Origin of the sequence: Streptomyces sp. NPDC001222 (genome assembly GCF_042896945.1) — a bacterium.
Taxonomy (GTDB): Bacteria; Actinomycetota; Actinomycetes; order Streptomycetales; family Streptomycetaceae; genus Streptomyces; species Streptomyces gibsoniae.
In genome coordinates, this window is sequence record NZ_JBIAXT010000005.1 from 255,241 (window position 1) to 310,945 (window position 55,705).

The 55,705-nt window shown below is 71.1% G+C and carries 53 protein-coding genes, 3 pseudogenes and 1 riboswitch (1 of these 57 cut by a window edge); of the genes and pseudogenes, 25 read left to right on the forward strand and 31 right to left on the reverse strand.

Going from position 1 to position 55,705, the window contains the following annotated elements; translation table 11 throughout:
• A protein-coding gene (locus tag ACFY2Z_RS10285; protein WP_390743733.1) for a DNA repair helicase XPB crosses the window boundary here: on the forward strand, positions 1–276 show its end. The gene continues 1,368 nt to the left of window position 1, outside the view; the window shows 276 of its 1,644 coding nt (coding positions 1,369–1,644); the start codon falls outside the window, past its left edge; it ends in the stop codon at positions 274–276.
• A 127-nt stretch (positions 277–403) separates the two neighbouring features.
• Here the strand turns inward: ACFY2Z_RS10285 and ACFY2Z_RS10290 are convergent, their stop codons facing one another.
• A complete protein-coding gene (locus ACFY2Z_RS10290) occupies positions 404–592 on the reverse strand; it encodes a hypothetical protein (RefSeq protein ID WP_355907196.1) in 189 nt (62 codons plus the stop codon).
• A 324-nt stretch (positions 593–916) separates the two neighbouring features.
• Here ACFY2Z_RS10290 and ACFY2Z_RS10295 point away from each other — a divergent pair, with 324 nt between their 5' ends.
• On the forward strand, positions 917–2,986 hold the full coding sequence (locus ACFY2Z_RS10295; protein ID WP_390743734.1) for a HelD family protein: 2,070 nt from the start codon (positions 917–919) through the stop codon (positions 2,984–2,986).
• A gap of 1 nt (position 2,987) precedes the next feature.
• Here the strand turns inward: ACFY2Z_RS10295 and ACFY2Z_RS10300 are convergent, their stop codons facing one another.
• Positions 2,988–3,677: a copper homeostasis protein CutC gene (locus tag ACFY2Z_RS10300; RefSeq protein ID WP_390743735.1), complete on the reverse strand. Its 690-nt coding sequence runs from the start codon at positions 3,675–3,677 to the stop codon at positions 2,988–2,990.
• A 151-nt stretch (positions 3,678–3,828) separates the two neighbouring features.
• Between ACFY2Z_RS10300 and ACFY2Z_RS10305 the strand changes: the two genes are divergently transcribed.
• The 4 genes from ACFY2Z_RS10305 to ACFY2Z_RS10320 all read left to right on the forward strand — a co-directional run bounded on the left by ACFY2Z_RS10305 (position 3,829) and on the right by ACFY2Z_RS10320 (position 8,350).
• A complete protein-coding gene (locus ACFY2Z_RS10305) occupies positions 3,829–5,337 on the forward strand; it encodes an N-6 DNA methylase (RefSeq protein WP_390743809.1) in 1,509 nt (502 codons plus the stop codon).
• On the forward strand, positions 5,334–6,521 hold the full coding sequence (locus tag ACFY2Z_RS10310; protein ID WP_390743736.1) for a restriction endonuclease subunit S: 1,188 nt from the start codon (positions 5,334–5,336) through the stop codon (positions 6,519–6,521). The genes ACFY2Z_RS10305 and ACFY2Z_RS10310 overlap by 4 nt, the downstream gene beginning before the upstream one ends.
• Positions 6,522–6,598: 77 nt before the next feature.
• Positions 6,599–7,243, forward strand: a complete 645-nt coding sequence (locus ACFY2Z_RS10315) for a hypothetical protein (protein ID WP_390743737.1) — start codon at positions 6,599–6,601, stop codon at positions 7,241–7,243.
• A 27-nt stretch (positions 7,244–7,270) separates the two neighbouring features.
• A complete protein-coding gene (locus ACFY2Z_RS10320) occupies positions 7,271–8,350 on the forward strand; it encodes a GNAT family N-acetyltransferase (RefSeq protein ID WP_390743738.1) in 1,080 nt (359 codons plus the stop codon).
• Here the strand turns inward: ACFY2Z_RS10320 and ACFY2Z_RS10325 are convergent.
• Entirely contained in the window at positions 8,336–8,626 is a 291-nt protein-coding gene (locus tag ACFY2Z_RS10325; RefSeq protein WP_390743739.1) for a DUF4031 domain-containing protein, read from the reverse strand. The genes ACFY2Z_RS10320 and ACFY2Z_RS10325 overlap by 15 nt on opposite strands.
• Entirely contained in the window at positions 8,623–9,006 is a 384-nt protein-coding gene (locus ACFY2Z_RS10330) for a hypothetical protein (RefSeq protein ID WP_390743740.1), read from the reverse strand. The genes ACFY2Z_RS10325 and ACFY2Z_RS10330 overlap by 4 nt, the downstream gene beginning before the upstream one ends.
• 57 nt (positions 9,007–9,063) lie before the next feature.
• On the opposite strand from ACFY2Z_RS10330, the gene ACFY2Z_RS10335 reads away from it, so the two are divergent.
• The gene (locus tag ACFY2Z_RS10335) at positions 9,064–10,002 is read left to right on the forward strand and encodes a MurR/RpiR family transcriptional regulator (RefSeq protein ID WP_311694535.1); all 939 of its coding nucleotides are present in this window, start codon (positions 9,064–9,066) and stop codon (positions 10,000–10,002) included.
• Between the two features lie 52 nt (positions 10,003–10,054).
• Complete coding sequence (murQ, locus tag ACFY2Z_RS10340) at positions 10,055–10,990, forward strand: N-acetylmuramic acid 6-phosphate etherase (RefSeq protein ID WP_390743741.1); 936 nt, start codon at positions 10,055–10,057, stop codon at positions 10,988–10,990.
• Between the two features lie 29 nt (positions 10,991–11,019).
• Here murQ and ACFY2Z_RS10345 read toward each other — a convergent pair whose 3' ends face one another.
• From ACFY2Z_RS10345 to thrC, 8 genes and pseudogenes are all read right to left on the reverse strand, one after another.
• Positions 11,020–11,640 carry a DedA family protein gene (locus tag ACFY2Z_RS10345; protein WP_390743742.1) on the reverse strand — a complete coding sequence of 207 codons (621 nt, stop codon included), beginning with the start codon at positions 11,638–11,640 and terminating at the stop codon, positions 11,020–11,022.
• A gap of 131 nt (positions 11,641–11,771) precedes the next feature.
• Positions 11,772–12,107, reverse strand: a pseudogene (locus tag ACFY2Z_RS10350) (carboxylesterase family protein); the annotation flags it as partial.
• A gap of 146 nt (positions 12,108–12,253) precedes the next feature.
• Complete coding sequence (locus ACFY2Z_RS10355) at positions 12,254–13,747, reverse strand: MFS transporter (RefSeq protein ID WP_390743743.1); 1,494 nt, start codon at positions 13,745–13,747, stop codon at positions 12,254–12,256.
• Between the two features lie 171 nt (positions 13,748–13,918).
• On the reverse strand, positions 13,919–15,046 hold the full coding sequence (locus ACFY2Z_RS10360; protein WP_390743744.1) for an NADH:flavin oxidoreductase: 1,128 nt from the start codon (positions 15,044–15,046) through the stop codon (positions 13,919–13,921).
• A 201-nt stretch (positions 15,047–15,247) separates the two neighbouring features.
• On the reverse strand, positions 15,248–16,870 hold the full coding sequence (gene groL / locus ACFY2Z_RS10365) for a chaperonin GroEL (protein ID WP_390743745.1): 1,623 nt from the start codon (positions 16,868–16,870) through the stop codon (positions 15,248–15,250).
• 464 nt (positions 16,871–17,334) lie between these two features.
• Positions 17,335–17,538, reverse strand: coding sequence for a cold-shock protein (locus ACFY2Z_RS10370; RefSeq protein ID WP_009339379.1), 204 nt, complete (start codon positions 17,536–17,538; stop codon positions 17,335–17,337).
• 451 nt (positions 17,539–17,989) lie between these two features.
• The gene (locus tag ACFY2Z_RS10375; protein WP_390743746.1) at positions 17,990–18,265 is read right to left on the reverse strand and encodes a MoaD/ThiS family protein; all 276 of its coding nucleotides are present in this window, start codon (positions 18,263–18,265) and stop codon (positions 17,990–17,992) included.
• The gene (gene thrC / locus ACFY2Z_RS10380) at positions 18,262–19,542 is read right to left on the reverse strand and encodes a threonine synthase (RefSeq protein WP_390743747.1); all 1,281 of its coding nucleotides are present in this window, start codon (positions 19,540–19,542) and stop codon (positions 18,262–18,264) included. The genes ACFY2Z_RS10375 and thrC overlap by 4 nt, the downstream gene beginning before the upstream one ends.
• 18 nt (positions 19,543–19,560) lie before the next feature.
• Positions 19,561–19,716, reverse strand: a riboswitch (SAM riboswitch).
• Between the two features lie 148 nt (positions 19,717–19,864).
• On the opposite strand from thrC, the gene ACFY2Z_RS10385 reads away from it, so the two are divergent.
• Positions 19,865–20,833: a glucosyl-3-phosphoglycerate synthase gene (locus ACFY2Z_RS10385; protein WP_390743748.1), complete on the forward strand. Its 969-nt coding sequence runs from the start codon at positions 19,865–19,867 to the stop codon at positions 20,831–20,833.
• 120 nt (positions 20,834–20,953) lie between these two features.
• A complete protein-coding gene (locus ACFY2Z_RS10390) occupies positions 20,954–22,381 on the forward strand; it encodes a trehalose-6-phosphate synthase (protein WP_390743749.1) in 1,428 nt (475 codons plus the stop codon).
• A 42-nt stretch (positions 22,382–22,423) separates the two neighbouring features.
• On the opposite strand, the gene otsB is transcribed toward ACFY2Z_RS10390, so the two are convergent.
• The 3 genes from otsB to ACFY2Z_RS10405 form a co-directional block, all read right to left on the reverse strand.
• Complete coding sequence (gene otsB, locus ACFY2Z_RS10395) at positions 22,424–23,278, reverse strand: trehalose-phosphatase (RefSeq protein ID WP_390743750.1); 855 nt, start codon at positions 23,276–23,278, stop codon at positions 22,424–22,426.
• 113 nt (positions 23,279–23,391) lie between these two features.
• Entirely contained in the window at positions 23,392–23,619 is a 228-nt protein-coding gene (locus ACFY2Z_RS10400) for a DUF3263 domain-containing protein (RefSeq protein ID WP_311694523.1), read from the reverse strand.
• Between the two features lie 39 nt (positions 23,620–23,658).
• Positions 23,659–24,879 carry an extracellular solute-binding protein gene (locus tag ACFY2Z_RS10405; RefSeq protein WP_390743751.1) on the reverse strand — a complete coding sequence of 407 codons (1,221 nt, stop codon included), beginning with the start codon at positions 24,877–24,879 and terminating at the stop codon, positions 23,659–23,661.
• A 177-nt stretch (positions 24,880–25,056) separates the two neighbouring features.
• Here ACFY2Z_RS10405 and ACFY2Z_RS10410 point away from each other — a divergent pair, with 177 nt between their 5' ends.
• From ACFY2Z_RS10410 to ACFY2Z_RS10420, 3 genes are all read left to right on the forward strand, one after another.
• Complete coding sequence (locus tag ACFY2Z_RS10410) at positions 25,057–26,001, forward strand: ROK family protein (protein WP_390743752.1); 945 nt, start codon at positions 25,057–25,059, stop codon at positions 25,999–26,001.
• On the forward strand, positions 26,001–27,143 hold the full coding sequence (gene nagA, locus ACFY2Z_RS10415; protein ID WP_390743753.1) for an N-acetylglucosamine-6-phosphate deacetylase: 1,143 nt from the start codon (positions 26,001–26,003) through the stop codon (positions 27,141–27,143). Before ACFY2Z_RS10410 ends, nagA begins: the two co-directional genes overlap by 1 nt.
• A 179-nt stretch (positions 27,144–27,322) precedes the next feature.
• Entirely contained in the window at positions 27,323–28,252 is a 930-nt protein-coding gene (locus ACFY2Z_RS10420; protein ID WP_390743754.1) for a 1-phosphofructokinase family hexose kinase, read from the forward strand.
• A 6-nt stretch (positions 28,253–28,258) separates the two neighbouring features.
• Here ACFY2Z_RS10420 and ACFY2Z_RS10425 read toward each other — a convergent pair whose 3' ends face one another.
• Together ACFY2Z_RS10425 and cdgB are read right to left on the reverse strand one after the other, a co-directional pair.
• Positions 28,259–29,194 carry a CBM35 domain-containing protein gene (locus tag ACFY2Z_RS10425; RefSeq protein WP_390743755.1) on the reverse strand — a complete coding sequence of 312 codons (936 nt, stop codon included), beginning with the start codon at positions 29,192–29,194 and terminating at the stop codon, positions 28,259–28,261.
• A gap of 116 nt (positions 29,195–29,310) precedes the next feature.
• The gene (gene cdgB, locus ACFY2Z_RS10430; protein WP_390743756.1) at positions 29,311–30,984 is read right to left on the reverse strand and encodes a diguanylate cyclase CdgB; all 1,674 of its coding nucleotides are present in this window, start codon (positions 30,982–30,984) and stop codon (positions 29,311–29,313) included.
• A 427-nt stretch (positions 30,985–31,411) separates the two neighbouring features.
• Between cdgB and ACFY2Z_RS10435 the strand changes: the two genes are divergently transcribed.
• Positions 31,412–31,987 carry a flavin reductase family protein gene (locus tag ACFY2Z_RS10435; protein ID WP_390743757.1) on the forward strand — a complete coding sequence of 192 codons (576 nt, stop codon included), beginning with the start codon at positions 31,412–31,414 and terminating at the stop codon, positions 31,985–31,987.
• 3 nt (positions 31,988–31,990) lie between these two features.
• Here ACFY2Z_RS10435 and arfB read toward each other — a convergent pair whose 3' ends face one another.
• Positions 31,991–32,428, reverse strand: a complete 438-nt coding sequence (gene arfB, locus ACFY2Z_RS10440; RefSeq protein ID WP_311694515.1) for an alternative ribosome rescue aminoacyl-tRNA hydrolase ArfB — start codon at positions 32,426–32,428, stop codon at positions 31,991–31,993.
• A 149-nt stretch (positions 32,429–32,577) separates the two neighbouring features.
• Here arfB and ACFY2Z_RS10445 point away from each other — a divergent pair, with 149 nt between their 5' ends.
• Both ACFY2Z_RS10445 and ACFY2Z_RS10450 read left to right on the forward strand, forming a co-directional pair.
• The gene (locus tag ACFY2Z_RS10445) at positions 32,578–33,153 is read left to right on the forward strand and encodes a TerD family protein (RefSeq protein WP_355923348.1); all 576 of its coding nucleotides are present in this window, start codon (positions 32,578–32,580) and stop codon (positions 33,151–33,153) included.
• A gap of 107 nt (positions 33,154–33,260) precedes the next feature.
• Positions 33,261–33,782, forward strand: a complete 522-nt coding sequence (locus tag ACFY2Z_RS10450) for a GNAT family N-acetyltransferase (protein ID WP_390743758.1) — start codon at positions 33,261–33,263, stop codon at positions 33,780–33,782.
• Positions 33,783–33,876: 94 nt separating this feature from the next.
• Here ACFY2Z_RS10450 and ACFY2Z_RS10455 read toward each other — a convergent pair.
• Positions 33,877–34,068 (reverse strand): annotated as a pseudogene (locus ACFY2Z_RS10455) (M1 family peptidase); the annotation flags it as partial.
• Positions 34,069–34,075: 7 nt separating this feature from the next.
• Between ACFY2Z_RS10455 and ACFY2Z_RS10460 the strand changes: the two are divergent.
• Entirely contained in the window at positions 34,076–34,576 is a 501-nt protein-coding gene (locus ACFY2Z_RS10460) for a hypothetical protein (protein WP_311694512.1), read from the forward strand.
• 11 nt (positions 34,577–34,587) lie between these two features.
• Here ACFY2Z_RS10460 and ACFY2Z_RS10465 read toward each other — a convergent pair whose 3' ends face one another.
• On the reverse strand, positions 34,588–36,096 hold the full coding sequence (locus ACFY2Z_RS10465) for an MFS transporter (protein ID WP_390743759.1): 1,509 nt from the start codon (positions 36,094–36,096) through the stop codon (positions 34,588–34,590).
• 134 nt (positions 36,097–36,230) lie between these two features.
• Here ACFY2Z_RS10465 and ACFY2Z_RS10470 point away from each other — a divergent pair, with 134 nt between their 5' ends.
• On the forward strand, positions 36,231–36,905 hold the full coding sequence (locus ACFY2Z_RS10470) for a pentapeptide repeat-containing protein (protein WP_390743760.1): 675 nt from the start codon (positions 36,231–36,233) through the stop codon (positions 36,903–36,905).
• 18 nt (positions 36,906–36,923) lie between these two features.
• Here the strand turns inward: ACFY2Z_RS10470 and ACFY2Z_RS10475 are convergent, their stop codons facing one another.
• From ACFY2Z_RS10475 to ACFY2Z_RS10485, 3 genes are all read right to left on the reverse strand, one after another.
• Entirely contained in the window at positions 36,924–37,397 is a 474-nt protein-coding gene (locus ACFY2Z_RS10475; protein WP_390743761.1) for a GNAT family N-acetyltransferase, read from the reverse strand.
• A 95-nt stretch (positions 37,398–37,492) separates the two neighbouring features.
• Entirely contained in the window at positions 37,493–38,899 is a 1,407-nt protein-coding gene (locus tag ACFY2Z_RS10480) for an NAD(P)/FAD-dependent oxidoreductase (protein WP_390743762.1), read from the reverse strand.
• A 10-nt stretch (positions 38,900–38,909) separates the two neighbouring features.
• On the reverse strand, positions 38,910–39,536 hold the full coding sequence (locus ACFY2Z_RS10485; RefSeq protein WP_390743763.1) for a rhomboid-like protein: 627 nt from the start codon (positions 39,534–39,536) through the stop codon (positions 38,910–38,912).
• Between the two features lie 300 nt (positions 39,537–39,836).
• Between ACFY2Z_RS10485 and ACFY2Z_RS10490 the strand changes: the two genes are divergently transcribed.
• Entirely contained in the window at positions 39,837–40,859 is a 1,023-nt protein-coding gene (locus ACFY2Z_RS10490) for a methyltransferase (protein ID WP_390743764.1), read from the forward strand.
• A 105-nt stretch (positions 40,860–40,964) separates the two neighbouring features.
• Here the strand turns inward: ACFY2Z_RS10490 and ACFY2Z_RS10495 are convergent, their stop codons facing one another.
• The 7 genes from ACFY2Z_RS10495 to ACFY2Z_RS10525 all read right to left on the reverse strand — a co-directional run bounded on the left by ACFY2Z_RS10495 (position 40,965) and on the right by ACFY2Z_RS10525 (position 46,325).
• The gene (locus ACFY2Z_RS10495) at positions 40,965–41,297 is read right to left on the reverse strand and encodes a TcmI family type II polyketide cyclase (protein ID WP_390743765.1); all 333 of its coding nucleotides are present in this window, start codon (positions 41,295–41,297) and stop codon (positions 40,965–40,967) included.
• Positions 41,298–41,316: 19 nt separating this feature from the next.
• Positions 41,317–41,796, reverse strand: a complete 480-nt coding sequence (locus ACFY2Z_RS10500) for an SRPBCC family protein (protein ID WP_390743766.1) — start codon at positions 41,794–41,796, stop codon at positions 41,317–41,319.
• A gap of 1 nt (position 41,797) precedes the next feature.
• Positions 41,798–42,055, reverse strand: a complete 258-nt coding sequence (locus ACFY2Z_RS10505; RefSeq protein WP_311694503.1) for an acyl carrier protein — start codon at positions 42,053–42,055, stop codon at positions 41,798–41,800.
• Between the two features lie 82 nt (positions 42,056–42,137).
• Entirely contained in the window at positions 42,138–43,388 is a 1,251-nt protein-coding gene (locus ACFY2Z_RS10510) for a ketosynthase chain-length factor (RefSeq protein ID WP_390743767.1), read from the reverse strand.
• Positions 43,385–44,653 (reverse strand): beta-ketoacyl-[acyl-carrier-protein] synthase family protein, encoded by a 1,269-nt coding sequence (locus tag ACFY2Z_RS10515; protein ID WP_390743768.1) that lies wholly within the window; start codon positions 44,651–44,653, stop codon positions 43,385–43,387. Before ACFY2Z_RS10515 ends, ACFY2Z_RS10510 begins: the two co-directional genes overlap by 4 nt.
• Positions 44,650–45,105, reverse strand: a complete 456-nt coding sequence (locus tag ACFY2Z_RS10520) for a cupin domain-containing protein (RefSeq protein WP_390743769.1) — start codon at positions 45,103–45,105, stop codon at positions 44,650–44,652. The genes ACFY2Z_RS10515 and ACFY2Z_RS10520 overlap by 4 nt, the downstream gene beginning before the upstream one ends.
• A gap of 65 nt (positions 45,106–45,170) precedes the next feature.
• Entirely contained in the window at positions 45,171–46,325 is a 1,155-nt protein-coding gene (locus ACFY2Z_RS10525) for a SchA/CurD-like domain-containing protein (RefSeq protein ID WP_390743770.1), read from the reverse strand.
• Between the two features lie 402 nt (positions 46,326–46,727).
• Between ACFY2Z_RS10525 and ACFY2Z_RS10530 the strand changes: the two genes are divergently transcribed.
• From ACFY2Z_RS10530 to ACFY2Z_RS10550, 5 genes and pseudogenes are all read left to right on the forward strand, one after another.
• Entirely contained in the window at positions 46,728–47,828 is a 1,101-nt protein-coding gene (locus ACFY2Z_RS10530; protein ID WP_390743771.1) for an acyltransferase family protein, read from the forward strand.
• Between the two features lie 195 nt (positions 47,829–48,023).
• Positions 48,024–48,179 carry a hypothetical protein gene (locus ACFY2Z_RS10535; RefSeq protein ID WP_390743772.1) on the forward strand — a complete coding sequence of 52 codons (156 nt, stop codon included), beginning with the start codon at positions 48,024–48,026 and terminating at the stop codon, positions 48,177–48,179.
• A 1,388-nt stretch (positions 48,180–49,567) separates the two neighbouring features.
• Positions 49,568–50,224 carry a YeeE/YedE family protein gene (locus tag ACFY2Z_RS10540; RefSeq protein ID WP_390743773.1) on the forward strand — a complete coding sequence of 219 codons (657 nt, stop codon included), beginning with the start codon at positions 49,568–49,570 and terminating at the stop codon, positions 50,222–50,224.
• Positions 50,224–50,640: a YeeE/YedE thiosulfate transporter family protein gene (locus ACFY2Z_RS10545; RefSeq protein ID WP_390743774.1), complete on the forward strand. Its 417-nt coding sequence runs from the start codon at positions 50,224–50,226 to the stop codon at positions 50,638–50,640. Before ACFY2Z_RS10540 ends, ACFY2Z_RS10545 begins: the two co-directional genes overlap by 1 nt.
• A 311-nt stretch (positions 50,641–50,951) precedes the next feature.
• Positions 50,952–51,228: pseudogene (locus ACFY2Z_RS10550) on the forward strand (transposase); the annotation flags it as partial.
• 82 nt (positions 51,229–51,310) lie between these two features.
• Here ACFY2Z_RS10550 and ACFY2Z_RS10555 read toward each other — a convergent pair.
• The gene (locus ACFY2Z_RS10555) at positions 51,311–52,318 is read right to left on the reverse strand and encodes a glycosyltransferase family 2 protein (RefSeq protein WP_390743775.1); all 1,008 of its coding nucleotides are present in this window, start codon (positions 52,316–52,318) and stop codon (positions 51,311–51,313) included.
• Between the two features lie 323 nt (positions 52,319–52,641).
• Here ACFY2Z_RS10555 and ACFY2Z_RS10560 point away from each other — a divergent pair, with 323 nt between their 5' ends.
• On the forward strand, positions 52,642–55,101 hold the full coding sequence (locus tag ACFY2Z_RS10560; RefSeq protein WP_390743776.1) for an N-acetylmuramoyl-L-alanine amidase: 2,460 nt from the start codon (positions 52,642–52,644) through the stop codon (positions 55,099–55,101).
• Positions 55,102–55,705 lie beyond the last annotated feature (604 nt).

The window sequence follows — 55,705 nt, forward strand, 5'->3', positions numbered from 1 at the left end:
CTCGTCGTCTCCAAGGTCGCGAACTTCTCCATCGACCTGCCGGAGGCGACCGTCGCCATCCAGGTGTCGGGGACGTTCGGGTCGCGCCAGGAGGAGGCCCAGCGGCTGGGCCGGGTGCTGCGCCCGAAGGCCGACGGCCACCAGGCGCACTTCTACTCGGTGGTCGCCCGCGACACCATCGACCAGGACTTCGCCGCCCACCGCCAGCGCTTTTTGGCGGAACAGGGCTATGCGTACCGGATCATGGACGCGGACGAGCTGCTGGCCGAGAGCTGAGGGTCGGGAACCCATAAGCCACAGAAGGTACACGAGTGGTAACGGTCCGTCAGGGTGCGGGCCGGACCCCTCGCTTCCGGGCGGCGGAGCCCGGCTGGGGGCCGGGGAAGCGCCCGGCGAGCCGCCGTCACCGGCGGCTGCGGACGCCCGACTCTTCCCCGTACTCGCCGAGGAGGACCACGTCGATCGCGGCGCCCAGGAACACCTTGGCGGCGCGCAGGGCGTCCCCGAGGCGATGACGTCGGTGCTTGCCCTCCAGGGCGGTGGCACCGGTCGGCGGGCCGTGCCGGGCGGGTGTGAAGGTCACTGCGCTCATGTCTCCATGGTGGAACCGCCGGCCCCGAATGGCGTCGGACCAAGGACGTAACCTGCGCGGCTCTCCGTACCTCTTCCGGCTGCCCGGTGTCGTACCCCGGAGGGACCCCTCCCCCTAGGGGGACACGGCCCGCCCGGCACCGGGGCGCCGGTCGCGGGCGGCCCCGGGCGCCGGGAAATCCGCTGGCCGCCGCCGCCGCCGTCACCTAAAATCTCCTCTCTTGCCCGCCTCCCTTCACGGAGAGCCGTCGTCCGGCCGGAAACCGGACGGCACCACCGCCACCCGTCCTCGCGACGCAGCCACCGCCCCGGAGGGCAGCTTTCCGTGTCCACGCCGTCAGCCCCCGACCCCCGCCCCGGCCTCTCCGACGCCGACCCCCTCTCCCGCGAACGCTCCCACCTCGCCGCCTCCCGGGCCGCGCTGCGCGCGATGCGCGAGGACGTGGAGAACCTCGACATCCGCGATGTCACCGCGAACTGGGTCAACGCCGCGGTGCTCGCCCGCCAGATCGACGAGCGCATCAAGGCCCTCGCCGACCTCAGCCACACCCCGCTGTTCTTCGGCCGCCTCGACTATCTGCACGCTCCCGGGGCCGACCAGGCGGAGGGCGCCGAGGGCGAGCGCTTCTACATCGGGCGCCGGCATGTGCACGACGCCGACGGCGACCCGATGGTGATCGACTGGCGAGCGCCCGTCTCCCAGCCGTTCTACCGGGCCTCGAAGAAGGACCCGATGGACATCGGGCTGCGCCGCCGCTTCGGCTACACCGGCGGCGACCTCACGGCGTACGAGGACGAGCATCTGTCCGACCCCGCCGAGACCGCCGCCGCCAGCAAGCTGCTCCAGCAGGAGATCGAGCGCCCGCGCGTCGGCCCGATGCGCGACATCGTGGCCACGATCCAGCCCGAGCAGGACGAGATCGTGCGGTCCGGGCTCTCGGGCACGGTCTGCGTGCAGGGCGGCCCCGGCACCGGGAAGACGGCCGTCGGCCTGCACCGGGTCGCCTATCTCCTCTACGCCCACCGCGAGCGGCTCGCCCGCACCGGCACCCTCGTCATCGGGCCGAACGCGTCATTCCTGCACTACATCGAGCAGGTACTGCCCGCGCTCGGCGAGCTGGAGGTGCGGCAGGCGACGGTGGACGACCTCGTGGCGCATGTCGAGGTCCGGGGGACGGACGCGGCGGCAGCCGCCGTCGTCAAGGGCGACGCACGCATGGCGGAGGTGCTCCGGCGGGCCGTCCGCGCGCATGTGACGCTGCCCACCGAGCCCGTCGTGGTGGTGCGCGGGTCCCGGCGCTGGCGCGTGTCCGCGTACGAACTCGAGCAGATCGTGCGGGAGTTGCTCGACCGGGACATCCGCTACGGCGCCGCCCGCGAGGCCCTGCCGCAGCGGATCGCGCACGCCGTGCTGGTCCAGATGGAGCGGGCCGGGGAGGCGCCGGACGACCGGGTGCAGGACGCCGTGGCCCGCAACACCGCCGTGAAGGCGGCGGTCAAGGCGATCTGGCCGCCGGTCGACCCGGCCAAGCTGGTCCTGCGGCTGCTCACGGACGCCGATTTCCTCGCCGGGCATGCGGCGGGGCTGCTCGACGAGGACGAGCAGAAGAAGATCCTCTGGACGAAGCCGGTGCGCTCGGTGAAGTCCGCCCGCTGGTCGCCCGCGGACGCCGTGCTGATCGACGAGGCCACCGATCTGGTCCAGCGCACGCACTCGCTCGGGCATGTCGTGCTCGACGAGGCGCAGGATCTCTCCCCGATGCAGTACCGGGCGGTCGGCCGGCGCTGCACCACCGGTTCGGCGACCGTGCTCGGCGATCTCGCCCAGGGCACCACGCCCTGGGCGACCCGCAGCTGGGAGGAGGCGCTCGCACACCTGGGCAAGCAGGACGCGATGATCGAGGAGCTGACGGCCGGTTTCCGGGTGCCGACCGACGTGATCACCTACGCCTCCCGGCTGCTGCCGCACATCGCACCCGGGCTCACGCCGGTGGCGTCGGTCCGGGAGAACCCGGGCTCCTTCGAGGTGCGCCCGGTCACGGACACCGCCGACGTGGTCACCGCCTGCGCGCAGTCACTGCGCCACGAGGGCTCCATCGGCCTGATCGCGGCCGACGCCCGGGTCCCCGTGCTCGCCGAGGCGCTCACCGCCGCGGGCATCGGCTACCTCGGCCCGGGCGAGGAGACGACCGAGGAGACCCGGCTGACCCTGGTCCCGGCGTCCCTCGCGAAGGGTCTGGAGTACGACTACGTGGTCCTCGACGAGCCGCAGGCGGTCGTCGACGGCGAGCCGGACGAACGGACGGGCCTGCGCCGCCTGTATGTGGCCCTCACCCGTGCCGTCTCGGGCCTGATCGTGACCCACGCGGCCCCGCTGCCGCCTGAGCTCGGCTGAATCAGTCGTCGAGGGCCGTACGCCACTCCCGTACGGCCTGCGCGGAGACCGGCTCGGTCCAGCCGGCCGGGCGGGCCGCGCCGCCGATGTGGAAGGCGTCCACGCCGGCGGCGCGCAGCCGCGGGACATGGTCGAGGCGGAGGCCGCCGCCGGCCATGAGCCGCTGGGTGTAGCCGGGCTCACCGTGCCGGGCCGCCTCGGCGACCAGCGTGGGCAGGCCGTCGTCCACACCGTCGGACGAGCCCGCGGTGAGATAGGTGTCCAGGCCCGGCAGCTCGGCGAGCTGCTTGCGCAGGGCGTCCCGGTCGGCGGCGTGGTCGATCGCGCGGTGGAAGGTCCAGCGGCAGCCGTCCAGCTCCGCGAGCAGCCGCTCCACGCTCTCCAGGTCGGGCCCGCCGTCGTCGTCGAGGAATCCGAGCACGAACTCGTCGGCACCGGCCGCGCGCAGCTCGCCCGCGGCACGGACGAGCGCCCCGGCGTCACCGGCCGCGAACCCGTCCCGCTTCCGGAGCATCACGCGCAGCGGGATGTCGACGGCGTCGCGGATCCCGGCGAAGGCCGCGACCGGCGGGGTGAGCCCGTCGGCGGCGATGTCGGTGACCAGTTCGAGGCGGTCCGCACCTCCGGCCTGGGCGGCGACCGCGTCCTCGGGACCGAGGGCGATCACCTCCAGGACTGCACGCGAGCTCATAGGACCCCTTCCGTTGGTGTTCCCTGGAGCGACTACAGGTCTAGTCCAATCCAAGCGTACGACGACGGGACACCCAGGGGGAGACGGCACCGGCCGGGCCGGCCCTCCCACGCCGCCCGGTCCTGCCGCATCGCCGTAGGATCCCCGCGTGATGACGGGCGCGCTGAAGAGCACGGTGGACCGCGTCTGGGACGCCTTCTGGTCCGGTGGCATCTCCAACCCGCTGGAGGCGCTGGAACAGATCACCTATCTGCTCTTCGTCCGCCGCCTCGACGAGCTCCAGACGGTCAGGGACCGCACGGCCCGGCACGGCGTCCCGGACTCCGCCCCCTTCTTCGGCCCTGATCAACAGGACCTGCGCTGGCAGAACTTCAAGGACGACGAACCGGCGCGGATGTACCGCACGGTCGCCGACAAGGTCTTCCCCCATCTGCGCACCCTGGGCGGCGAGGACTCCACGTACGCGCACCACATGAGGGACGCCCGCTTCACCATCCCCACCCCCGGCCTGCTCGCCAAGGTCGTCCTCCTCCTGGAGGGCATCCCCCTGCAGGACAAGGACACCAACGGCGACCTGTACGAGTACATGCTCGGCAAGATCGCCACCGCCGGGCAGAACGGACAGTTCCGCACCCCCCGGCACATCATCCGGCTGATGGTCGAGATGACCGAGCCCCACCTGCGCGACGAGATCTGCGACCCCGCCTGCGGCACCGCCGGCTTCCTGGTCGACGCGTCCGAATACGTGTGGCGCGTACACCGGGACGACCTCCTCGAGGCCGACAACCGGCACCACTTCCACAACGGCATGTTCCACGGGTTCGACTTCGACTCGACCATGCTGCGCATCGGCTCGATGAACATGCTGATGCACGGAATGGCGAGCCCGGACATCCGCTACCGCAACTCGCTCTCACAGAGCGCGGGCGAGGAGACCGACCGCTACTCCCTGATCCTCGCCAACCCGCCCTTCGCCGGCAGCCTCGACCACGAGACGACGTCCTCGGACCTGCTGAAGGTCGTCAAGACCAAGAAGACCGAACTCCTCTTCCTCGCCCTCTTCCTCAAACTCCTCAGACTTGGCGGCCGCGCCGCCGTCGTCGTTCCCGACGGCGTCCTCTTCGGCTCGACCAAAGCCCACAGGGAACTGCGCCGCGTGCTCGTCGAGGATCAGAGACTCGACGCGGTGGTCAAACTCCCCTCCGGCGTCTTCAAGCCCTACGCCGGCGTCTCCACCGCCATCCTCTTCTTCACCAGGACCGACTCCGGCGGCACCGACGACGTCTGGTTCTACGACGTCCGGGCGGACGGCTTCAGCCTCGACGACAAGCGCACACCACTGTTGCCGGAGGACCGCCTCGGCGCCCGCGCCACCCACCTCACGGCCGAGGAACATGCCAGGAACAACCTGCCCGACGTCCTCGCCCGCTGGAAACGCCGCACCACCGACGAACGCGACCGCGCCCGCACCGACCAGAGCTTCTGCGTCCCCCGGGCCGACATCGTCGCCCAGGCCTACGACCTCTCCCTCAACCGCTACAAAGAAGTCGTCCACGAAGAGGTTCCCACCCGATCCCCCCTCGACATCCTCGCCGACCTCGAACGACTCAACAAAGAGATCGACACCGGCACGGCCAGGCTCAAGGAGATGCTCGCATGAGCGGGGCGCGCACCGTGCGGCTCGGCGACTGCGTGGACTTCCTCTCCGGATTCGCCTTCAAGTCCGGCCAGTTCAACACGGACGGGGACGGCATCCCGGTGATCCGGATCCGTGATGTGAAGCCGGGCCGCTCACGGACGTACTACAGCGGGACCTACGACCCGAAATACGTGATCTCCGACGGCGACTACGTCATCGGGATGGACGGCGAGTTCACCCTCTCCCGGTGGCGCGGCGGGCGGGCCGTCCTCAATCAGCGGGTGTGCAGCCCGCGCCCGCTGTCCCAGGACATCGACCTGGCCTATGTGGCCCACCTCCTGCCCCCGGTGCTCAAGCGCATCGAGGACGCCACCCCCTTCGCGACGGTCAGGCATCTCTCCGTCAAGACGCTCCGGGACATCGAGTTGAAGGTGCCGCCGCTGCCCGAGCAGCGCCGCGTCGTCGCCCTACTGGAGCAGGTGGAGGAACTGCGCGAGAAGCGCCGCCGGGCGACGGCCCTCCTCGACGACCTCGCGGAGTCCGTCTTTCTCGACATGTTCGGGGACCCGGCCGCCCCCGCCCCGCCGTTCCCCAGGGTCCCCCTGGAGGACGCCGTGGCCCGGCGCCTGCAGAACGGCGCCTACTTCCCGGCCGAGGCGTACGTCGAGGACGGCGTGGCCATGGTGCACATGAGCGACGCGTTCCACGGCACCGTCGGCGCCCGGGGGCTGAGGCGGGTGGCGTGCCAGGAGAAGGACGTCGCCAAGTACGCGCTGACCGGGCACGACCTCCTGGTGGCCCGTCGCTCGCTCACCTACGAGGGGTCCGCCAAGCCCTGCCGGGTCACAGAGCCGGCCGAGCCGCTCATCTTCGAGTCGTCGCTGATCCGCGTCACACCCGCGCCCGGCCTCCTCACCACGCGGTATCTCCACGCCTATCTGTCCCACCGGCGGGTGCGGGCCGCCCACGTCTTCCCGCGAGTCACCGGGGCGACCATCACCGGCATCAGCCAGGAGAACCTGGCGAAGGTCCCCGTACTCCTGCCGCCGCTCACGGAACAGCGGGCCTTCGAGCGGCGCCTCGACGAGATCGACCGGGCGAAGGCCGCGTACCGGACCCAACTCGGCTCCCTCGACGAACTCTTCGCCTCGATCCAGCCACGCGCCTGCACCGGCACCCTCTGGGGACGCGAGGCCACCGCGTAGACCCTGGAGGGTCCACGCGGAACCGCGCACAGCACTCCCCGGTCGAACGACCGGGGCACCACGGGGACAATGGCGGCATGGCCGATCTCGATGACCTGCGCGCACGCTGGACCCGGGCCCTCGAAGGAGCCCGGGGACCGGCCGGCGGACCCGACCCCGCCCCGTACGCCGAGAACCTGCTCGCCCGCTGGCAGGAGCCGCAGCGCCGATACCACACGCTCGCGCATCTCACCACGGTCCTCGACCACATCGACGTACTGCGGGAGTACGCGGACGATCCGGACGTGGTGCGGCTGGCCGCCTGGTTCCACGACGCCGTCTATCTGCCCGACCGCTCCGAGAACGAGGAGCGCTCCGCCCGTCTCGCCGAACGCGCTCTGCCCGAGGCCGGGGTCGCCGAGGAGCGGACGGCCGAGGTCGCCCGGCTGGTCCGGCTCACCGTCACCCACGACCCGGCCGACGACGACCGCGACGGCCAGGTGCTGTGCGACGCCGATCTCGCGATCCTCGCGGCGCCCCCGTCCGTGTACGCCGCGTACACCGCCGCCGTCCGCGAGGAGTACGGCTTCGTCCCGGGCGACGCCTTCCGCGCGGGCCGCGCCGCGATCCTGCGCGAACTCCTCGGCCTGCCAAGGCTGTTCCGCACCCCGTACGGCCAGGACCACTGGGAGGCGACGGCCCGCTACAACATCGCCTCGGAACTGGAAATGCTGTCGACCTGAGGACGGGCGGTCTCCTAGCCTGCCCGCATGCGGAACATGGGCGGGGAACGGGTGGAAGAGGCCGTGGCGAGCTGCACGGGGCTGCTGCGGACGGCGACGGACCGGGACTGGGACGGGGTGAAGGCCGGGCGGCTGGAGTGGAGCTGCCTCCGGACCGCGGAGCACATCGCGAGCGATCTCATCGCCTACGCCGGGCAGTTGGCGGGCCGGGCACAGGACGCGTACGTGCCCTTCGACATCACCCTCGACGAGGGCACCGACGCGGCGGGCGCGCTCGATGTCATCGAGGCGACCGGCGCCCTGCTCTCCGCGGCCGTCCGCACGACCCCGCCGGGGGTGCGTGCCTTCCACCCGTATCCCTTCCGCAGCGTGAACCGCGAGGGCTTCGCCGCGATGGGCATCGCCGAAGTCCTGCTGCACACCCACGACATCGCCGAGGGCCTGGGGCTCGCGTACGAGCCGCCCGCCGAGCTGTGCGAGGACGTCCTGACCCGGATCTTCCCGCAGGTCCAGCCCGGACCGGAGCCCTGGCCCACCCTGTTGTGGGCCACCGGACGCGGCGATCTGCCCGGCCGCGCCCCGGTCACCGACTGGCGCTGGCACAACACCCCGGTGGTCCCGGCGGAACGCCTGACCCTGGAGGGCGTCACGCCCGCGGCGGCCCGTGATCTGTTCCTGGGCGGCGACGGGGGCTTCGAGTGGATCGAGGGCGGGCCCTTCCACGGCACGCGGGAAGCCTCCGGAATGGTGGTGGCCGCGTACGAGAACGGGGTGTACCAGCCGGAGTGGGGCCTGTACGTCCTCGTACGCAAGGAGGACGGCCGCGCGGTGGGCGGCATGGGCTTCCACGGCGCCCCGGACGAGGACGGCCGCGCGGAGGTCGGCTACGACCTGGCGGAGGCCGCCCGCGGTCACGGCTACGCGACCGAGGCGCTGCGCGCCCTGACGGCGCGGACGCTGGACCGCGACGACGTCCGCGCCCTGCACGCGGTCGTGGACAGGGACAACCACTCCTCGCACGCGGTGGTCTCGCGCGCCGGGTTCCGGCGGGTGGGCACGACCGGCGAGGGCGGTACGCAGGTGGCGTACGAGCTAGGGGGCGGCTGACCGGCGCGCCGCGTCGGCCGTGCCCTTGCGCCGCCGTAGGCCGGAGGCGTGCAGCAGACGTACCACCTCACGGCTGTCCACCTCCACCGCGCCCGCCCGGACGGCGTCCGGGTAGCGGTGGGAGGGCAGGTCGTAGTGGTCGCGCTCGAAGGCCCGGCGCGGCACGCCCAGCCGCTCGGCGAACCGGTGCAGTTCGTCGTACGAGACGTCGCTGACCAGGTGGGACCACAGCCGGCCGTGGCCCGGCCAGGTGGGCGGGTCGATATAGACCGTCACGAGGACGGCATCCCGCCCGTGGCCCGCCCCAGGAATCCCACCGCCGCGACCTTCACGCCCGCCTTCGGGCACACCCAGTGCGGATCGGCGCCGAGTTCGGGCTCGACGTCGAGGGCGTGCGGGTCGCCGGAGCCGCAGACGGGGCACAGCGGCCAGCGTCCGTACCGCTCCAGAAGGGCGTCCTGGACGTCCTGGGCGACGAGCCCGGCGACGTAGTCCATGCCGTCGGGCCACTGTTCGACCCACCATCGCCGCTGGGCGACGGAGTCCTCGACGAGCGAGACGACATCCGCCTCGGCGACCTCGCCCGCGACCAGGTCGGCGAGCACCAGGGCCCGGGCCGCGTGCAGGGCCTGCTCCAGGGGGCTGATGGGATCCATGCCCCCATTGTGCGCAACTCTTGACCGGACGTCCGAACGGAAAATATCTTTCACATTGTGACCCAGCGTGTGAAGGAAACTTTCCGCGGTTCATCGGGCAAGGACGCGCCGCCCGCTCCCGCCGCGCTCGCCGCCAAAGTGCGCACCCTGGCGCCCTCGATGACCCGGTCCATGCAGCGCGTCGCCGAGGCGGTCGCCGGCGACCCGGCCGGGTGCGCGGCGCTCACGGTCACCGGTCTCGCCGAGCGCACCGGCACCAGCGAGGCCACCGTGGTGCGTACGGCCCGCCTCCTCGGCTATCCGGGCTACCGGGACCTGCGGCTGGCCCTCGCAGGCCTCGCCGCGCAGCAGCAGTCGGGCCGCGCCCCGTCCGTCACCGCCGACATCGCGGTCGACGACCCGATCGCGGACGTCGTCGCGAAGCTCGCCTACGACGAGCAGCAGACCCTCGCCGACACCGCGGCCGGTCTCGACACCGTGCAGCTCGGCGCCGCCGTCACCGCGCTCGCCGGCGCCCGCCGTATCGATGTGTACGGCATAGGGGCGTCCGGGCTCGTCGCCCAGGACCTCGTCCAGAAGCTGCTGCGGATAGGGCTCATAGCCCATGCGCACAGCGATCCGCATCTCGCGGTCACCAACGCGGTGCAGTTGCGCGCCAAGGACGTGGCGATCGCGATCACGCACTCCGGTTCCACCGGCGACGTCATCGAACCGCTGCGGGTGGCCTTCGAGCGCGGGGCGACCACCGTCGCGGTCACCGGCCGTCCGGACGCGCCCGTCACGCAGTACGCGGACCACGTCCTGACCACCTCCACCGCGCGCGAGAGCGAACTGAGGCCGGCCGCGATGTCGTCCCGCACCAGCCAGCTCCTCGTCGTCGACTGCCTGTTCGTCGGCGTGGCACAGCGCACGTACGAGACCGCCGCACCGGCTCTGGCCGCGTCCTACGAGGCCCTGGCACACCGTCACCATCCCCGCGGCGCAACGAAGAGGTAGTCCTGCCCGTCCTCCCCTCAGAGCAGTGCCGCACCGGAAAGAGCCGCGCCCGATGACCTCCTCGTCCCACCCGCGCGATCTGCGAGCAGAGCTGGAGTCCCTGACCACCGAGGCGTTCCGCCCCGAGCTGGCCGAGATCGACCGGCTGCCGACCCTCGAGATCGCGCGGATCATGAACGGCGAGGACGCGACCGTGCCGGCCGCGGTCGCCGCGCGGCTGCCGCAGATCGCCGCCGCGATCGACGCCGTCGCCGAACGGATGGCCCGGGGCGGCCGGCTGGTGTACGCGGGCGCGGGCACGGCCGGGAGGCTCGGCGTCCTCGACGCCTCCGAGTGCCCGCCGACCTTCGACACGGACCCCTCGCAGGTGGTGGGACTGATCGCGGGCGGCCCCGGCGCGATGGTGACGTCGGTGGAGGGTGCGGAGGACTCCCGGGAGCTGGCGGCCCAGGACCTCGACGCACTGGGGCTGACGACCCGTGACACGGTGGTCGGCGTCTCGGCCTCGGGGCGCACGCCGTACGCACTCGGCGCGGTGGAGCACGCCCGGGCGGCCGGTGCGCTCACGGTCGGCCTGTCCTGCAACGCGGACAGCCCCCTCGCGGCGGCCGCCGACCACGGCATCGAGATCGTGGTCGGTCCCGAACTGCTGACCGGCTCGACCCGGCTGAAGGCGGGCACGGCGCAGAAGCTGGTCCTCAACACGATCTCGACGATCACGATGATCCGGCTGGGCAAGACGTACGGGAACCTGATGGTCGATGTGCGCGCCTCCAACGACAAGCTGCGCGCCCGCTCCCGGCGCATCGTGGCGCTCGCGACGGGCGCGGACGACGAGGAGATCGAAAAGGCGCTCGCGGCCACGGACGGTGAGGTCAAGAACGCGATCCTGACCATCCTCGGCGCGGTGGACGGCCTGACGGCGGCCCGGCTCCTCGCGGAGAGCGACGGCCATCTGCGCACGGCACTGGAGAGGGCGGCGGACTGACCGGGGCGCAGCCGTCCGCTTCCCCCGCGCTACCGCTCGGCCCGGTCCCTGCGGCGGCGGTGCAGATGGCGGGCGACGAGGACGGCCAGGGCGACGAGGACGTACAGCTCGTAGCGAGCGATCGCCGGGTACAGCGTCTCCAGGTGGGATCCGGCGAGGGCGCCGAACGTGACCCACACCCCCACCCACAGGGCGGCGCCGAGCGCGTTGAAGAGCAGAAAACGCCGCCAGGGCATCTCGGCCAGCCCGGCGATGATGCCGTTCGCCTGGCGCAGCCCCTCGATGAACCGCGCCACGGTGACGATCTTGCCGCCGTGCCGGGCGAAGAAGGCCTCCGCCTTGGCGACGCGGGCCGGGGTGAGCAGGAGGTAGCGGCCGTAGCGCTCCACCACCCGGTGGCCGCCGAAGCGGCCGATCGCATAGCCGACGTTGTCGCCGACGACCGCGGCGACGAAGGCGATGACGGCGACCAGGATCAGGTTCAGCCGGCCCGTGCCCGCGTACACGGCGGCGACGATCAGGATCGTCTCGCCGGGGGCGGGCACGCCGAAGTCCTCCAGGAACACCAGGCCGGCGACGGCCGGATAGCCCCAGTGGTCCAGGATCGGCGCGACGTCGGCGAGGACTCCGGGAAGCGGGGGCTGGGTCATCGGCGGTCTCCGGGCAGTCGGGCTTCGGCGTTCGGCACCGGCTTCCATGGTCCGTCACGCGGGGGGAAGGTGCCGTCTCACCCGAGCAACGGCAGTTCGGAGAACTCGTAGGTCTCCCAGATGCGCCGCGACACGGGCCGCCGCGCGGCCGGATCGGGGTCCGGTGTCCATACGTTGACGGTCAGCCAGTCGTCGCCGAGCGCGGCGTCCACCGGCCGGGCACGGCCCTGGATCCCGGCCTCCTGCGGGGGCGGTGGGCCGAACGTGTACGCCTCGCGGGTGCCGTCCCGGGCGCGCACCGGCCGCGGCGCCGCGAAGCGCCCCTCACCCACCGGCGGCTCGGCGAACGGGATGCCCCGGAAGACCGCGAGTCCGTCCTCCCGGCGCCCGCGGACGGCACCGACGGTGGTGCGCACCACGGGAGCGGACGTGTCGGCGCCCGGAGCGAGGGACCCGGATGACGTCATCGATGATCTCCACTGCTCGATCGGGAGAAGCGGCGCACGGTGTGCCCCCCTCCCGTAACGAACGGCGCGCGGCGGGTGATCCCGTCACAACGGGACCACTCCGCCGCGCACCCGGCGGACGCCGGGGCCTTCGGAACTCCGGGCCCTTACGCCTTGGTCCCGGACACCTCCCCCGTCGGCTCCTGTTCGCCCGCTGCCGTCGCGGTCGGCCCCTGTGCGTCGGCCGGGCCCCGGCGCGGGATGAGGGACGCCACGGCGAAGGCGAGGATGGCGGCACCCGCGCCGATGCCCAGGACCGTCTTGAAGCCGCTCTCCGACGGCAGGGTCGCGGGCCCCAGGTTCGTGGTCATATGGGCCAGGATGACGCCCGCCACCGCGCTCGCGGTGGACGTGCCGATGGAGCGCATGAGGGTGTTGAGGCTGTTGGCGGACCCGGTCTCGGAGGCGGGCACGGCCCCCATGATGAGGGCGGGCATGGCGCCGTAGGTGAAGCCGATGCCGGCGCCGATGACGCAGGAGACCAGCACGAAGTGCCAGACCTGGGCCATCAGCGCGATGTTGATGCCGTAGCCGGCGGCGACGATCAGCGCGCCGATCATCAGGGTCGTCTTCGGGCCCTTGGCGCGCGAGACGGCCGCCGACACGGGGGCCGTCGCCATCATCACCAGGCCGGAGGGCGCCATGACCAGACCGGCCGTCAGCAGTGACCTGCCGAGGCCGTAGCCGGTGGCCGCGGGCAGTTGCAGCAGCTGGGGGATGACCAGGGACATCGCGAACATGCCGAAACCGAGCGCCACCGAGGCGAGGTTGGTGACCAGCACCTGCCGACGGGCGGTGGTGCGCAGGTCCACCAGCGGCTCCGCCACGCGCAGTTCGAAGACGCCCCACACCAGCAGGATCACGACGGCGGCCGCGAACAGGCCGAGGGTGGTGCCACTGCCCCAGCCCCAGTCGGCGCCCTTGGAGATCGCCAGCAGAAGGCACATCAGACCTGCCGCCATGCCGAGCGCGCCGAGCGCGTCGAACCGGCCGCCGCTGCGCACGGCCGACTCCGGGACGAGGGCCACGACGAGCACGGCTGCGACCGCGCCGAGCACGGCGGAGGTCCAGAACAGCATGTGCCAGTCGAAGTTCTCGGCGATGACCGCGGCGGCGGGCAGACCGAGGGCGCCGCCGACACCGAGCGAGGCGCTCATCATCGCGGTCGCCGAACCCAGCCGCTCGGCGGGCAGTTCGTCGCGCATGATGCTGATGCCGAGCGGGATGACGCCGGAGGCGAGGCCCTGGAGGGCACGTCCCACGATCACCGGCGTCAGGGCGTCGCTGAGGGCGACGGTGACCGAGCCGACGACCAGCATCGCGAGCCCGGTCAGCAGCATGCGGCGCTTGCCGTACATGTCTCCGAGGCGGCCCATCACCGGTGTGGCGACGGCGGCGGCGAGCAGGGTCGCGGTGACGGCCCAGGCGGTGTCCGAGGAGGAGGCGCCCAGGAGCTTCGGCAGCTCGGGGACGATCGGGATCACCAGGGTCTGCATCAGCGAGACCACGATGCCGCCGAAGGCGAGCACCACGACCAGGACGTTCGATCTCGGCGCCGCGGACGGCCCGGCCTCGGCGGGCCGGGCGGGTGCGTCGGACATGAAGGGTGCCTCCGTCGGAGTGCAAGCGTGATTGACTCAGGCAACCTTAAGCCGATTGATTGACTTAAGCAAGGGAAATCCTCTGCAAGAGCCCCCTCCCGGCACCCCTCCGGCGGCGGGCCGCTGCGGCCGGTACCGCGCCCGACGGGAGCGGTACCGGCCGGGCGCGGATCAGTACAGGGTCTGCACCGCCGCCGCGTCGTACGACTCCAGCTCGTCGAACCGGCCCGCCAGGACCTTCGCCGCCCACTCGGGGTCCTGGAGCAGGGCGCGACCCACGGCGACCATGTCGAACTCCTCCGCCTCCAGGCGGTCCAGGAGGTTGTCGATGGCCTTGACCGGGGCGCCGTCGCCCTGGAAGGCGTTGATGAAGTCGCCGTCCAGACCCACCGAGCCGACGGTGATGACCTGCTTGCCCGTGAGCTTCTTGGTCCAGCCCGCCAGGTTGAGGTCCGAACCGTCGAACTCCGGCAGCCAGTAGCGGCGGGTGGAGGCGTGGAAGACGTCGACACCGGCCGCGGCCAGCGGGGTCAGGATCGCCTCCAGCTCCTCGGGGGTCTCCGCGAGCCGGGCGTCGTAGGCGTCCTGCTTCCACTGCGAGTAGCGGAAGATGACGGGGAACTCCGGCGAGACCGCCTCCCGTACTGCGGCCACGATCTCCGCACCGAACTTCGTACGGGCCACCGGGTCACCGCCGTAGGCGTCGGTACGGCGGTTGGTGCCCTCCCACAGGAACTGGTCGACGAGGTAGCCGTGGGCGCCGTGGATCTCCACACCGTCGAAGCCGATGCGCTCGGCGTCGGCCGCGGCCTGGGCGAACGCGCCGATCACGGCGTCCAGGTCGGTCCGGTCCATGGCCTTGCCGGTGGCCTCGGTGGCGCCGATGCGCAGACCCGAGGGACCGACGGCGGGGGCGTCGGCGAACGGCGGCCGGCCCTCCTCGCGGACCATGCCGACGTGCCACAGCTGCGGGACGATCGTGCCGCCCGCCGCGTGCACCGCCTCGGCGACCTTCGCCCAGCCCGCCAGCTGCTCCTCGCCGTGGAAGCGCGGCACCCGGCTGCTCTGACCCGCCGACGCGTGGCCCACGTAGGTGCCCTCGGTGACGATCAGACCGACACCGGCGGCCGCGCGGCGGGCGTAGTACGCCGACACGTCCTCGCCGGGGACGCCGTCCGTGGAGAACATGCGGGTCATCGGGGCCATCGCGATCCGGTTCGGGACCGTGAGGCCGTTGAGGGTGATCGGCCGGGACAGGATCTGGGCCGCGCGGGAGGCGGGAGACGGGGCGACGGTCACGTGGGCTCCTCGAGGGTGACGTTGCTAACCGGTTGGTATGTGCACGCGCATTGTTGCATCCCATAAAACAACCGCTGATGTGCTACCCCGTATTCCGCTTCCTGGGCGCACCGCGGCGTGACCCCGGACACGCCCGAGGGCGGCACCCCCTGTCGAACAGGGAGTGCCGCCCTCGGTCAGGACGGAGATCGACCAGGTCGATCAGAAGTCCATGTCACCGCCCGGCATGCCGCCACCGGCGGGCGCGGCGGCCTTCTCCGGCTTGTCGGCGATGACGGCCTCGGTGGTGAGGAACAGCGCGGCGATGGAGGCGGCGTTCTGCAGCGCGGAACGGGTCACCTTCGCCGGGTCGATGATGCCTTCCTTGACCAGGTCGACGTACTCACCGGTCGCGGCGTTCAGGCCGTGACCCGGGGTCAGGTTGCGCACCTTCTCCACCACGACGCCGCCCTCGAGGCCGGCGTTGACGGCGATCTGCTTCAGCGGGGCCTCGAGCGCCAGCTTGACGGCGGCGGCACCGGTGGCCTCGTCGCCCTCGAGCTCCAGCTTCTCGAAGACCTGGGAGGCCTGGAGCAGGGCCACGCCACCACCGGCGACGATGCCCTCCTCGACGGCCGCCTTCGCGTTGCGAACGGCGTCCTCGATGCGGTGCTTGCGCTCCTTGAGCTCGACCTCGGTGGCGGCACCGGCCTTGATGACGGCCACGCCGCCGGCCAGCTTCGCCAGGCGCTCCTGCAGCTTCTCGCGGTCGTAGTCGGAGTCGCTGTTCTCGATCTCCGCGCGGATCTGGTTCACGCGGCCCTGCACCTGCTCCGGGGAGCCGGCGCCGTCGACGATCGTGGTCTCGTCCTTGGTGATGACGACCTTGCGGGCGCGGCCCAGGAGGTCCAGGGTCGCGTTCTCCAGCTTGAGGCCGACCTCCTCGGAGATGACCTCGCCGCCCGTGAGGATGGCGATGTCACCGAGCATGGCCTTGCGGCGGTCGCCGAAGCCCGGGGCCTTGACGGCGACGGACTTGAAGGTGCCGCGGATCTTGTTGACGACCAGGGTCGACAGGGCCTCGCCCTCGACGTCCTCGGCGATGATCAGCAGCGGCTTGCCCGACTGCATGACCTTCTCCAGCAGCGGGAGCAGGTCCTTGACCGAGGAGATCTTGGAGTTGGCGATCAGGATGTACGGGTCGTCGAGGACGGCCTCCATACGCTCCATGTCGGTGGCGAAGTACGCCGAGATGTAGCCCTTGTCGAAGCGCATACCCTCGGTGAGCTCGAGCTCCAGACCGAAGGTCTGCGACTCCTCGACGGTGATGACGCCTTCCTTGCCGACCTTGTCCATGGCCTCGGCGATGAGCTCGCCGATCTGGGTGTCGGCGGCGGAGATGGAGGCCGTGGAGGCGATCTGCTCCTTGGTCTCGACGTCCTTCGCCTGCTCCAGCAGGGCGGCGGAGACGGCCTCGACGGCCTTCTCGATACCGCGCTTCAGAGCCATGGGGTTGGCACCGGCGGCCACGTTGCGCAGGCCCTCGCGGACCAGCGCCTGGGCGAGCACGGTCGCGGTGGTCGTACCGTCACCGGCGACGTCGTCCGTCTTCTTGGCGACTTCCTTGACCAGCTCGGCGCCGATCTTCTCGTACGGGTCCTCGAGCTCGATCTCCTTGGCGATGGACACACCATCGTTGGTGATCGTGGGGGCGCCCCACTTCTTCTCGAGGACGACGTTGCGGCCCTTGGGGCCGAGCGTCACCTTCACGGCGTCCGCGAGCTGGTTCATGCCGCGCTCGAGGCCGCGCCGCGCCTCCTCGTCGAACGCGATGATCTTGGCCATGTGAAGTGGTCCCTCCAGGACTGGGGGTGATTACTTCGGACCGCGCCCGCGCCCGCGACGGACGGCCTCGGCCGGTGGTTCCTTGCCCCACCCGGTCCGCGGCCTCACCGACTCGGTCCTTCTTTGTCACTCTCACCTTCAGAGTGCTAACGCCAATGATTAGCACTCGCCCCCTCCGAGTGCAAGACGCGCCCGCGAAGCGGGCTCGATGAGGGGTGGTGGCCGGGTGACGGGAGGGCGCAAGACGCGCCCGCGAAGCGGGCTCGATGAGGGGTGGTGGCCGGGTGACGGGAGGGCGCAAGACGCGCCCGCGAAGCGGGCTCGTCGGAGGGCGCGCGGAGGACCTCGCCGCGCGCCCCCGCCACGCCCGAACCCATCGGATTCCGGACAGACCGAGGGGCTCGCACCCCGTACGGGATGCGAGCCCCTCGACACGTCGAACAGTTCAGTCGTCGGCGCGCAACTCAGCCGGCCAGACGGACCATGTCCGCCTGCGGCCCCTTCTGACCCTGCGAGATCTCGAACTCGACCCGCTGACCCTCTTCCAGGGTGCGGTAACCGTCCATCTGGATCGCGCTGTAGTGGACGAATACATCCGCACCACCGTCGACCGCGATGAAGCCGTACCCCTTCTCCGCGTTGAACCACTTGACGGTGCCCTGAGCCATGCCTAACTCCCCTATTACTGGCCCTTGCACAGATCCACACTTCGCGGATCCGGGTCAGACCTCACCCCCCAACGGTTGGGGGCGTGCGCCGGAACGCGTCGACCGCGGCTGAATGTATCTGTCCAACTGCCGTGTGCAACAGGTCAATCGGACGAGAATTCCGGGCACGACCGGTCGGGAATGTACCGAGAATTCACCCGAATTCAGGGCAAGTCGGGCCCGACAAAAGGAATGGATGGCGCAAAACCCCTGCCCACTTTGGCTGCTTCTTGTCGGACGGGCGGCAGGGACACCGGTTGCCCGACCGGAAAACGGGGAGCGAGTTCCCCAACTGTACCGTGCTCAACCATGCAGAATTGCCCCCTCCGCTTCTCTCGCGGAGAGGGCAATTCAGTGAACTCTCGGTGCTCGACCTTACCGAGGGTAATGGCCGCGCGGGGACGAACGGCCGTCAGCCGCCCGCGACAGCCGGGATGATGGAGACGCCGACGCCGTCCGGGGTGGCCGTCTGAAGGCCCTGCTCGAAGCGGACGTCGTCGTCGTTGACGTACACGTTGACGAAGCGGCGCAGCTTGCCCTGGTCGTCGAGGACGCGGGCGGCGATGCCGGTGTGGTTCTTCTCCAGGTCGGCGATGACCTCGGCGAGGGTCGCGCCCTCGGCGGCGACCTCGGCCCGGCCTCCGGTGTAGGTGCGCAGGATGGTGGGGATGCGAACGGTCACGCTCATGCGAGGCCAGCCTCTCGGAAGGAGTCCAGGTTCGGACGGATCGTCGCGGTGAGGCCCGTGCCCGCCACCGCGTCCAGGGTCTTGAGACCGTCGCCGGTGTTGAGGACGACGGTCGTCTTCGTCGGATCGAGCAGACCGCTCTCGATCAGCTTGCGGGTCACGCCCACCGTCACACCGCCCGCCGTCTCCGCGAAGATGCCCTCGGTGCGGGCGAGCAGCTTGATGGCGTCCACGATCTGCGCGTCCGTCACGTCCTCCACGGCCCCGCCGGTGCGGCGCGCGATGTCGAGGACATAGGGACCGTCCGCCGGGTTGCCGATCGCCAGCGACTTGGCGATCGTGTCCGGCTTCTGCGGCCGTACGACGTCGTGGCCCGCCTTGAACGCGGTCGACACCGGGGAGCAGCCCTCGGCCTGGGCACCGAAGATCCTGTACGGGCGGTCCTCGACCAGCCCGAGCCTGATCAGCTCCTGGAGCCCCTTGTCGATCTTCGTGAGCTGGGAGCCGGAGGCGATCGGGACCACGATCTGGTCCGGCAGCCGCCAGCCCAGTTGCTCGGCGATCTCGTACGCCAGGGTCTTGGACCCCTCCGCGTAGTACGGACGCAGGTTGACGTTGACGAAGCCCCAGCCCTCGCCGACCGGGTCGCCGATCAGCTCCGAGCAGAAGCGGTTCACATCGTCGTAGTTGCCCTCGATGCCGATCAGCTCGCCGCCGTAGACCGCGGCCATGACGATCTTGCCCTGCTCCAGGTCGTGCGGGATGAAGACGCAGGACCGGAAGCCGGCCCGGGCCGCCGCGGCACCCACCGCGCCCGCCAGGTTGCCGGTGGAGGAGCAGGAGAGGGTGGTGAAGCCGAAGACGCGCGCCGCCTCCAGCGCCTGGGCGACCACGCGGTCCTTGAAGGAGTGCGTCGGGTTGCCGGAGTCGTCCTTCACATACAGACCGCCGGTCACGCCCAGCTCGCGCGCCAGGTTGTCGGCCTTGACCAGCTTGGTCCAGCCGGGGTTGAGGTTCGGCTTGTCGGCGACGTCCGCCGGGACGGGCAGCAGCGGCGCATAGCGCCAGATGTTCGCGGGTCCCGCCTCGATGCGCTTGCGCAGCTCCTCGGTGTCGTAGCCCGAGAAGTCGTAGGCGATCTCCAGCGGGCCGAAACACTCCTCGCAGGCGAAGACCGGGCCGAGGGGCACCCGATGGCCGCACTCGCGGCAGGACAGGGCGGCGGCGGGTCCGAGATCCACGGAGTCGGTGCTGCTTACAACTGACTGCACAGCCATGACAGGCGAGGCCCTTTCTCCTCATCTTCCTCACGACGCATCTCGCCGTGAGACGGATTTGGCACCTTCCCTAGCCGGGAGCCTCGCGGAAACGATCACATGGATCTACGAGAACCGGCTGGAGGGTTGCCGGGGCTTCATCGGGCCGTGTCCCTCTGCCCCTCTGGATGAGCTGTATGCGGTTGTTTCACTGCTATGAGCAGCGGCGACCCCCGACATGCGATGGTCACCGGCGTTGTTCAAGACTGTAACCGAAGGCCAGGACAGTTGAGATAGCCGTCCGACCCGCGAGATGGATCACGCATGTAAGGAGCCGCAGACCGTGCTGGAAGAAGTCGAGCGCTGGCTGAGCACCCGCTCCTGGTCCGTGACCGATCGCCCGATCCACCAGCTCCTGGCCGCCAAGCGGGCCTCGGGCTCGTCGGTCAGCGTGGTGCTGCCCGCACTGAACGAGGAGGAGACGGTCGGCGAGATCGTCGCCGTGATCCGTCATGACCTGATGCAGCAGGTCCCGCTCGTCGACGAGATCGTCGTCGTCGACTCCGGTTCCACGGACCGCACTTCCGAGGTCGCCGCGGCGGCCGGCGCGACGGTGGTGCACCGTGACAGCGTCCTGCCGCGCATTCCGGCCGTGCCCGGCAAGGGCGAGGTGCTCTGGCGCTCGCTACTGGTCACCCGCGGGGACATCGTCTGCTTCGTCGACGCGGACCTGAGGGAGTTCTCCTCCGACTTCGTCTCCGGGATCGTGGGCCCGCTGCTCACCGACCCGGGCGTGGACCTCGTGAAGGCGATGTACGACCGGCCGCTGGCCCTGCCCGGCGAGCCCGCCTCCGGCGCGGCGGCCGGCCAGGGCGGCCGGGTCACCGAGCTGATGGCGCGCCCGCTGCTCAACATGCACTGGCCGCAGCTGGCCGGCTTCGTCCAGCCGCTCGGCGGCGAGTACGCCGCCCGGCGCTCCCTGCTGGAGCGGCTCCCGTTCCCGGTCGGGTACGGGGTGGAGCTGGGCATGCTGGTCGACGCCCTGCATCTGGTGGGCCTGGACGCCCTGGCCCAGGTCGACGTCGGGGTGCGTCTGCACCGCCACCAGGACGGCCAGGCGCTGGGCCGGATGGCCGCGGAGATCTACCGCACCGCGCAGCTGCGGCTGGCCCGCGGCCATCTGGTGCGCCCCGCCCTCACCCAGTTCGAGCGGGTCGAGGGCCGCTTCGAGCCGCGGACGTACTCGGTGGACACGGAGGAGCGGCCGCCGATGGCGGAGATCCCTGAGTACGCGCACCGGCGGGCGGCCTGAGCCGTCCGGGTCCGGGCGCACCCCGGGAAGCCCGGCTCATGGCGCCCCCCTTTGTATACGGTTCCGCAGACGGCCGAAGGGAACGTTTGAGCGTTTTCTGCACGGGCTAGGTTTCGTGGCATGGCTTCGAATGCGGCTTCCGTTCTGGTGGCGTCCAACCGCGGCCCGGTCTCGTACGTGCTGGACGAGACCGGACAGCTCACGGCCAGGCGCGGCGGGGGCGGACTGGTCTCCGGCCTGTCCGCGATCGGCCCCGACACGAACGCGGTGTGGGTCTGCTCCGCGCTGAACGACAGCGACCGGGAGGCCGTACGGCGCACGGCGGGCAGGCTCGATCCGGCCGACACCGGCGGCCAGCGCGTACGGATGCTCGACATCGACGCGCAGGTGCACGCGGACGCGTACAACGGCATCGCGAACTCGGTCCTGTGGTTCGTGCACCACATGCTGTACCAGACACCGCTGGAGCCGGTCTTCGACGCGGAGTTCCGGCGGCAGTGGGCGGCCTACGAGACCTACAACCGGGCGTTCGCCGGGGCACTGGCCGAGGAGGCGGCCGAGGGCGCGGCGGTCCTGGTCCAGGACTACCACCTCACCCTGACCCCCCGGATGCTCCGCGAGCTGCGCCCCGACCTGCGGATCGGCCACTTCTCGCACACGCCGTGGGCACCGCCCGAGTATTTCCGGCTGCTGCCCGACGACATCGCCGCGCAGGTGCTCGGCGGGATCCTGGGCGCGGACCGGGCGGCGTTCCTCACCCGGCGGTGGGCGGACGCGTTCACGGACTGCTGCCACGCGGTCCTCGGCCCCGGCATCCCCTCGGGCACGCGCATCGGCGTCCACGGGCTGGGCGCCGACGCCGAGTTCCTGCGCGAGCGGGCGCACCGGCCGGACGTGGACGAGCGGATGCGGGCCCTGCGGGAGCAGATCGGCTGGGCCCCCGACGGCACGCCCCGCAAGTCGATCGTGCGGGTGGACCGCACTGAGCTGTCGAAGAACATCGTGCGCGGGCTGCTGGCGTACGAGGAACTGCTCCAGTCGCGTCCGGAGTGGCGCGAACGGGTCGTCCATGTGGCGTTCGCCTACCCGTCCCGGCAGGACCTGGCGGTCTACCGCGACTACACGGCGGAGGTCCAGCGGGTGGCGGCGGAGATCAACTCCCGTTACGGCACCCCCGGCTGGACCCCGGTGGAACTGCACGTCAAGGATGACTTCGCCCGCTCCCTCGCCGCGTACCGGCTGGCGGACGTGGCCCTGGTGAACCCCATCCGGGACGGCATGAACCTGGTCGCCAAGGAGGTGCCGGTGGTCTCGGACGAGGGCTGTGCGCTGGTGCTCTCACGAGAGGCCGGGGCGTACGAGGAGCTGGGCGAGGACGCGGTGACCGTGAACCCGTACGACATCGTGCGCACGGCCCAGGCGCTGCACGAGGCGCTGTCGATGAGTCCCGCAGAGCGCGCGGAACGCACCAAGCGGCTGGCCGCGCAGGCCACCGCGCTGCCCCCGGCCCGCTGGTTCCTGGATCAGCTGGCCGCACTGGAGGGCTGAGGGGCGCGCCCGGCGGGACCGCGGCCCTCAGCCCTCAAGGCCTCAGGGGCGGTCCGTCATGCGGGCGCCCAGAGCGGTCACCAGTCGTACGACGCCTTCCGGGCCGTCGACCACGAGGTCCGCCCGGTCGGCCAGTTCGGTGACCTCCTCGCTGCCGCTGCAGACGAGCAGGCCGGGTACGCCGTCGGAGCGGAGTTTGTCGACGGCGGCGAAGGCCGGGAGGTCGCCGAGGTCGTCCCCCACGTACATGACCGCTCCGGCGCCCGTCTCCCGGACGTACTCCGACAGGGCCACCCCCTTGTCCATGCCCGGCGGGCGCAGCTCCAGGACCAGGCGGCCGGGCTCGACGATCAGGCCGTGGCGGGTGGCGAGGTCGGTGAGGGGTTCACGCAGGGCCTCGAAGGCGGCCTGCGGATCGTCGGCGCGGCGGGTGTGCACGGCGACGGCGCGTCCCTTCTCCTCGATCCAGGTGCCGTGCCAGGCCCCGATCTCGTCCAGGAAGCCGGGGAGTTCGGCGCGGACGGCGGCGACGCCCGGGTGCGGGGCGGGCGCGTCGACGGTGCCGGTGCGGGCGTCCCAGCGTTCGGCGCCGTAGTGGCCGAGGACGACGAGGTGGTCGAGTCCGGGTACGCCCGCGAAGCCGCCGTGGCGGACGGCGACGCCGGCCGGGCGGCCGGTGACGACCGCGACGGAGGCGACCTTGGGGGCGAGCGCCGCGAGGGCGGGGACCGCGTCCGGGTGGGCGCGGGCCTGGTCGGGGTCGGGGACGATCGGGGCGAGCGTCCCGTCGAAGTCGAAGGCGAGTACGGCCCGCTCGGGACGGGCGAGGATGGCGTCGAGACCGTCGCGCCCGGCCGCGGTGGCGGGCGTCGGCAAGGAGTCCGTATGGCTGCCCATGCGTCGACCCTATCCGCGCGGGACCGGACCCACTCCCGACTCCGGCAGACGCACCGGCACACTCGCCGCGCGCCCCGGCGCGCCCCGCTCCCGACAGTGTGCGCTCGGCGCGGTCAGCGCTCGGCGCGGCGGGAGTCGCGGACGCGGCGCAGGCGGTTGACGGTGACCGGGGCGTGGGCGAGCGCCCTCGGGTCGTCGAGAAGGGCGTTGAGCAGCTGGTAGTAGCGCACGGGGGCGAGGCCCAGCTGCTCCCGGATGGCCCGCTCCTTGGCCCCCGGCCCGGAGAAGCTGCGCCCCTCCAGGGCGAGGACGGCCTTTTCTCGGGGGTTGAGCTCTTCCATGGGGGAACGGTAGCCGCACGGGCCGACAGAGCGGACGGCTCAGCCGGTGGCGCTGTCCGCGGTCACCGCCGCCCGCTGGATCCGGTCCAGGACGGCCGACGGGCTGCCGTCCGGGCTGACGGCCTCGCCGATCTCCTTCTTGATCTGGGCGCTGACGCCCGCCCAGGACGTCTTGCCGACCGGGTACAGCTCCGCGCTGGGCAGCTGCTGCAGGAAGGGCCCCAGGTCGGCGTCCCGCGAGGACCCCGACATCGCCTCCTGCGCCGAGCTGGTGACCGGCAGCAGGTCGTACTCGCGCGAGAAGTCCAGCACGTTCTTCTCGTCGTACGCATAGTCGAGGAATTCGCGGACCTGGTCCTGGTGGCCGTTCTGCTTGAAGGCGGTCATCCAGTCGGTCACACCCATCGTGGACTTCGCCCGTCCGTCGACCCCCGGCATCGGCACCATGCCGAAGTCGACCCCCTTGGCCCGGGCCGTCTTCATCAGGGAGGGGTGGCCGTTGAGCATGCCGACCTCGCCGCGGGTGAAGGCGGCGAAGGCGTCGGCGCGGTTGAGCCGGCCCGGCGGCACCGGACCCGTCAGCCCCTTGCCGACCAGGTCGTCCTTCAGCCAGGTGAAGGTGCCCACGTTCTGCGCGGAGTCGATGTCGTAGGAGCCGAACCCGTCCAGATAGCCGGCACCGCCGCTGAGCAGCCACTGCATCGTCTCGGCCTGCGCCTCCTCCGGGCCGAGCGGCAGCGCGTAGGGGAACTTCACCCCCTTGGCCTTGAGTGCCGCGGCGTCCGCCGCCAGCTCGTGCCAGTTCGTGGGCGGCTGGATCCCCGCCTGCGCGAACAGCGTCTTGTTGTAGAAGAGCAGCCGTGTGGAGGCCGCGAAGGGCATGCCGTACTGGGTGCGGTTCACCTTGCCCGCGTCGCTCAGCTCCGAGGCGAAGTCCGCCTGGACGGGGATGGAGAGCACCTCGTCCGCCTGGTAGAGCTTGCCCGCCGCCGCGTAGTCCGCGTACGCCCCGATCTGCGCCATGTCGGGCGCGTGGCCCGCGGCCACCATCTCCTTGACCTTGCGGTCCACGTCGTTCCAGGAGTAGACGCTGACCTCGACCTTGATCCCGGAGTGCTCCGCCTCGAAGCCCCGGACCAGGTCGTCCCAGTACTTCTTGGAGCTGTTGGCCGAGGAGTCACCGTAGTCCGCGGCCACCAGCCGCAGCGTCACGCCCCCCGAGCCGGACGAGCCCCCGCAGCCCGCCAGTACCGCTGTCATGCCCAGTGCGGACACCCCCGCGATCAGACCCTTGTGCCACGTCGTCCTACGCGTCCCGCGCCCCTGCACCGCTCTTGCCCAACCCTGCTGTCTCGCTATTCGGAATATCAACTGCATAAGGTCTACACCACGCGAGTGGACTAGACCTCTTCCGGGTCCAGGGCCCACACTGTCTCCGTGAGACATGTCATCGCCCTCGACGTGGGCGGCACCGGGATGAAGGCCGCCCTGGTCGGCGCGGGGGGTGAGCTGCTGCACCGGGCGCGCCGGGCCACCGGCCGCGAACGCGGGCCCGACGCCGTGGTGGAGTCGATCCTCGCTTTCGCCGCCGAGCTGCGCGCGTACGGCGAGCGCCACCTCGGCGAACCCGCGGCCGCGGCGGGCGTCGCGGTGCCCGGCATCGTGGACGCCGACAGCGGCGTCGCCGCCTACTCGGCCAACCTCGGCTGGCGTGACGTGCCGCTGCGCGATCTGCTCAGCCGCCGGCTGTCCGGCGCGCCTGTCGCCCTCGGGCACGACGTGCGCACCGGCGGCCTGGCCGAGGGGCGCCTCGGCGCGGGCAAGGGCGCCGACCGCTTTCTGTTCGTCCCCCTCGGCACCGGCATCGCGGGCGCCATCGGGATCGACGGCCGGGTGGAGGCCGGGGCGCACGGCTTCGCGGGCGAGATCGGCCATATCGTCGTACGGCCCGGCGGGGCCCCCTGCCCGTGCGGCCAGGTCGGCTGCCTGGAGCGCTACGCCTCCGCGGCGGCCGTCAGCGAGGCCTGGGCCAAGGCGTCCGGGGACCCGGAGGCCGACGCGGCCGGCTGCGCACGAGCCGTCACGTCCGGAGAGCCGAACGCCGTCCGGATCTGGCAGGAGGCCGTGGAAGCGCTCGCCGACGGCCTGGTCACCGCCCTGACCCTGCTGGACCCGCGCACGATCATCGTCGGCGGGGGGCTCGCCGAGGCGGGCGACACCCTGTTCACGCCGCTGCGGGACGCCGTCCGGCGCCGGCTCACCTTCCAGAGGCCGCCCTCGGTCGTCCCCGCGGCGCTGGGGGACACCGCCGGATGCCTGGGCGCGGGACTTCTCGCCTGGGATCTCCTCGACACCACTGACCGCTCGGAGGTAACCGCCTGATGGCCCCCAGCAAGGTTCTCGCAGGTGCCCGGGTGGTACTGCCCACCGGGATCGTGGACGACGGCCGCGTCGTCGTGGAGGGCACGCGGATCACCGACACTGCTCCCCCGGACGCGGAGACCGTCGACGTACGGGGCCACTGGCTGGTCCCGGGCTTCGTCGACCTGCACAACCACGGCGGCGGCGGGGCGTCCTTCTCCGGCACGGCCGAGGAGATCCTCACGGCCGTCCGCACCCACCGGCTGCACGGCACCACCACCCTGGTCGCCTCGACCGTCACCGACGACATGGACGTCCTCGCCCGGCAGGCCGGACTGCTGTCCGAGCTGGCGGAGCAGGGCGACATCGCCGGCATCCACTTCGAGGGGCCGTTCATCTCGCCGTGCCGCAAGGGCGCGCACTCCGAGAAACTGCTGCGCGACCCGGAGCCGGCGGAGGTCCGCAAGCTGATCGACGCGGCCCGCGGCCGGGCGAAGATGGTCACGCTGGCCACCGAACTGCCCGGCGGCATCGACTCCGTGCGCCTGCTCGCGGAGCACGGCGTGATCGCGGCGATCGGGCACACGGACGCGAGCTACGAGCAGACACTGGAGGCGATCGACGCGGGGGCCACCGTCGCGACGCACCTGTTCAACGCCATGCCGCCACTCGGCCACCGCACCCCGGGGCCCATCGCGGCGCTCCTGGAGGACGAGCGGATCACGGTCGAGCTGATCGACGACGGCACCCATCTGCACCCGGCCTCCCTCCAGCTGGCGTTCCATCACGCGGGGGCCGCACGGGTCGCGTTCATCACGGACGCGATGGACGCGGCGGGCAGCGGCGACGGGCGGTACATGCTCGGCCCGCTGGAGGTGGAGGTGACCGACGGGGTGGCACGTCTGGTGCAGGGCGGCTCGATCGCGGGCTCCACGCTCACCCTGGACCGCGCCTTCCGGCGGGCGGTCACCGTCGACCGGCTGCCGGTGCAGGACGTCGTCGCCGCCATCTCGGCCAATCCGGCCAGGCTGCTGGGCGTCTACGACCGGGTGGGCTCCCTGGAGCCCGGCAAGGACGCCGACCTGGTGCTGCTGGACGAGGAGTTCGCCCTCAAGGGGGTGATGCGCCGCGGCGCATGGGTGGTCGATCCCCAACTGGGATGATTCATCCGTTTGTTGGTGCACGGCGGTCGACCCGGGGACTGGGCCGACCGCCGACTCATTTGGCATGATCGAGCCTCCGCACACCGCCGACGGCGGGCGCATCCTGGGATTCCGCACACGGGGAACCGTCGTACGGAACCACCGGACACGCCGTCACGACATTCGAGGGAGGTCCCCAGGTGATCCTGACGGTCACGCTGAACACCGCTCTCGACATCACCTATCGCGTACGGGCGCTGAGGCCGCACACCGCGCACCGGGTGACCGAGGTGACCGAACGGCCCGGGGGCAAGGGCCTGAACGCGGCCCGGGTGCTCGCCGCGCTGGGCCACGAGGTGACGGCCACGGGCTTCGCGGGCGGCGCGACGGGCCGCTCCCTGAAGGACCAGCTCACCCACACGCCCCGGGTCGTCGACGCGCTCGTCCCGGTGGCGGGCTCGACCCGGCGCACCGTCGCGGTGGTCGACGAGACGACCGGCGACACCACCCAGCTCAACGAGCCGGGCCCGCTGATAGCTCCGGCCGAGTGGTCGGCCTTCCTGGACACCTACGCCGGCCTGGTGCACTCCGCGACGGCGGTGGCCCTGTGCGGCAGCCTGCCGCCGGGGGTGCCGGTGGGCGCGTACGCCCAACTGGTGCGCACCGCACGGGCGATGGGGGTCCCCGTCCTGCTCGACACCAGCGGTGAGCCGCTTCGCCGCGGGGTGGCCGCGCGCCCGGACATCGTCAAGCCGAACGCCGACGAACTCGCCGAACTCACGGGCTCCCACGAGCCGTTGCAGGCCACCCGGGACGCCCGCAGACGCGGGGCGCACACGGTGGTCGCCTCGCTGGGCGCGGAGGGCCTGCTCGCCGTGAACGCGGAGGGCCGCTGGCGGGCCGTACCGCCGCGCCGGATCCCGGGCAACCCGACGGGCGCCGGCGACTCGGCGGTCGCGGGTCTGCTGTCGGGTCTGGTGGAGCACCTGCCCTGGCCGGCCCGGCTGGCCCGGGCGGTGGCCCTGTCCGCGGCGACCGTACTGGCCCCCGTGGCGGGCGAGTTCGACCGCCACGCCTACGAGGAGCTGCTGGACCGGGTGGCCGTCACCGGTGAGGCGACGGCCGCGTGACGTCGGCTACTTGGACCAGCCGTTCGTCAGCCAGAGCTGGTCGAGGTTGGCGTTGCACTGGTTCCCCTGCTCGCAGGAGATCCGGATCGTGTTGGTGCCCTTGTTGAGCTGGATGTAGTTGTACGTCTTGGTCCAGCCCTTCTCCCAGTCGCCCTGGGCCGCGTTGGCCCAGTTCTTCAGCTTCAGGGGGCTGTCCAGCGGCGTGCCGTTGATCGTGAGGGTCGCGGTGGCGTCGACGCCGGGCACGCCGTAGCCGGTGTGCAGCGTGTACTTGCCGTCCGCGGGGACGTCCACGCTCCAGGTCACGGCCGCGCCGACGGCGTTGAGGCCGCCCACATAGACCCCGCCGTCCGCCTTGGCGCCCTTCACGTCGGAGGCCGTGGTCGTACCGCCCTCCAGTCGCAGGGCCTTGGCGTCGATCTTCGGCAGCTCCCCGGCGGCGGAAGCGGACGCCGACGCGCTCGGGGAGTCGCTCTGCGAGGTGGTCGGGCCGCTCGACGCGCCGCCCGCCGAGTCCTTCTTGTTGCCGTTGCCGCCCATCATGGCGACCCCGATGCCGATCACGACCGCGGCGACCACCGCGATCGCGCCGATCAGCAGGCCCTTGGTGTTGGGGCCCCGGCCCCGGCCGCCGCCGCCCGGTCCCGCAGTCGCCTGCCGGGTCGTGGGGGCGCCGCCCGGCTGGGTCTCGGGCGCGGCGTAGTGTGCGTTCGGCTGGCCGTAGCCCTGCTGCTGGGGCACCTGCCCGTAGGCGGCCGTGGGGGCCTGGGCCTGTGGCTGGCCGTACTGGCGCTCGCCGACCGTGCGCACTCTGTTGACGGATCCCGGGTAGCCGTAGCCGCCTGACGGCGGCTGGGCGCCGTTGGCCTGCCCGTCGGCGTAGAGGTAGCCGAACGGGTCCTCGTCCTCGGGCGTGCTCGCGCCGTTGTTGCCGGGCGTCATCCCTAGGTCTCCTCAACAGGTGCGGGTCAAGATGCGTACGTGGCTGAATGGCGAGCCTACCCGCTTCACGGACCCCGCACGGCTGTTCTTCCCATCACCCCTGCACTGAGCTGGGTCTATCCCGCGCGTCGATGCTGTTTGGGCCGAGATCGTTTCTCCACGTACATCCGTTCGTCAGCGGATTTCAACACTTCGTCCGCCGTCATCCCGCAGTGGGCCCAGCCGATGCCGAAGCTGGCGCCGACCCGCATGGCGCGGCCGTCCACCCGGATCGGCTGGATGATCTCGTTGCGCAGCCGTACGGCGAGGTCCTGGGCGTCGGCCTTGCCGAGTCCGTCCGCGAGGACGACGAACTCGTCGCCGCCGAGCCGGGCCACCGTGTCCCCGTCGCGCACGCCGCGGCTGAGCCGCCGGGCGACCTCGATGAGGACGGCGTCGCCCGCGTTGTGCCCGAAGCGGTCGTTGATCGACTTGAATCCGTCGAGGTCGCAGAAGAGCACCGCGAGCCCCTTGGTGCCGTCGTCGGTGTCCCGGTCGGGGGCGACGGAGTGCACATGGTGGTCGAAGGCGTCGAAGGGCCCCGGGCCGGTGTGGAAGTCGAAGGCGTGCCCGCTCCCGTCGTACGCCGCCGGGTGATCGGTCTCGTACGCACCGTACGCGGCGTCCAGGGACTCGGCCGCGCCCGGCGGCAGGGACTGCGGCCGCTGGCAGATCCGGGCCGACAGCCGGGAGCGCAGCTCGGCCGAGTTGGGCAGACCGGTGAGCGAGTCATGGGAGGCGCGGTGCGCGAGCTGCAGCTCGCGGCGCTTGCGCTCCTCGATGTCCTCGACGTGGGTGAGCAGGAAGCGGGGGCCGTCGGCGGCGTCCGCGACGACGGAGTTGCGCAGGGACACCCATACATAGGTGCCGTCCCGCCGCCCGAGCCTCAGCTCGGCCCGGCCGCCCTCGGCGGAGGTGCGCAGCAGCGTGCCGATGTCCTCGGGGTGGACGAGGTCGGAGAACGAGTAGCGGCGCATGGCGGAGGCGGGCCGGCCGAGCAGCCGGCACAGGGCGTCGTTGGTGCGCAGGATCCGCCCGTGCTGATCGCCGCCCATCTCGGCGATGGCCATGCCGGAGGGGGCGTACTCGAAGGCCTGCCGGAAGGACTCCTCGCTGGCCCGCAGGGCCTGCTGCTCCCGCTCCAGGCGGACCAGGGCCCGCTGCATGTTGGCCCTCAGCCGGGCGTTGCTGATGGCTATCGCGGCCTGGAAGGCGTACATCTGGAGCGCCTCGCGCCCCCAGGCGCCGGGCCGCCGCCCGTTGCGCGGGCGGTCCACGGAGATGACGCCGATCAGCTCGCCGGGGCCGCCCTGGACGCCGGGCGTGTACATCGGCGCGAAGAGGCGGTCGGAGGGGTGCCACTCGTCCTCGAAGCGGGGCTCCGGGCCGTCGGTGTACCACTGCGGGACGTCGTCCTCGTCGAGGACCCAGCCCTCGGTGTGCGATATGAACCGCAGGTCGCCCCAGGCCTCGCCCATGGACAGCCTGCGCTCCCAGGAGGCGCGGGAGCCGACCCGGCCGGTGATGAGCGCCTCGGCCGCGGAGTTCCCGGCGAGCGCGGCGACGACGAGGTCGCCGTCCTGGCGTACGAGGTTCACGGCCGCCAGTTCGAAGCCGAGGCCGGTGACGATGCCGTCCGCGACGGTCTGCAGCGTGTCCGCAAGGCTGCGGGCGGTGTTCATGTCCGCCATCACCTGGTGCAGCTGCCGCAGGGTGGCCAGGCGGACATACGGCTCCGACTCGGCCTCCATTCGCCCCCTCCCCTCGATGTCTTCGCAGCAACTCCAGGGATGCTTCGGCGTCCTACGGTTCTCTCGGTCTTCCTCGGTGCGCTACTCGGAGTACTCCGGGTGTAGCGTCGTGCAGCGTCCCCGCCACTGAATCACAGCGCGCTGCTCACTAGGTACACAGGGTCAACAAAATACGGCTCCTGTGACTCAAGTCACAGAAAAAGATGAACAATTGAGTGGGGATTCCGCGCTTTTTCGACGCATTCGGCGAACACAATTCGTCACTGCGTGCAGGCACTGTGATCATACGTGTCAACTGAGCGCGCCCGGAGTCGAGTTGGGATCATGGGGAGCGGCCGGTCCCCCGCCGTCTCGGCCGCCGGACCTAGGTCCCGCCTCGGCCCCGGGCCCGATGTGGCGGCCGGCGGGTGCCCACTAGCGTTCTTGTGTGCTGAACACTCCGCTCGCCCCGCCGCTGACCGCCGTCCCGCCCACCTCCGGGCATCCTGAGGGGGTGAGCAACGACGAGTTTCGCGCGGCCATGTCCCGGCTGGCCACGGGTGTGGTCCTGGTGACGGCGCGCGAGCCCGCGCTGGACCCGGAGGGGCCGAGCGGCGAGGACGTCGGGATGACGGCCAACGCGTTCATGTCGGTGTCCCTGGACCCGCCCCTGGTGCTGGTCAGCCTGCGCGAGGGCTCCCGGATGGACGACCTGCTCGCCGAACAGCCCCTGTGGGCCGTCTCGGTGCTCACGGAGAGCCAGCGGCACATCGCGGGCCGCTTCGCGATGAAGGGCCGCATCAGCGACCGGCTCCTGTTCGAGGACATCGCCTGCACCCGCGGGGAGGCCTCCGACGCACCGCTGGTCGGCGGCGCGCTCGCGACCCTGGAGTGCCGCACGGAACAGCGCGTGCGGGCGGGCGACCACACCCTCGTGATCGGCCGGGTCCTCACGGCGCAGGTGCCGAGCACGGAGGGGGGACCGCTGCTGTACTTCCGGGGGCGGTACCGCCACCTGGGCTAGCGTTCAGCCCCAGTCCCGGCCGGTGCGGCCGCGCTTGGTCTCGCCGCGCCGCTTCTTCTCCCGCAGCCGGCGTTCGTTGATGCCGCGGGGGATCCGGGTCGGTGTGCGCGGCTTCGGCGGCGGAGCCGTCGCCTCCGCGAGCAGGGAGGCCAGGCGTACGGCCGCGGCCTCGCGGTTGCGCCACTGCGAGCGGTGCTCCGAGGCGCGGACGGTGACGACGCCGTCGACGAGCCGCCCCGCCAGCCGGCGCAGGGCCCGCTCCTTCCACACCTGCGGCAGCGCCTCGGTGCGCGCGAGGTCGAAACGCAACTCCACCTGGGTGTCGCTGGTGTTGACATGCTGGCCGCCGGGCCCGGAGGAGCGCGAGAAACGCCACATCAGCTCGGCCTCGGGAAGCGAGACGGAGCCGCGGATGACGTGAGGACCGGACATGACGTCCATGTTCCCGGCTCCACGGGTCCGCGTCATCCGGATTTCCCACAGAAGGTAAAAAAGGTAAAGAGACCCGGAACCATATGTACCCCTCTTGGCGTTCCTATGGGTGGCGGTAGCTTCATCCGCACACGTACCGAGGGAAGGGACTCCCAACAATGGCTGTAAGCCTGTCCAAGGGTGGCAACGTCTCGCTCACCAAGGAGGCTCCGGGCCTGACCGCCGTCACCGTGGGCCTCGGCTGGGACGTCCGCACCACCACCGGCACGGACTTCGACCTCGACGCGTCCGCGATCGCGGTCAACACGCAGGGCCGGGTCTACTCGGACCAGCACTTCGTGTTCTTCAACAACAAGCAGACGCCGGACAACTCGATCGTCCACACCGGTGACAACCGCACGGGTGAGGGCGCGGGCGACGACGAGGCGATCAACGTCAACCTGGCGGCGCTCCCGGCCGACATCGACAAGATCGTCTTCCCGGTCTCCATCTACGACGCGGAGTCCCGCTCCCAGAACTTCGGCCAGGTGCGCAACGCGTACATCCGCATCGTCAACCAGGCCGGCGGCCAGGAGATCGCGCGCTACGACCTCTCGGAGGACGCGGCCACGGAGACGGCCATGGTCTTCGGCGAGCTGTACCGCAACGGCGCGGAGTGGAAGTTCCGCGCGGTCGGCCAGGGCTACGCCTCGGGCCTGGTCGGCATCGCCCAGGACTTCGGCGTCAACGTCTGACGCCGGGAACGCTCGTCCCGGAGCCCCTCGTCCGCGGTGCTGCGCGGCCGGGGGGCTCCGGTCGCTTCCCGGGCCCCGAACACCCCGCGCGGGATACGTTGGCGTCCGTGATCCTCCAGCCCCTGCGGCTCTCCGCCGACCACGACATCCCGGCCCCGCTGCTCACCGAACTCACCGCGCTGTACGCCTCCCACCGCGCGTACCACGCCCTCAGCGGTGACTTCCCGGATCCGGACGACATCCGCCCGGAGCAGGTGGCGACGGCACTGGCCGACGAGTTGGCGAACCCGGACGTGGAGGTCCTGCTCGCCCGCGCCCAGGGTCGCCTGGTGGGGATCGCGATCATCCTGGCCCGCCACCCAGACCCGGCCGACCCGGACCCGTGGATCGGCCTGCTGATGGTGGACGCGGCCCTGCAGCGGCAGGGGTACGGCCGGCGCCTGGCCGTACTGGTCGAGGAGCGCCTGCGCGCCGAGGGCCGGACCGCCGTACGCCTCGCGGTCCTGGACGGCAACACCCGTGGCCTCGCCTTCTGGACGTCCCTCGGCTACGAGACCGTCGCGCACCGCCCGGACCTCCAGAAGTCCCGCCCCTGCACCGTGCTCCGCAAGGCGCTGCGGCCCGCCTGAACCGGGCCGACCCGGTTCGGCCGCTACGGATGCTCCTGAGCCGGCGGTGCTCCGGGTCGTAGGCGAGGGTCAGGTCGTGGTGCGTGACGTCCTACCCGCCGTTGCCCGCACGCGGGAAGTACGGGTCGTGCAGCCCGAGGCCGCCGGGCGTGCCGTGCACCCCGCCGCCGCAGGCCGTGAGCGTGACGCTCAGCAGCACGGCAGGGACAAGACGTATGAACCGGGACACGCACGTGATCTTACGGGGCGGCCCCCGGGCGCGGGGCGGCCCGCGGCGTGACACCATCGCCCCCGTGCTCGACATCGGCTACGCCCTCTCCAACCGCTTCCCCGACCCACCGCAGACCGACTACCGCCGCGCGGACGTCCACGCCCTGCGCCACGACCTGTTCTGCGGTGATGTCTATCTCGCGGACACCAAGGCGGACCGGGAGTTGTCCACAGCCTGGGGATGGGTGCCGGTGCTCGACTTCGCCTGGGCGCTGTGCGACATCGTCGAGCTGCTCGACCGGGACCCGCTCGGCAGCCGCGCGGCCCGGCCGCAGCAGGCGGAGCTGGACTTCACCGAGTCCACCGACCGGCTGCTCTTCGAGCGGCGCTTCGGCTGGGTGGACATCGAGGCGGAGTGGCTGCCGGCGTCCGAGCCCCCGCTGACCTTCTCCCACACCGAACTGCGCCGGGAGGCCCGGGACTTCCTGCACGACCTCGTCGCCGATCTCACCGACCTCCACGAGGACCTCGCGGACAACCCGGCGATCTGGACCCTCCAGTCCCGCTTCCCCCGCCTCGGCTGAGCCGCCGGGCGCTATGGACGCCGGGCGTCCCTGGGCAGCGGCGTACCCCGGGTGCCGTGCGCCGGGGCCGCGGCTCTGACGGTCACCCCCGCGACCAGCCCCGCCAGCAGCATGACGCCCGCCGCCCACCAGATGGCGACGGTGTAGCCGTGGACCACGCCCTCGCGGACGACGAGCGCCCTCCGGGCGGGGTCGGGCAGATGCGCGGCGAGGTACGCCGTGGCGCTGCTCGTGGCGATCGTGTTCAGCAGCGCCGTACCGATGGAACCGCCCACCTGCTGCGAGGTGTTGACGGTCGCCGACGTCACCCCCGAGTCGCGCGGCGCGACATCGGCGGTGGCGGTCGCGAAGACCGGCATGAAGGTCAGGCCCATACCGAGCCCCAGCAACACCAGTCCGGGCAGGATCGCGGTCGTGTAGTCCGAGTCCACGGTGATCCGGGTGAGGATCACCATGCCGCCCGCCGCCAGCAGCAGGCCCGGCACGATCAGCAGGCGCGGTGCCACCCGGGGCAGCAGACGGGCCGAGATCTGTGTCGAGCACACGACGATCGTCGCCGTCAGCGGCAGATAGCCGAGGCCCGTGCGCAGCGGCGAGTAGCCGAGGACGACCTGAAGGTAGTAGGTCAGGAACAGGAACAGCCCGAACATGCCGATGACGGCCAGGGTCATCGTCGCGAAGCAGCCGGCCCGGTCGCGGTCCCTGACGATGTGCAGGGGCAGCAGCGGCTGCGGCGCCCTGGCCTGCCACCACACGAACGCGCCGAGCAGCGCCGCGCCGGCCGCGAACAGGGCGAGGACCAGCGGGTCGGTCCAGCCCCGCGGCTCGGCCTCGCTGAACCCGTAGACCAGCGCGACGAGTCCCCCGCAGCCCAGCAGCGCGCCGGGGACGTCCAGCCGGGCGCCCGGGTGGCGCGGCCCGGCGGGCAGCAGCACCAGGCCGCCGACGACGGCACAGACAGCGATGGGCACGTTGACGTACAGACACCAGCGCCAGTTCAGGTACTCGGTCAGCAGGCCGCCCGCGAGGAGCCCGATCGCCGAGCCGCTGCCCGCGAGCGCGCCGTAGATGCCGAAGGCCCTGCCGCGCTCCCTGGGACGGGTGAACGTGGTCGTGAGCAGGCTGAGCGCCGACGGGGCCAGTACGGCGGCGAAGGCGCCCTGGAGTGCGCGGGCGCCGAAGAGCATGCCGGACGTGGTGGCCGCGCCGCCCAGCGCGGACGCCGCGGCGAAGCCGGCCAGTCCGGCCACGAAGGTGCGTCTGCGGCCCGCCAGGTCCGCGATCCGGCCGCCGAGCAGGAGCAGCCCGCCGAAGGCCACGGTGTACGCGGTGATCATCCACTGGCGGTTGCCGTCGGAGATGCCGAGCGCGCGTTGGGCGGACGGCATCGCGATGTTCACGATCGTCGCGTCCAGGACCACCATCAGCTGGGCGAGCGCGATGATCACCAGGGCCCACCAGCGGCGGGGGTCATCCGTGTCGTCGAGGCCCGCCGGCTCGCCCCTCGGGGTGACGCTCACCCCGTCAGAAGACCATGGAACGCCAGGCCCCGCATCTTCGGCCGGCGCACGCCCTCGAAGCCGCTCCGGGCCTGCCCTTGGGGATGTCGTCGCAGGTGGGCGGGATTGTCGGTGGCGGGGTGCAGCATGGGGGCATGGTGCGGAACGATCGGTTGGTGAAGCCGGCGCGGCGGCCGGAGGTGCGGCTGCCGGAGCTGGTGGCGTTCACGGACGGCGAGTTGACGCCGGACGGGGACTACGACGGGCTGGAGTTCCGGGACACGGACCTCGCCGGACAGGACGGCGGGGGTGCCCGGTTCCTGGACTGCGCGCTGACGGGCTGCGCGCTGGACGAGACGCAGTTGCACCACGCCCGCGTGGTGGACTCCGTCCTGTCGGGGATACGGGGCGTGGGCACGGATCTCGCCGAGGCGAGCCTGCGCGACGTGGAGCTGGTGGACGCCCGGCTCGGCGGGACGCAGCTGCACGGCGCGGTGCTGGAACGGGTGCTGGTGCGCGGCGGGAAGATCGACTATCTGAATCTGCGCAGGGCGAGACTCAAGGACGTCGTCTTCGAGGGCTGTGTCCTGGTCGAGCCGGACTTCGGGGGCGCCCGGCTGGAGCGGGTGGAGTTCGTGGACTGCGTGCTGAAGGGGGCCGACCTCACGGCGGCGACCCTGGTGGACGTGGATCTGCGCCGTGCGGCGGAGCTGGACGTCGCCCGCGGGTCGGACCGGCTCTCGGGCGCGGTGATCAGCCATGCCCAGCTCCTGGACCTGGCGCCCGTGCTGGCGGCGGCGTTGGGCCTCCGGGTGGCCGACGACGCCTGAGCCCACGGGGCCCGGTGTCTACACCCGCTTTCCCAGGTCGGCCAGGGCCCCGTCCGTCAGGCGGTACACGGTCCACTCGTCCTGCGGGCGGGCGCCCAGGGCCTCGTAGAAGTCGATGGCGGGGCGGTTCCAGTTCAGGACCGACCACTCCAGGCGCTCATAGCCGCGGGCGACGCAGATCCGGGCCAGTTCCCTCAGGAGCGCCTTGCCGTGGCCGCCGCCCCGCGCCTCGGGACGTACGTACAGGTCCTCCAGATAGATCCCGTGCACTCCCCGCCAGGTGGAGAAGTTCAGGAACCACAGCGCGAAGCCGACGACCTCGCCGCCCTCCTCGGCGACCTGCGCGTACGCCGCCGGGCGGTCGCCGAACAGCGCCTCGCGCAGCTGCTCCTGGGTCGCTCGAGCCTCGTCGGGCGCCTTCTCGTACTCGGCCAGTTCACGGATCAGAAAATGCAGGACGGGGATGTCGTCCGGGGTCGCGGTGCGGATCATGGGCGCAGTGTCACACGGCGGGGACGGGGCCCGGCAAGCGCCGTTTCCCACCGTCCCCGCCGTTCGTGCCGGTCAGTGCGGATTTCGCAGGTCGTTCAGTGCCGCCCGGCCACCCGGTCCGCGAACTGTGCCAGTTTCGACGACTCGGCGGCCGGAGCGGTGAGTTCACGCCGGTCCGCCGCGCGGTAGGTGGTGTACATGCCGTGCACGCCGAGCCACCGCAGCGGCTCCGGCTCCCATTTGCGGACCCGGTGGTTCACCCACGGCAGCTCGGTCAGATCGGTCCCGCCGGCCTGGCCCGAGTCCTGCTGGACGAGGTCGCGGAGGGTCCGCGCGGCGAGGTTGGCGGTGGCGACGCCCGAGCCGACGTAACCGCCCGCCCAGCCGAGCCCCGTCGCACGGTCCAGGGTCACCGTGGCGCACCAGTCGCGCGGCACCCCGAGCACACCCGACCAGGCGTGCGCCACCCGCACCCCGGCCAGCGACGGGAAGAAGCGGACCAGGATGTCGTGCAGCGCCTCGACGGTGGCGGCTTGCGTACGGCCGTCGTTGTCGGTGCGGGAGCCGAAGCGGTAGGGCACACCGCGGCCGCCGAGTGCGATCCGGCCGTCGGCGGTGCGCTGCGCGTACATGTACGCGTGCGCCATGTCGCCGAGCGCCTCGCACCCCTCCCAGCCGATCTCGGCCCACTGCGCGTCGGTCAGCGGCTCGGTCGCGATCATGGAGGAGTTCATCGGGAGCCAGGTGCGCCGCTGTCCCCTCAGCGACGCCGTGAACCCCTCGGTGCAGCGCAGGACATAGGGCGCGCGGACCGTGCCGTAGGGCGTCACCGCGTGCTTGGGGCGGATCTCGGTGACCGGGGTGCCCTCGTGGATCGTCACGCCGAGCGCCTCGACGGCCGCCGCGAGGCCCTTGACCAGCTTGACCGGCTGCAGCCGTGCGCCGTGCGGGGTCCAGGACGAGCCGACCGCGTGCGCGACCCTGATCCGCTCGGCGGTCCCCCGGGCGCCGTACAGTTCGCGGTCCTGCTCGCCGAAGGACAGCTCGTGCTCGTGGAACGCCTTCAGCCGGGCCAGCTGGGCGGGCGTGTACGCGACCTCCAGGACGCCGCCGACGCGCACATCGGCGTCGATGCCCTCCTCCTCGGCGGCCCGGACGACCTCGGCGACCGTCTCGTTCATCGCCTTCTGCAGGCGTACGGCGGCCTCGTGGCCGTGCAGTCGCGCATATCGGTCGCGGCCCGCGATGCCGTTGTAGAGCCAGCCGCCGTTGCGTCCGGAGGCGCCGTAGCCGCAGAACCTCTGCTCCAGCACCGTGATGCGCAGGAAGGGGGCCGCCTTCTTCAGGTAGTAGGCGGTCCACAGGCCGGTGTAGCCGCCGCCCACGATCACGACGTCGGCGGCCGCGTCCCCGGCCAGGGGCTCCCGCGGGGCGGGGAGGCCGTCGTCGGCGTACCAGAAGGAGATGCCGCCGTTGACGACACCGCTCGCTGCGCTGTTCATGGGGCGGACGTTAACTCCTGAGAGCGGCCAGTGTCTCCTTCGGATTCCATGCTTTTCCGCGGCTCCGGGTCAGCGGATAGCAGCCGAGGCCGATCAGCACCGAGATGAGATGTCCGAAATCGGTGAAGGTGGGAGAGAGGACGAAGGGGACGGTGTACACGGTCAGGACGACCGCCAGACAGGCGTACCGCCAAGGCGCCGCGATCCGGTAGGCGAGCACCGCGACGACCCCGGCCAGCGCATAGCTGACCCCGATGTCCAGGGTGTCGGCGGCGGAGAGCGGGGCGACGCCACGGCGTATCGCCTGCAACAGGGCTCCCTCGCTGGCGAGGGTGGCCAGGACATGCGCGGCGACGCACACGGCCAGCCAGCGCACGGTGCCCAGCCAGCGCTCCGCCTGCGCGTGGAAGGCGGTGTAGAGCACGGCGTACGGCAGCCAGTGGCCGCCGTCGATCCACATCGCGCTGGTGATGAGCACGCGGACGGGATGGGACGACAGCTCGTGGATGTTGGTGGACCGCTGCCGCAGGAAGTCCTCCTCGACCCGCGGCGACATGTGGTGCAGCGCGACCGTGGTGACGAACAGGACCGCCAGCCAGAGGTAGGTGCCCGGGGCGCTGCGGACGTATGCCGCCACTGCTCCGATTCCACGCCTCAGCCATATCACCGGGTCCACATACGCCAGTATGGTCGGCCCCGCGATCGATGCGCCCGGCGAGCCGGCCGTCCCGCGCTGCCGGGCGCGGACCCACCGCCGCCGCTCTCGCACGCGCGTTCACCATGACACGCCACCGGATGGCCGACCCGGCTTTCCACCCCCCATAAGGGGTCATAGCGTACAGAATATGACGAAACGCCATATCGCCGGTCCGGCGTGCCCGGCAGCGCTCGTCGGGTCGGGACACCCGTCGGCGGCCCCGGAGAGGAAGGGCGGCACATGACGACCGCGACCCCCGCCCCACCGCCGTCCATGCGGCTGAGGGAGCTCGTATTCGGGGCGGCCTGTGCCGCCGCACTCCGCGCCGCCGCCCGCCTGGGCGTCGCCGACGCGCTGGGGGACAGCCCCATGAGCGCGGAGGAGCTCGCCGCCGCGGTGAAGACCGAACCGCGCCCGCTGCGACGGCTGCTGCGCGCCCTGTGCTGCTACGGCGTCTTCGCCGAGCACAAGGACGGCACCTTCGAGCACACCGAGATGTCCCGGCTGCTGCGCGAGGACGACCCGGGCAGCCTGCGCTCCATCTCCCTGTGGTGCACCGAGCCCTGGACCTGGGCCGCCTGGCCGCGGCTTGACGAGGCGGTGCGCACCGGCCGGAACGTCGTCCAGGACCTGTACGGCAAGGAGTTCTTCACCTATCTGCACGAGGACGCCCCGGAGTCGGCCGACGTCTTCAACCGGGCCATGACCACCTCCAGCGAGCAGTCGGCCCGGGACGTCGCGGCGTTCCTCGATCTGACGGGGTGTGCGTCCGTCGCGGACATCGGCGGCGGCCAGGGACACGTGGTGGCGAGCCTGCTGGAGAAGTACTCCTCGATGCACGGCACCCTGCTGGACCTGCCGCCCGTGGTGGCGAACGCCGTGCCCCGGCTGCAGGGGGAGTTCGCCGACCGGGTGACCATCGTGCCCGGCGACTGCCGGGTGGCGATCCCGGTCCGGGCCGACGTCTACATCGTCAAGAACATCCTGGAGTGGGACGACGACAGCACCGCGCGGACGCTGCGCAACGTCGTCGCGGCGGGCGGCCCGAACGCGCGGGTCGTGGTCATCGAGAACCTCGTCGACGACACGCCCTCGATGCGGTTCAGCACCGCCATGGACCTGCTGCTGCTCCTCAACGTGGGCGGTGCCAAGCACACCGCCCGGAGCATGGTCGACCGGCTGACCGCCGCGGGGCTGGTCATCGAGGAGGTCCGCCCGGTCAACCCGTATCTGCACGCGTTCGACTGCACCGTCCGCGCCTGACCCGCCGCCGCGGGCGCACCGCGCGGCGGGCACACCGCTCACAGCACCGGTCGCCGGACCCGCGTCCATCACGCGGGGCCGGCGACCGGTGGTCGTATGGGCGGTTCAGGAGGTGACATCCCGCTCCCAGAGGTAGAAACGCTGCGCCATCGCGTCCTTGGGCGAACGCCAGGTCGCGGGGTCGTAGGCGCTGACGTACGCGGCGAGCCGCTCGCTGATGCCCCGGAACTCCGGATGCCCGGCCACCTTGGCGATGGCGGGGCCGGGGTCCCGGTCGGCCTCGACCAGGTGCATGTACACGTCGCCGAACTGGAAGAGGCTGCGCCGGGTGACCCCGACGAGATGCGGCAGCTCTCCCCGGTCGGATTCCTCGAACACCTTGGCGATGTCCGGGGCCGAGCCGGGGGCCATCCGGGCGACGATCAGGGCTTGGTGCATCGGCTGTCCTCCGCCCGGCTCAGTCGGTGAGGGCCGGCGCGGGCCGGTTCTCGGCGGCGACCTGCTCGATGCGGTCCCGGATCAGGGCCATCTGGACCTTGGAGTTGCGGTTGATGTTGTCGGTCATCCAGGCGTCGTCGACCGGCGCCTCGGGCTTCATCTCGAAGTCCTGCGTCCACACCATCCGGGTGCCCTCGGTGACCTCCTCGTACTGCCAGCGGATGTTCATGTACGCGAAGGGGCCCGGCTCGACGCGGCGGGCCTTGACGCTGAGCGTGGGGCGGTCGGTCTCCCGCTCCGAGACCCAGCTCCACACCGTGCCGTTCTCGTCGGGGTGCATCGTCAGCCGGAAGGTCGTCCGGTTCCCCTCGCGCGAGAGGACCTCGCAGGAGGCGTACTCGCTGAACAGCCGGGGCCAGTTCTCCAGGTCGTTGGTCATGTCCCAGACGAGGTCGACCGGGGCGGCGATGGTGATGGCGTTCTCGGTGTGTCCGGCCATGTCAGGCTCCAGCCATGAGGGTGGTGTTGACCAGGTCGAGGAACTGGCGGGGGGTCTTGCAGCGTTCCGCGTCGGGCGGCATCGGCGTGCCGTGCCGGTTCTCCAGCTCCCCCACGATGCCGAGCAGGCCGAGGGAGTCGATGCCGAGGGCCTCGAACCCCGAGTCGTAGCTCTGTTCGAGGTCCTGCGGGGCCACGGTGACCCCGGCGGCCGTCTTCATCAGTTCGGCCAGTTCTTCCACGGTGATGCGGTCGCTCATGCGGTTTCTCTCCTTCGCTGATGCTTGCTGCTGACGTCTCCGCAGGGATTGCTGCGGGTTGTCGTGGTGGGCTGCTGGCCTCCTAGGAGGCGTCGAAGACGCTGTGCCGCAGCACGAGCGCCGAGTTCGAACCCATGAGTCCCCGGCTGAGGATCAGCGCCGTGCGCAGCTCGGCGGGACGGGCGCGTACGGTCACCAGGTCGAGGTCATGGCAGAGGTCGAAGACATGCGGGGTGGGCGGGATCAGGTCGTGCTCCATCGCGAGCACCGCTGCGGCGGTGTCCAGCACGGGCGCCGCGCAGTAGCCGCGCCCGATGCCCGTCTTCGGCGCGGTGACGGGCACCCGGTTGCCGTGCGTGCCCAGGACGTCGGCGATCGCCAGCGCCTCGGCCCGGTCCGCCGCCGGGATGCCGAGGGCGTCCGCGAAGACCACGTCGACCTCCTCGGGGGCGCAGCCGGCCTCGTCCAGGGCGCCGCGGATCGCCTGGGCGAGCCCCTCCCGGGACTCCTCCCAGCAGGAGGCGCCGGTGAACGTGGACGCGTGTCCCGCGATGACGGCACGCACGGGCACGCCCCGCTCACGGGCCGAGCCCACCTCCTCCACGACCAGCATCGCGCCGCCCTCCGCGGGCACGAACCCGCAGGCGTCGGCGGTGAAGGGACGGTAGGCGCGGGCCGGGTCGGAGGCCGTGCTCAGCTCCGGGTACCCGAGCTGGCAGACCCCCGAGTAGGGCGCCAGCGGCGCCTCGGTGGAACCGGCCACGATCAGATCGGTGCCGCGGCCCACCGCCCTCGCGGCGTGCGCGAGAGCGTCGAGCCCGCCGGCCTCGTCGGCGGCGACGACCGAACAGGGGCCCTTGAACCCGCGGCGGATGGAGATCTGGCCGGTGCTGGCGGCGTAGAACCAGGCGATGGACTGGTACGGGCCGACGAACCGGCTGCCTTTCCCCCACAGCCGTTGCAGCTCCCGCTGTCCGAACTCGCCGCCGCCGGACCCGGCCGCGGTGACCACCCCGGCGATGAACGGAGAGTCGCTCAGATCGGCCTGGCCGAACCGGGCGTCCTCCAGCGCGAGATCGGCCGCGGCCATCGCGAAGTGCGTGAACCGGTCGGTCTGGACGAGGAAACGCTCCTCGATCGTCGCGGCCGGCTCGAAGCCCCGGACCTCGCCCGCCACCCGGAGCGGCAGATGCTCGCACCCCTCCCGGGTGACCCGGTCCAGGACGCTGACGCCCGCCTGGGTGGCCTTCCAGAAGGTGTCGGTGCTCGTTCCGTTGGGCGCGACGACGCCGATTCCGGTGACGCCGGCGCGCCTGCCATGCGGTGCGCTCATCGTGTCCTCTCCCTCGGCCGGGTCAGGATCACCGCGGACTGGAACCCGCCGAACCCGCTGCCCACGGAGAGCACGTTGTTCAGCCTGCGCTCGCGGGCCACGCGTGGCACGTAGTCCAGATCGCACTCGGGGTCCGGGATCTCGTAGTTGGCGGTGGGCGGTACGACCTGGCGGTCCAGGGCCAGCACGCAGGCCACCACCTCGATCGCCCCGATCGCCCCCAGGGAGTGCCCCACCATCGACTTGATGGAGCTCATGGGGGTGTCGTAGGCGTGGTGCCCCAGGGCCTTCTTCACCGCCGCGGTCTCGTGCCGGTCGTTCTGCCGGGTGCCCGACCCGTGCGCGTTGACGTAGTCGATCGCCGAGCCGTCGAGCCGCGCGTGGTCCAGCGCCTCGTCGATCGCCCGCGCCATCTCCAGACCCTCGCTGGTCAGACCGGTCATGTGGTAGGCGTTGCCGAAGGTGGCATAGCCGCTGATCTCGCAGTACACGCGCGCCCCACGGGCCCGGGCGTGCTCCAGCTCCTCCAGGACGAGCACCGCGCCGCCCTCGCCCATGACGAACCCGTCACGGTTGTTGTCGAAGGGACGAGAGGCGTGCGCGGGATCGTCGTTGTTCGGGGAGGTGGCCTTGATCGCGTCGAAGCACGCCATGGTGATCGGCGAGATCGGCGAGTCCGAGGCACCGGCTATGCACACATCGGCCCGTCCTTCCTGGACGGTGTGCAGGGCGTAGCCGACCGCGTCGAGCCCGGAGGTGCAACCCGTGGAGACGGTCTGCACCGGCCCGCGCGCCCCGAACCGCTCCGCCACTGTCGAGGCGAGGGTGCTCGGCGAGAACGCGCGGTGCAGATGCGGCTGCGCCTGCCGGTGGTCCACGTCCCAGCGCTCCCCGTGGTTGCTGACCAGGACGTAGTCGTGCTCCAGCCGGGTGGTGCCGCCGACCGCGGTGCCCAGGGAGACCCCCACCCGCCAGGGGTTCTCCTGGTCCATGTCGAGGCCGGCGTCACGCACCGCCTCCTCCCCGGCCGCCAGGGCGAACTGGATGTACCGGTCGCAGCGCGCCACCTGCTCCGCGTCCAGCCCATGAGCCGCCGGGTCGAAGTCGCACTCGGCGGCGATCTGCGAACGCAGACTGGACGGGTCGAAGAAGGTGATGCCCCGCGTCGCGGTACGGCCGCTGGAGAGCAGGTCCCAGAACGCCGAGACGCCGATGCCTCCCGGCGCCACGACGCCTATGCCGGTGACCGCCACCCGCCGGGTCATGAACGGACCTGGTCTCGCTCGGCCGGCCGGGCGGTGGCGGCCTCGGCCGTGTGGGCCGCGACCGCGTCGGTGCCCTCGGTGTCCACATGGCCCAGCTGCGGGCGCGGGGCCAGCGGACCCAGATGGAAGACGAGCCGGGCCTCCGTGTCACCGACGTTGCGGAAGCGGTGGCGCATGTAGGCGGGGATCAGCAGCCCTTGCTCGGGCCGCAGGGGCTGGGGGTCGCCGTCCAGGTCCACCTCCAGGTGCCCGCAGATGACGTAGACGAACTCCTCGGAGTACGGGTGGTAGTGCTCCCCGATGCGGTCGCCGGGCTGCACGATGGCCACGCCCATGAAACCGCTGGTGGAGCCGACCGTGGCCGGGGTGAGCATGGCGCGCAGATCGCCTCCGCGCTTGGTGTTGGGCTCGGTCTCGCTGAGATTCACGATCCGGGGCCGGGGTTTGATCACGTCGTTCCTCCGGTGGTGTGCTGCGTCGACAGGGGGGCGCGGCCGCTACGGCCCGCGGGTGGCGGTCAGGCCTGGTCCGACCGGCGGTCGGTGACGAGTTGCATGCGGGCGAGCTCGAGGAAGCGGGCGACGTCGCCGCTCTTCAGCGCCGAACCGTTCGCGCCCACGGCCTCGCCGTCGAGGAGCGACAGCAGTTCGGCCGCTCGCGTGGAGTCGCCACGGCCGAGGGAGTGCACCGGGTCGCCGTCCAGGTCGCCCCGTACGTCGACCAGCCGCACCACGATCTCGTCGCGCTGGAAGACGGTGCTGCGGCACACCGGGCAGTTCGGGTCGTTCGCCGACGCCTCGTCCTGCTCCGCGAGCAGCCGGGCCAGCTCCATCCCGCGCCCCGGACGGGCCGGGTAGTACAGCGCGTAGCGCACCGCCTCCGGGCACTCCTCGTCCGCCGTCACATGGTGGACGGCGGGGACGGCGGCACGGGCGAAGAAGACCCGCGCGGCCTCGGCGTCGGTCAGGTCCCGCTCCTCCTCCAGATACGGGTTGATGGCCTCCTCGACGGCCCGTACCTGGGGCTGCCGGGCGACGTGACGCAGCGCGGCGAGCAGGTCGCCCTCCACCTCGATGGCCCGTACGACCCGGTTGCCGTGCATGAACAGCGTGGTGCGGCACAGCCGCGTGTTCTCGTCGACCTGCGCCTCCGGCGGGGCGTAGTCGGCGAGGATCCTGGCGACGGTCTCCTCGCTGCCGCGTTTGACGGTGAAGGTGATCGCATGACGGATCTTTCCGTCGCCGATCCGGGGCGCCAGTTGCAGTTGGCGGGGACCCGAGTCGGCCGCGACCGCCGCGCTGGTCTCACGGACGATGTGGAAGCGCAGCGACCGGGTGTCCCGGACACAGCTGTGCAGCGGCCGGACCATCTGCACATGTCCCTCGCTGTTCACCCAGTCGAGGAACGGCGGGGCGCTCTCCCACTCACTGGTGATGAGCCATTGGGAGGGGTTCTCGATGGACTGGCAGAGCTGGTCGCTGACATGCCCGGGCACGGACGCGACCTGGCTGCACAGGTGCTCGTACGCCTCCAGGAACTGCTGCTGGGCTCCGTCGTAGACGTCCACCAGCAGTACGACCCTGAGGCGGGAGCCGTCGAAGACCGACTGGGACACACGTCTCGACGCCTTGCGCGTCACCGGTGCTGAAATACGTTCAGACGTAGTGGTCATCCTGCGCACTTCTCCTTACGCGGGGGCAGAGGGCGACGCCGGCCGCGGGGTGACGCGACGTCAGCGTTCTTCGATCTTGTGCCGGGGTCAGAAGGCGCGCGACTCGTATGAACCACGTGGGTGATGGGGGCCGCTGACCCATGCGGAGGCGCTCCCGGCAGGGCAAGAACACCGCGAAGCGCCCCGCTCCGGCCGAAGAGGGGACGTCCCGCGCTCCCCGTTGAACCTCCTGGCCATCTGCGACGTATCAGTCACCGTGGGTGGCACTGCGCCCACGGAACCATGGAGAAGCCGGGAGCGCACGGCAGAGGAGAGGGGCGAGCGATCCTAGGGTCGAACCCTCCCACCGGGAGTGCTCTGGAGTTGCCCGCCCCGGCGCGAGAAGGGGACGCGTCGGATGAGGTGCGCGGCCCCGGCCAGGTGCTGGGCCTCGACGGCCTCCGCGGCCTGGCCGCACTGTATGTCGTCCTGTTCCACTGCTGGCTGCTGACCTTTCCAGGGTTCCCCGGCAACTCGGGTCCGGCCTGGCTCGGCTGGATGATGTACGGACGCCTCGCGGTGGTCTTCTTCCTGGTGCTGTCCGGTTTCTCGCTGGCGATCTCTCCGGCGCGCAACGGCTGGCAACTGGGCGGCGCCGCTCGTTTTCTGCGCCGCCGCGCCTGGCGGATTCTTCCGCCGTACTGGGCGGCACTCGTGCTGAGCGTGCTCGTCGCTCATTTCGTGGTGGCGGCCTCGCACTACGGGCCGCCGAACAGCGGAACGATCCTGGTGTACGGGCTCGTGCTCCAGGACATGATCACGGCGCCGACACCGAACGGGGCCTTCTGGTCGATCGGCGTCGAGGCGGAGCTGTACCTCTTCTTCCCGCTGCTCCTTCTGGTCCGGCGGCGGCTGGGAGCGGTGGTCCTGCTCGCGGGGGTGACGCTGCTCGCGGTCGTTCGCGGCTTGGCCGCGGCGCACGCCGACCCGGCCGAAGGCGTGAACCGGCTGACTCCGGATCTCGCCCCGGTCTTCGTCGCCGGTCTGGTCGGTGCGGGGGTCGTCGTCGCACCGGACAGGATCCGGCGCCTGCCGTGGCACTGGCCGGCCCTTCTGGCCGCCGTACCGCCTCTGTCGCTCGTCCTCGCCAAGGGACCGGCGTGGACGGTGAACCACTACTACTGGGTCGATCTCGCCGTCGTCCCCGCCATGACGATGCTGATCGCCGCGGTCGCGACAGGCAAGCCGGCCCCCCTCATGCGGCTCCTGGCCACGCGCCCCATGCGCAGCCTCGGCGGCTCTTCCTACAGCCTCTACCTCATCCATCTGCCCATCGTCATGACCGTCGTCCGGAAGATCGCCCCGCACTACGTGTCACCCGGTCTGCCCACCTTCTGGTTGACACTCGCGCTGGCTCTGCCCACGTCGGTCCTGGCTGCCTGGATCTTCTCCGAGATCTTCGAGAAGCCCTTCCAGCGGAACCGCTCCTGGCGGTCCGTGCTGTCGGCGTTCCGCAGGAAGTGACATGGCACAACGCCCCGGACGAGGGGTCCGGGGCGGCATCCGTCGCCGCGCGCAGTCGGTGGGCCCGAGGAGCTGCGCCGCAACGAGCCCCACCTCTGCACGTTCCACCTCGACGCCTTCGGCTACGACGCGGTCCAGCAGGTCGACGGGCACATCGAAGCCTGGGCCCCGAGCGCCGCCACCAAGGGCGAGACCGTGAAGTCCGGCGCCATCACCCTGGATGCCGAAGGCCACGGCCGTACGTCGGACCCGTCCCTGCCCGACGGTCATTACAAACTGTTCTGGAACTTCGACGGCGAGAAGGGCGCCGCCAGGCACAAGGTGTTCTGGACCGACTGCAAGGGATCCTAAGGCGGTGGCGGCGGTACGACGGCGTCCGCCTCGGTATCGCCGTCGTCGCCGTCGCCCTCGCCCTCGCATACGGGCTCGGACCTGGGGTCCCAAGCCGGCGCAGCTGACCTCCTCACGCCATGACCTCATGTCGGGCTTTTCGCCCAATCGACGAGCCGAGCCCACCAACCACCTCTCGACGAGCCTGATGAACTTCCTTGGCGTCGAGCAACGCGCGCGGGTGGTGGCGGTCCGCCCGGTCGGGTCGACACCTGTGCCGATCGAGCCGTTGCCTCCGGTGTGTACGTGCGCCCGTGCTTCGCTGACTCACACATGCACCGCTGAGCCGTTGGCACACCGGCGAGCACTTGCTCCACATGGCGCCCGCAACCCTCATAGGTCACCTTCCGGCACGTCCGGCAGACGACACGTCGACACATCGTTCCCCACCATCAATATCTTCATCGACCAGCTCCGACTTTCACTTTCTCGGCAGAATGAGCCCCGCTTTTCACACCCTCTCCACAAGAAATTGATCAGTCCCGGCAAGGTGGCCTCTATGAGGTCGAATCTTGATCCAAGAGGTCTGGCGCCGTCGGTGGCGAATATCCGGACATGGGTGATAGGCGGGCACATCCGTCACGTGGCGTATCCCACCATGCGATGTCAAGTGGTTTGGTTGAAAAGCCGCCCTGGGGTTGCCGGGGATGCCGAAACAATGGTTGCATCACGCCGGAACGCGGTGACGGGGAATCAAAATACGGCGCGTACCTGCACTCCTCGACGTATTACGATCGTCGACCGGGCGCGGGAAGGACAAGAACCAACAACGGCAGCCGCCCTCTCCGAACGGGCGGTGTGCGCCGGTCAGGAGGGAGCAACGTGGGTTGCCCGCACGCCGCAGCATGCCCCCTTTTCCCCCTACTCAGGGCAAGCTTGGAAGGTTGGCGCAAGTACTACTGCGACAGTGAGGATCGGTGGCACGACTGTGCGCGCTACCAGTTGTCACTCACCGGCGAGCGCGTGCCGATCAGCCTGTTGCCCAACGGAGTCCGCGCGCGGCACCTCGAACCCGCGGCCGATGAGAGCCGGTCCGGCGAGGTCACCCCCACGCAGGCACCCCCCCGACAGGCCCCGCCACCAGGACCCAATCCCTGGTTTTCGCAGACCGCCGACTGGTCCCAGCCGGGACCAGGCCGGCCACCTGAGTGGTCAGAAGCGGGAACCGCGTCGCCGGAGACGACCGCCCCGTTCACAGCACCCCCGCCGGAACCGGTCGGACATCACCAGCCGTCGCCACCCGCACAGTTTCCCCCGCCCGCAGACGGCCGCGCTCGACACGTGCGCCCAGCGTCCGGCTCGAAGCGCGGTTGGTGGGCTCGATTCGCCGATTGGATGAAAGGCCCCGCATGAGTTCCTACTGGCCCTGGTGGGCGGGCGCTGTCGGGCTCGCTCTGGTCACCATCAACTACACCCTCGCCACCGATCGGTCTTTCGGGGTCTCCTCGGCGTGGGACCGCGTGTTGCACTGGCGCAGTGAACGTCAGCTCGAGCGGGCGGAGGAGGAGTTCGAAGACGATCGTGCTCTCGCCGACGCGCTCGCAGTGGCCACCGCGGAGCACTTCGGAACCGGCCCCGGCGCGCCCACCGTGTCGCAGGCTCCGTACGGGGAGACACAACCACTCGATCCGGCCGACGAACCGGCTGCAGGGGACGGCCCCCCGGTCACGAGTCTGCGCCCGGTCCCTCTGGTCACCCAGGCTGCCTTGCTGGTGTCGATTTTCCTCGGCGGACTGATCGCCGCGGTCACCTCCGGGCGGTTCCACCTCCGCTTCGACATGGGCCCGGGTTTCCGGAACCTGGTCACCGCCAATCCGATCACCATGGTCGCCCTGTTGTTCGTGGGAGGCGTGCTCGTCGGCTTTGGCACTCGATTGGCCGGCGGATGCAGCTCCGGCCACGGACTCAGCGGCTGCGGCCGTCTACGCCCGGTCAGCATCGTCGCGACCGCGGTGTTCTTCGGCACGGCCGTCGGGGTGTCGTTCCTCTTGTGGAAGGTGATCTGATGCGCACCCGGGGCGCGATTCTGCTGGCCAACATCATCACTGGTCTGGCCCTCGGCTACACCGTCACGAACATCGGTTTCGGCGACTACGCCGAACTGAACCGCATGTTCACCTTCCAGGACCTGCGCATGTTGTTCTCCTTCGCGGGCGCCGTCGGGATCATCGCTTGCGTGTTCGCTCTGCTACGGGTCCGCCGCACCCCGGGGCGCATCCACGCCGGAGTGATCCCCGGCGCAGTGTTGTTCGGTACGGGCTGGGCCATCTCAGGTGGGTGCCCAGCGATCCCGATCACCCAGGTCGCCAGCGGATACATGCCCGCCCTGGTCACAATCGCCGGCGTCGCCTTCGGTATCCGGCTGTGCCGTTGGGCCAATGCCCGATACTTCCACCTCGACCGCGGCTCCTGCGGGCTCTGACCAAGAGCCTCATGTCCGGACTGGGACTGGTGGGAGGACGGGGACGCGGAGGGGCAGCGGGGAGCCGGAGGGCGCTTACAGGCATGGGCTGCGCGCGATGAGGAAGCTCTCCGGACGGCACCGCATCGCTCAGTTCTTCGGGAAGTGACGGCCCAAGTCCCTCCCGTGCGGCGGCTCGCTGTGGCTGAGACTGTGACCTGGGCGACTCCCTGGGCTAGTTGTCGTCGTCTGTCAACGTTGCTCCACCTCGGGCGGCCCATAGGCGGCCCGCTCGCCGGCATTCCGAACCCACTGTTGTCAGTGGGTCCTCGGAAGTATCCATCCCCGATCTTCAGGTCCGGGAGTTCCTTCTCGCGCTGGATCCTCGAACGTGGACGGCGGGCCGAGTAGGCCCTCATCCCGGTGGTGGCCAACGCCCGTCTGCTGCGAGTGTCTACTCGCCGTTTCGAGAAACTGGCCGAGTCCCTTGGTGTCACGCAGCTGTCGAAGTCGCAGGCCTCGGCCATGGCCCGGCACCTGGACAGGCAGATCGGCGCGTTTCGCAAACGGCCGCTGGACGCCGGACCGTATGCGTTCGTCTGGGTGGACACGCCGACCCGCGGTGCAGGGTGCGGTACACACGGCGCCGCTGTGTCGGCGGCAGTAACGGTCGAAGTCACCCAGCCCGGGGCTACCGTCGTCGTACGGCGGCGCTTCGGGAGACGAAACTCCGCGCGTGCTGAGGGAGACTGGCGGCCTTCAGCGCACTGTATCTCCCGCTCGCCACGAGTTGGAACCTGACACCCTCCCGACCTTCGGGGTGCTCGTAGCCGTTAGGGAGGAACCGCCGGTAGTGCTCGCTGGCGCGTTCGAAGAACTGCGGGCGCTCGGAGCGGGAGAGACATCCCTCGAGATTGAGAAGGAAGAGGTAATGACGAATCATACGAGTGAAGAGAAACGGAGCCACAACATCCAGCGCGTCGCGCTCCCTGAGCAAGTCGAAGCTCTCTTCGTACCGGCCGAAGACGTCGAAGTGGGTGCCGTCCGGTGAGCCTGCGGGGTGTTGAGTGTGCCGACGACGGATCTGGACGCAGTTCCACTTCAGGACGGCGACCCGGTCGGCGGCGAGCATGGCCCGGTGGACGACCGTGACCTCCTCGTGGAGACCGTCAGGGAACGCGAGTTCCTGCCGGATCCACAAGTCGCGGCGGATCAAACGGTCCCAGGAGTAGGCGGGAGCACCGAACAACTCTGGCTGGTCGATCGAGGCGAAGGGCTCACGTCCTTGCCGTTCAAGCAGGTCGGCGGCTGCACCGGGCCACGCGCGGCCGCGATGGAGGCGAGTGTGCCCGAAGAGAAGAACATCCGGCTCGTCTGCCGATTGCAGCTGATCGCCCATCGCCTGAAGCGTTTCACCCCCGATGATGTGATCGCTGTCCAGAAACAGCAGATAGTCACCGGCGGCGCGCTCCGCCCCCGCGTTGCGTATCCGGCCGATACCGACGACGCCCGTCAGCCGCACGACCGAGACCCGCCCATCGCGCCGGGCATAGTCATCCACCAAGTCCGCAGGGCATTCAGCAGACTGGTCCAGGACCGCGACAACCTCCACGTCCCGGAAGGACTGGTTCAGTATCGAATTCAGGCAGACCTCCAACTGTCCCTGCAGGTCGTGCGCGGCGACTATGACGCTGATCATCGGGGAAGCGAGCACGGTGGTCGAACATAGGTGGACAGCTCACAGCGTGACAAGCCCCTCGGGCCCCCAGTCCACAGCCGCCAGGTCGGCCTGCTCAGGCGAGCGGTGACGCGGACGCCTCGGTACAAGGGCCGACGCCCGTCACGCCTTCCGGCGTGCAGGGGCCGCGACAGCCGCCGTTGGTCTGCGTCACTCCCCCGCCCGCGTTCGGGACTGTGACGCTTGAACGCCCGAGTGCGCTGGTATTCCAGGGGGCACTCCTGTGACAGCTGTGCCCCGCAATGGCTGGGATGACAACGGCAACGGGGCTTCAAGGGCGGGGCATGAGAACTGAACACGGGGTTCGGCGCGGTCGTCGTCGAGCCGGTCTGAGAACGCGCACGTGGCTGGCGCTGGGGGCGGTCGTCGCCGGGGGCGGCGTGGCCGTGGCGACCGTCGCGATGGCCGGGTCGGGAGGCCATGCCGGAGCGTCGGCCGCGCGGGGACCGGTCAAGACGCATGTCCACTCGCTGTCCCTGACCGGGGCCAGCGCGTCGCTCAAAACGCTGGGGGCCCAGGCCACGGCTCCGTTCAGCATGGTGGGTGTCACCTGGAACGGCGCGCACGCCAACCTGCGCGGGGCGGTGGAGGTGCGGACCCGTTCCGCCGTCAGCGGCCACTGGACGTCGTGGCTGAAGATGCAGCAGCCGGACGACATCCCCGACGCCGCCGAGCTGAACCGTCCCGGTGTGCGCGGCGGGATGTCGCCCATGTGGTCGGGCCCGTCGAACGGAATCCAGGTCCGTGTGACCGGCGCGGGCAAGGCGACCGCGTTGCCCGCCGGGCTGCGGGTGGACCTGATCGACCCGGGCAAGCCCGCCACCGGTGCTACGCAGTACTCCGGCATGGGCCTGGCGGGATACGCCATGGACGCGACGGCCACCGACACCGCGACTCCGACGGACGGCGTCGCCCCCACCGACACCGCAACGGCCACGGCAGGCAGCGACACTTCGGAGACCCCCACCGCGACGGACTCCGCCTCGCCCACGGACACCCCCACGGCCACGGACTCGACATCCGGCGCGCCGTCCACCGGGCCCTCCGCCTCCGCCTCGCCAAGCGCGTCCCCGACGTCCTGGCCGAGCCAGCTTCCGTCGCTGTCCGAGGCGTACCCGTCCTGTACGACCGCCCCCAGCAGCCCCTCCGCGTCGCCGACCGCGCCGGACCCGATGCCGGCCACGACCACCTCCACGGTGGTGCCGCCGACTGTGGTCACCCGGGCCGACTGGGGCGCGGACGAGTGCGCGCGCGATACCGGCTACCCGTTGTACGGATCGGCGGTGAAGGTGATGTTCGTCCACCACACCGACACCCCCAACGACTACTCCTGCGCAGACTCGCCGGCGATCGTGCGCAGCCTCTACGCCGCGCACCTCAGCCAGGGCTGGCGCGACATCGGGTACAACTTCCTGGTCGACAAGTGCGGCACCGTCTTCGAGGGCCGCTTCGGCGGGATGGCGCTGCCGGTCGTGGGCGCCCAGACGTACGGGTTCAACACCAACAGCATGGGTGTGGCCGCCATCGGCACCTACACCGACCTCAGCGGCGGCGACTCCCAGGAGACCACCTACACCGGAGCCGCGCCGAGCACGGCCCTGCTGAGCTCCATCGCCCGGATCGCGGCCTGGAAGTTCGGTATGACGGGCGTGGATCCCGCCACCGCCACCGCATCTCTGCCCGAGGGCTCCTCCGACAGCTCCGGCTTCACCCTGGGCAAGGACTACACGTTCAACGTCATCTCCGGCCACCGCGACGGCTTCGCCACCGACTGCCCCGGCAACCAGCTCTACAACGCGCTGGGCACGATCCGCTCCTACGCGTCCGGCCCGGTCGGCACGGTCTCCGTCACCGGGCTCGCGGGCGGGGCGGTCAAGTCCGGGACGAGCTACTACACCAAGGGCGCGGCCACGGTGAGCTGGACGACCTCCACACCGTCCGCGGTGATCTCCGGGTTCGACGTCCTGGTCGACGGGAAGGCCGTGGCGCACACCTCCGGCTCCGCCCGTTCCACCTCGATCTCGGTCGCCTCCGGCAGCCACACGGTCCAGGTCCGCGCCACCCACGTCCGCGGTTCGACCACGCTGTCCGGCTCGGTCACCCTGGTCGGTGACACGACCGCGCCGACCTTCCCGACCGCTCCCGGCGTGCAGGTGCGCACCGGCACGGTGAACTCCACCTCGGTCCCGGTCACGGTGACCTGGAAGGCCGCGGACAACGCGGCACTCGCCAAGGTCATGGCGACCTCGCCGTCCTCGGCCACCTTCGGCCCGACGGTGACCTCCTGGTCGACCAGCGCCAAGCCCGGCGCCTCGGACCTGTTCGCCCTGAAGGCGTACGACGTAACCGGCAACACCGGCGGCGCCTCCGTCTACCGGACGCCGAACATCACCCAGGAGACCTCCACCACCCGCACCGGCACCTGGACCCGCAAGAGCAGCACCAGCTACCTGGGCGGCTACTCGTACAGCTCGTCGTCCGCCAAGGCCTCGATCAGCTGGACCTTCACCGGACGCTCGGTGGCCTGGATCGTCTCGCGGGCCTCCACTTCGGGCCAGGCGTACGTCTACCTCGACGGCTCCAAGGTCACCACGGTGGACCTGAAGTCCTCCACCACCCTCTACCGCCAGGCGCTCTGGACCAAGACCTGGTCCAGCTCCGCCAAACACACCCTGAAGATCGTCGTGGTCGGCACCTCGGGCCGCCCGACCGTCACCACCGACGGCATCGCAACCATCGGCTGAACCCTCGGCCGCACCTCACGAAGGAGCCCTCCGCCCGCGGGCGGAGGGCTCCTTCAGCGGCCTCGCTCCGCCAAGCCCACCGGCTGGACGGGCGCGTCGGCGTTCACCTGCGTTCACGGGCGGCTCGCCACCGGGTGCGAAACGGCTCCCGGTCTCGGTTGAATCTCGGTGAACCGGGCTGAACGAGACGGAAATCGAGACGGATGCGGGGTCCGTGTCGGTGACCTCGCCCAGTCTCCGGCCATGAGCATGATCGGTGCGAACCTGCGTGTCACGACTGCTGAGCCTGCGCACCGACAGCCGTACCGGGATCCATCTTCCACCGGGTGTTGACGGCACTGTCGCCAGCGCCGCGGGAGGATAACGGGCAGGGTGGTCCCCGACGACGCCGACTTCGGTGACTTTGCAAATTCTTGTGTGGTAGTTCCGCATTCGTTTCCTTGCCGGCCTCGGGGGCAATTCCTGATCGGTCGTACGATCGGGCGTCCGCCGGGCGGGGAACGAATTTTCGGGAACGTGTTGGTCCCGAACCAGTTGGCGGTGTCCGCGAGCTGCCGTCGGCCGGCGGCTTTCTCCCTGTCCGCGTGTGAGAAAACCCCTTTCA

Coding starts and splice junctions, on each gene's coding strand:
- ACFY2Z_RS10290 (WP_355907196.1), bottom strand. CDS start 592: ATGAGCGCAGTGACCTTCACACCCGCCCGGCACGGCCCGCCGACCGGT.
- ACFY2Z_RS10300 (WP_390743735.1), bottom strand. CDS start 3,677: ATGAGCTCGCGTGCAGTCCTGGAGGTGATCGCCCTCGGTCCCGAGGAC.
- ACFY2Z_RS10305 (WP_390743809.1), top strand. CDS start 3,829: ATGACGGGCGCGCTGAAGAGCACGGTGGACCGCGTCTGGGACGCCTTC.
- ACFY2Z_RS10310 (WP_390743736.1), top strand. CDS start 5,334: ATGAGCGGGGCGCGCACCGTGCGGCTCGGCGACTGCGTGGACTTCCTC.
- ACFY2Z_RS10315 (WP_390743737.1), top strand. CDS start 6,599: ATGGCCGATCTCGATGACCTGCGCGCACGCTGGACCCGGGCCCTCGAA.
- ACFY2Z_RS10320 (WP_390743738.1), top strand. CDS start 7,271: ATGCGGAACATGGGCGGGGAACGGGTGGAAGAGGCCGTGGCGAGCTGC.
- ACFY2Z_RS10330 (WP_390743740.1), bottom strand. CDS start 9,006: ATGGATCCCATCAGCCCCCTGGAGCAGGCCCTGCACGCGGCCCGGGCC.
- murQ (WP_390743741.1), top strand. CDS start 10,055: ATGACCTCCTCGTCCCACCCGCGCGATCTGCGAGCAGAGCTGGAGTCC.
- ACFY2Z_RS10345 (WP_390743742.1), bottom strand. CDS start 11,640: ATGACCCAGCCCCCGCTTCCCGGAGTCCTCGCCGACGTCGCGCCGATC.
- ACFY2Z_RS10355 (WP_390743743.1), bottom strand. CDS start 13,747: ATGTCCGACGCACCCGCCCGGCCCGCCGAGGCCGGGCCGTCCGCGGCG.
- groL (WP_390743745.1), bottom strand. CDS start 16,870: ATGGCCAAGATCATCGCGTTCGACGAGGAGGCGCGGCGCGGCCTCGAG.
- ACFY2Z_RS10370 (WP_009339379.1), bottom strand. CDS start 17,538: ATGGCTCAGGGCACCGTCAAGTGGTTCAACGCGGAGAAGGGGTACGGC.
- ACFY2Z_RS10375 (WP_390743746.1), bottom strand. CDS start 18,265: ATGAGCGTGACCGTTCGCATCCCCACCATCCTGCGCACCTACACCGGA.
- thrC (WP_390743747.1), bottom strand. CDS start 19,542: ATGGCTGTGCAGTCAGTTGTAAGCAGCACCGACTCCGTGGATCTCGGA.
- ACFY2Z_RS10390 (WP_390743749.1), top strand. CDS start 20,954: ATGGCTTCGAATGCGGCTTCCGTTCTGGTGGCGTCCAACCGCGGCCCG.
- otsB (WP_390743750.1), bottom strand. CDS start 23,278: ATGGGCAGCCATACGGACTCCTTGCCGACGCCCGCCACCGCGGCCGGG.
- ACFY2Z_RS10400 (WP_311694523.1), bottom strand. CDS start 23,619: ATGGAAGAGCTCAACCCCCGAGAAAAGGCCGTCCTCGCCCTGGAGGGG.
- ACFY2Z_RS10405 (WP_390743751.1), bottom strand. CDS start 24,879: ATGACAGCGGTACTGGCGGGCTGCGGGGGCTCGTCCGGCTCGGGGGGC.
- nagA (WP_390743753.1), top strand. CDS start 26,001: ATGGCCCCCAGCAAGGTTCTCGCAGGTGCCCGGGTGGTACTGCCCACC.
- ACFY2Z_RS10425 (WP_390743755.1), bottom strand. CDS start 29,194: ATGACGCCCGGCAACAACGGCGCGAGCACGCCCGAGGACGAGGACCCG.
- cdgB (WP_390743756.1), bottom strand. CDS start 30,984: ATGGAGGCCGAGTCGGAGCCGTATGTCCGCCTGGCCACCCTGCGGCAG.
- arfB (WP_311694515.1), bottom strand. CDS start 32,428: ATGGACGTCATGTCCGGTCCTCACGTCATCCGCGGCTCCGTCTCGCTT.
- ACFY2Z_RS10445 (WP_355923348.1), top strand. CDS start 32,578: ATGGCTGTAAGCCTGTCCAAGGGTGGCAACGTCTCGCTCACCAAGGAG.
- ACFY2Z_RS10470 (WP_390743760.1), top strand. CDS start 36,231: ATGGTGCGGAACGATCGGTTGGTGAAGCCGGCGCGGCGGCCGGAGGTG.
- ACFY2Z_RS10475 (WP_390743761.1), bottom strand. CDS start 37,397: ATGATCCGCACCGCGACCCCGGACGACATCCCCGTCCTGCATTTTCTG.
- ACFY2Z_RS10480 (WP_390743762.1), bottom strand. CDS start 38,899: ATGAACAGCGCAGCGAGCGGTGTCGTCAACGGCGGCATCTCCTTCTGG.
- ACFY2Z_RS10490 (WP_390743764.1), top strand. CDS start 39,837: ATGACGACCGCGACCCCCGCCCCACCGCCGTCCATGCGGCTGAGGGAG.
- ACFY2Z_RS10495 (WP_390743765.1), bottom strand. CDS start 41,297: ATGCACCAAGCCCTGATCGTCGCCCGGATGGCCCCCGGCTCGGCCCCG.
- ACFY2Z_RS10500 (WP_390743766.1), bottom strand. CDS start 41,796: ATGGCCGGACACACCGAGAACGCCATCACCATCGCCGCCCCGGTCGAC.
- ACFY2Z_RS10505 (WP_311694503.1), bottom strand. CDS start 42,055: ATGAGCGACCGCATCACCGTGGAAGAACTGGCCGAACTGATGAAGACG.
- ACFY2Z_RS10510 (WP_390743767.1), bottom strand. CDS start 43,388: ATGAGCGCACCGCATGGCAGGCGCGCCGGCGTCACCGGAATCGGCGTC.
- ACFY2Z_RS10515 (WP_390743768.1), bottom strand. CDS start 44,653: ATGACCCGGCGGGTGGCGGTCACCGGCATAGGCGTCGTGGCGCCGGGA.
- ACFY2Z_RS10525 (WP_390743770.1), bottom strand. CDS start 46,325: ATGACCACTACGTCTGAACGTATTTCAGCACCGGTGACGCGCAAGGCG.
- ACFY2Z_RS10540 (WP_390743773.1), top strand. CDS start 49,568: ATGAGTTCCTACTGGCCCTGGTGGGCGGGCGCTGTCGGGCTCGCTCTG.
- ACFY2Z_RS10545 (WP_390743774.1), top strand. CDS start 50,224: ATGCGCACCCGGGGCGCGATTCTGCTGGCCAACATCATCACTGGTCTG.
- ACFY2Z_RS10555 (WP_390743775.1), bottom strand. CDS start 52,318: ATGATCAGCGTCATAGTCGCCGCGCACGACCTGCAGGGACAGTTGGAG.
- ACFY2Z_RS10560 (WP_390743776.1), top strand. CDS start 52,642: ATGAGAACTGAACACGGGGTTCGGCGCGGTCGTCGTCGAGCCGGTCTG.